This window comes from Streptomyces sp. NPDC005811 (assembly GCF_040630405.1).
In the GTDB taxonomy this organism is placed as follows: Bacteria; Actinomycetota; Actinomycetes; order Streptomycetales; family Streptomycetaceae; genus Streptomyces.
Map to the genome: position 1 here is coordinate 56,722 of NZ_JBEXXK010000033.1, position 57,671 is coordinate 114,392.

A 57,671-nucleotide genomic window follows, 5' to 3' on the forward strand; every position below is an offset into this window, starting at 1 on the left:
CCCGACCACCCCGCCGACGAACATGTCGTACAGCGAGGGGAAGACCAGCTTGGCCGGGGTGCGCCGGTGCACGAACAGACGGCCCTCGGCGTCCCGGGCCTGGATGAACACACACCGGTGCCGCATCCCCTCGGCGTACGCCCGCCCCCGCGGGGCCTGTCCGACGACCCGGTCGTTCTCGTCGACGATGTCGAGGATCTCGTCAGCAGCGCTCATACGCCCATCCAAGCAGCCGCGCGCCGGCGCCGGGACCGGCCGCCCCGGGACTACTGGGTCTGGAGGCTGCTGACCCGCTCCCGCGGTACGACACCCGAGGGCATCGCCGGATGCATGCCGAGCAGCACGATCCCCGCGACCACCGCGGCCAGCCCCGCCGCCTCCCAGGCCAGCGCGCCGGTGTCGGTGTGCAGCCGGTCGCCGAGGAATCCGACCCCGCAGACGATCCCGGCGAGCGGCTGGGCCGCGGTCAGCGCGGGCAGCGACATCCGCAGCGGGGCCGTCTCGAAGGCGCTCTGCACCAGCACCAGACCGGTCACCCCGAGCGCGAGCACCGCGTACGGCTGCCAGCCGGTGAACAGTTCGCCGAGCCCGCCCGCGGAGAAGCGCTGGCCGCTCACCCGGGTCAGGGCGTCCTGGACGCCGTAGAGCAGCCCGGCCGCCAGGGAGAGCAGCACCGGGCCCGAGCTGAGCCGGGAGCGTTTGGCGTACGCGGTGAGCAGCAGCGCCAGACCGACCATCACGCCGATGATCAGCCAGTGCCGCAGCGGATCGGTGACGGCGGTGCCGCCGCGCGGCTGACCCGCCACGATGAACGCGGTCACCCCGCCCGCGAGCAGCGCGAGGCCCGCCCAGCCCTGGCGGCCGAGCGGCTGCCGGGTCTGGTGGCGGGACAGGGCGAGCGCGAAGAGCAGATTCGTCGCGAGCAGCGGTTCGACCAGGGAGACCTCGCCCTGCCCGAGCGCGATCGCGCCCAGCACCATGCCCGCCACCATCAGACCGATACCGCCCAGCCAGCGCGGCACCTTGATCAGGTCGAGCAGCAGCCGGGGCGACAGGAAGTCGCCGAGCGGTGCCTTCTGGGCGGCGTTCTGCTGGAGCACGAACCCGAAGCCCAGGCAACAGGCGGCGCTCACGGCGAGAACAAGAACCAGAACCGACACGCTGCGTACCTCGATCATCCGGTCGGGCCACGGACGGGGTGCGTAGGTGGCCGACTGTAGCCTCCCAGCGCCCTGCATGCCCCCGGGAGGCCGTAAAGCCATGGTGTGCGCTCCCGCCGGGCCGCGCCATGGCGTACGCCACACCGGTTCGCCGCCGGCCCCCGCACCGCACCCCCCACCAGGGCAAGCGCATTCTCAAGTCCCTTGTCCGTCACGGTAGTTGACACCTGTCACAGACGCACGGGCCTTGACGCGGGCGGTGACGAGGGATTTGCTGTGCGTGATCGGCCGATCGCGGGCCGATGCCAGAGCCGTCACCGAGGAGGATGAGGAAGTCCCGCGGTGCCCCCACCCCCACCCCCACCCCCACCATCCCGTCGCGGCCGACGACGCGCCGCCGCGCGGACCCCCGACCCGGCCCTCGACGACACCGAACTGGGTGCCGCCCGAGCCGCGTTGTCCCAGGGCCGCTGGCAGGCCGCCCGCTCCCTGCTCGCCCACACGGGCGACGACTGGGACCGGCGCGCCCACCGCCTCACCGTCCTCGCCCAGGAGCCGTACGCCGCCGCCTGGGCGCACGACTGGCTCCTCGCGCACCCCGGCTGCCCCGACGGACGCGTCCTGCACGCCCTCGCCCAGGTCCGCCGCGCCCTGCGGGGCCGGGAGGACGCGGGCGTCGCCCGCACGGCCTGCCGCGCCGCCGCCGCGTACGTGCCCGCCGACCCCACGCCCTGGCTGGGCCTGCTCCTGCTGGAACGCGACGGCGGCGCCGAGGCCGTACGGATCTTCGAGGAGATCCGCGCCCGCCACCGCGACCACCACCACGCGCACCACCTGATGGTCGCCCGGTTCGCCGAGCGCCGTGCCGCGAGCGGCCCGGACCCGCTGCACGAGGTGTACGACTTCGCCGCCTGGGCCGCCGAGCAGGCGCCCGCGGACTCCCCGCTCGCCATCCTGCCGGTCGTCGCGCACGCCGAGCGCTACCGCGTCCTGGCCGGCCACGGCTTCGCGCCCGCCGACCCGGCCGCCTCCGGGCACTGGCGCGACGACCGCGCCCGGGACGTGATGAAGGCCGCCTTCGACTGGTGGCTGGAGTGGGAGCACGAGGGCCACCCCCGCCGGCTGGTCGACCTGAACTTCCTCGCCCACGCCAAGGTCTGCGAGGGCCGGGGCGCCGAGGCGGCCGCCCTCTTCCAGCACATCGGCGACCACCTCACCCCCGAGCCCTGGTCCTACCCGGACCGCGCCCCCGGTCCGGCGTTCCGCTCGGCGCGGGCGGCGGCGCTCGGGCCGGTGGCGCTCGGGCCAGCGGCGGCCCAGGCCCCGCACCGATGACCCCCGTCTGAGAGCCCGGTAAGAAGTGATGACGGAAGTCTGACGGCTCCGGGGAAACCTGGCCCCGCCCCGCCCGCGAGTGTTCGAATGGATACGTGAACCCCGAACAGCCCGAGGAACGCGGTACCCCCGTCGGCCGCCGCGTCTTCCTCGGCACCCTCGCCCTCGGCGCCCTGGGGGTCGTCGCCGCGCCCCCGCTCCAGCGCGGCCTGGAGGCCTTCCTCGGCAGCGCCGCCGGAAAGGACCCCACCGGCCTGACCGGACTGCTCCCCAACGGCGGCGGCTTCCGCTACTACTCGGTGGCCGCGTCCGTCCCGCACAAGAACGCCACGAACTACCGGCTCACCGTCGACGGCCTGGTCGACCGCCCCGCCACCTACACCCTGGACCAGCTCCGGGCGCTGCCGCAGACCCGCATGGTCAAGGACGTCCAGTGCGTCACCGGCTGGCGGGTGCCCGACACCGCCTTCGAGGGCGTACGGCTCGCCGACCTCCTCGACGCCGCCGGGGTCCGGTCCGGCGCCGGCGCCCTGCGCTTCACCTGCTTCGACGGCACCTACACCGAGAGCCTCACCCTCGACCAGGCCCGCCGCGCGGACGTCCTGGTCGCCCTGCGCATGCAGGACAAGGACCTCGGCCACGACCACGGCGGCCCGGTCCGCCTCTACGTGGCCCCGATGTACTTCTACAAGTCCGCCAAATGGCTCTCCGGCATCACCGTCACCAAGGACGTGAAGCCCGGATACTGGGAGGACCGGGGCTATGACGTGGACGCCTGGGTCGGCCGTTCGAACGGGCGGGACGATGAGCCTACGAGCTGAGGCACCGCCCATGACCCGGATCCATCGCTTCACCCGCGCCGTACGGTGGGTCCACCGCACCACCGCCCTCCTCATGGGCGTGTGCGTGCTCACGGCCGCCTTCCTGTACGTCCCCGAGCTCGCGGAACTCGTCGGCCGCCGTGAGCTGGTGGTCCGCGTCCACGAGATCGCGGGCGTCCTGCTGCCGCTGCCGGTGCTCGGGGGCCTCGCCTTCCGCGCGTTCCGCGCCGACCTCGGTCACCTCAACCGCTTCGGCCCGCACGACCGCCGCTGGCTGCGTGCCGCGCTGCACCGGGACAGACGGCCCGCGTCGCGGCCGGCGGCCAAGTTCAACGCCGGGCAGAAGATCTACGCGGCCTGGATCGCCGGGGCGACGGTGGTGATGCTCGGCACCGGTCTCATGATGTGGTTCACCCATCTCACCCCGATCATGTGGCGGACCAGCGCGACCTTCGTCCACGACTGGCTCGCGCTCACGATCGGCGTGGTCCTCGCCGGCCACATCGGCATGGCCCTCGCCGACCCGGAGGCCCGCCACGGCATGCGCACCGGCTCGGTGAGCCGCGAGTGGGCGGAACGCGAACACCCGCTCTGGCGGCCCTAGCGGGGCGGGAGTGCCGCTCAGGGGCGTGGATCGGGTGAGCCGAGGCCGTCGAAGAGGCTGCCGAGGGTGGCGTCGAGGTCCAGCCCGGACGGGCCGAGGAGCCCCGTGCCGCCCGAGTCGGAGGAGCCCGACCCGCCCGACGCCCCCGACGTGCCTGACCCGCCGGCTCCACCTGACGCGCCCGATGAGCCCGGTGAGCCCGACCCGCCCGGTGAGCCCGTGCTGCCCGGCCCCTCGGTCGGGCCGCTCACCTCCGGTCCCGGTACGCGGAAGGCGTTCACCTTCACCGCCTCCGTCGTCGCGTACCGCACGCTCACGGTCACCCCGACGGACCCCTGCGCGGCGCCGAGGCCGAGGTCCGGGACCACGGCGGCCAGCACCAGTCCGTCCCCGGACCGGGTGACGGCGCGCAGCGGCCCGGCCGCCTGCCGTCCCCCGACCAGCACCGTCCCCTCCCGCAGCAGTTCCACCTGGTCGAAGTAGGTGCCGCGCAGCTCGATCCGGATCGGATCGCCGGGCCGGGCCTCGCCGTCGCCGCCCACGTCGACCGAGGCGATCGCGTAGGCGCAGGCGGGCGTCGCGGTGCCGGGTACGGCCCGGGGCCGGGCGGTGGCCGAGGGGCGGGACCGGTGGAAGGCGAGGAGAGCGTCGAGCACCCGCCGGGCGGCCCGCCCCTTGCAGCTCTCCGGCACCCCCGCGAGCCCGGCGCGGTCCCGTTCCGCCGCCGCCCAGCCCCCGCCCTCGCGTCCCTGGACGGCGAGGCAGGCATGGGCGAGCCCCCGCAGGACCTTCCAGTCGTCGCCGACGGGGGAGGTGCGGGGGATCAGTGTGAGGGCGTCCCGGCAGCGGTCCGGTGAGCGGAGCAGGTCGTACACGCTGTCCGGGTCGGCCCGGTGATCGGTGTCGGGGGAGACGGGGCCGGGCGGCAGCCACGCGGGAACGGCGGGTGCCGCCGTCGCACTCCCGCCCGGTGACGGCGTACGGGAGATTCCGGGGGCGCGCGGGGCGCTCGTGTCCGCCTCCGTGCCCCCCGATCCCAGTGCGCTGGGCCCCGGCGACGGCGAGGCGGGCGGGGTCTCCGCGACGGGCCCGGCGGACACCGCCCCGTCCGGGCCCCCCGCCGTCCCGCCGGACACGTTCGCCCGTGTGCCGGCCCGCGGCGCGGTACCGCCCGGTTCCGTCACGGCGGCCGTCGCCACGGCGATCGCCCCCACGAACAGCAGCGCGGACACACGTGTCCCCAGTGATACGGCCATGACGTCCCCCCAGTCGTCGCCCCCGAGGTCATCATGGGCCGCCCGCACCGCCCGGCGGAACCCCTACAGGATGAGTGAGAGCAGCAGCACCAGCCCGCCCGCGACCACCGAGATCAGGGTCTCCATGACCGACCAGGTCTTGAGGTTCTGGCCGACACTGACCCCGAAGTACTCCTTGACCAGCCAGAAACCGGCGTCGTTCACATGGCTGAAGAACAGTGAGCCGGCGCCGATCGCCAGGACCAGCAGGGCCGTGTGGGTCGTCGACATGTCGGCGGCGAGCGGGGCGACCAGACCGGCCGCCGAGACCGTGGCCACCGTCGCCGAGCCCGTCGCCAGCCGGATCGCCACCGCGATCAGCCAGGCCAGCAGCAGGGCCGGGATCGACCAGTCCTCGGAGATCTCCAGGACCATCTGCCCCACACCGCAGTCGATCAGCGTCTGCTTGAAGCCGCCGCCCGCGCCGACGATCAGCAGGATGCCCGCGATGGGAGCGAGCCCCTTCTCGACCAGGCCGGATATTCGGTCCTTGGCGAACCCGGCGGGCCGGGCCAGGGTGAAGATGCCGACGAGGACCGCCGAGAGCATCGCGATCAGCGGGGAGCCGACGACGTCGAACACGCGCTGCACGGTGTGCGTGGGATCGTCCACGACGATGTCGACCAGGGCCTTGGACAGCATCAGCACCACGGGCAGCAGGATCGTGGCGAGGGTGGCCCCGAAGCCGGGCCGCCGCTCCAGCTCCTCCGAGGGCCGCTGCGGGATCATGCGCTCGGGGGCGGGGACGTCCACCCAGCGGGCGGCGAACCGGGAGAACACCGGGCCCGCGATGACGACCGTGGGGATCGCGACGAGCACACCGAGCGCCAGCGTGACGCCCAGGTTGGCGTCGACCGCGTCGATCGCGACCAGCGGGCCGGGATGCGGCGGCACCAGTCCGTGCATCACGGACAGGCCGGCCAGCGCCGGGATGCCGATCCGCATGAGCGAGTAGTTGCCCCGCTTCGCCACCATCAGCACGACGGGGATCAGCAGCACCACGCCGACCTCGAAGAACAGCGGCAGACCGATCACCGAGGCGATCAGCACCATCGCCCAGGGCATCGAACGCCCGCCCGCCTTGGCGAGGATCGTGTCGACGATCTGGTCGGCGCCGCCGGAGTCCGCGAGCATCCGGCCGAGGATCGCGCCGAGCGCGATCAGCACGCCGACACTCGCGACCGTGGCCCCGAGGCCGGTGGTGAAGCTGGTGATGACCTTGTCCAGCGGTGCCCCGGCGAACACGCCGAGCGCGAGCGAGCCGATGGTCAGCGCCAGGAAGGGGTGGAGTCTGAACCGGGTGATGAGCAGCACGATGACGGCGATGCCCGCCAGCACGGCGAGTCCCAGCTGGGCGTGGCCGGCCGAGGTGATGGGCTCGGCGGTGTCCGCTGCCAGCATCTCGACGCTGAGTCTGGTCACGGGTGTCCCTTGCAGTGGTGAAGGAGGTGGGTGGGGAGGGTGGGGAGGGTGCGGACTACAGGGGGCCGTCGTCGGGCAGACCGGCGAGCGCGCGTACGGCCCGGTCGGTGATCTCCTCGGGCGAGCCGGAGACGTCGACGACGACCCCCGCCTCGTCCGGCTGGAGCGGCTGGAGCGTGGCGAACTGGGAGTCCAGCAGCGCGGTCGGCATGAAGTGGCCCCGCCGGTGCCCCATCCGGTCCTCGATCAGCGCCCGGTCGCCCGCGAGGTGCACGAACACCAGCCCCGGCGCCGTGGCGCGGAGCCGGTCCCGGTACGACCGCTTCAGCGCCGAGCAGCTGACCACGCCACCCTGTCCGGCCCGCCCGTGCGCCCAGGCGCCGATGGCGTCCAGCCATGGCCACCGGTCCGCGTCCTCCAGCGGGACACCGGCCGACATCTTGGCGATGTTGGCCTGCGGGTGGAAGTCGTCGCCCTCGGCGTAGGGAACGCCGAGCCGGGCGGCGAGCAGGGGACCGATCGTGGTCTTGCCCGTGCCGGCGACGCCCATCACCGCGACGACGTGGGGGGTACGCATCTCTGCCTCGCTGTCTTCCGACGACACCTGAAGTCGACTGGTTGCGACTGATGTCGACGGACACTGAATCCGATTAGGTAAGACGAATCAAGAGTCTGTGACAAATAAGTCTGACTTTTTGGCCCGGTGATCCACCCCGTACGCTGAGTGCATGACCACTCCGGGCCGGGGTCTGCACGGCCATGTACTGGACACCCTGGGCCCCGCCATCACCGCCGGCGAGTACCCTCCGGGCAGCGTGTTGCGGACCGACGAGCTGGCCCAGCGCTTCGACGTCTCACGCTCCGTGATGCGCGAGGCGGTCCGGGTCCTGGAGTCCATGCACCTGGTCGAGTCCCGCCGCCGCGTGGGCGTGACCGTCCGCCCCAAGGCCGAGTGGAACGTCTACGACCCGGAGGTCATCCGCTGGCGGCTGGCCGGCGCCGACCGTCCGCACCAGCTGCGCTCGCTCACCGTCCTGCGCTCGGCGATCGAACCGGTCGCGGCGGGCCTGGCGGCGCGCCACGCCACGGCCGAGCAGTGCGCGGAGCTCACCGCGTGCGCGCTCGGCATGGTGGCCCACTCACGGGGCCACCGGCTGGAGGGCTACCTCCTGCACGACATCGCCTTCCACCGCGTGATCCTCACCGCGTCCGGCAACGAGATGTTCGCCCGCCTCGGCGACGTCGTCGCGGAGGTCCTCACCGGCCGCACCCATCACCGGGTCATGTTCGAGGACCCGGACCCCGCGGCCGTCACCCTGCACGTGCGGCTGGCCGAGACGATCCGCGCGGGCGACGGCCCCGGCGCCGAGCGGCTGACCCGCGAGATCATGGCCGGCGCCCTCCAGGAACTGGACGTCCTGGCCCCCTGAACCGGGGGGCTACGCCTCGGGGAACTCCCCGTCCACGTACACCCACGCCCCGTCCACCCGCTCGAAGCGGCTCACCTCGTGCAGCGAGCCGCCCCGGAACGACGCCCGGAACTCCACCGTCCCGCCCGTGTGGAACGCGGACCCGTCCTTCGCCGCGAGGATCTCCAGCCCCGTCCACCGCATACCGGGATCGAGGTCCAGCCGGGCCGGCCGGGTCCGCGGATGCCAGGTCCGCAGCAGATACGCCACGTCACCCTTCACGAAGGCGCAGTAGCGCGACCGCATCAGCGCCTCGGCGGTGGGGGCGGCGGCGCCGGGAGCGTGGTAGCGGCCGCAGCAGACGTCGTAGGACTGCGGCAGCCCGCACGGACAGGTACGCGTGGTCATGACGGCCATTGTCCTAGGCCGTCGCGCGGGTCTCGGCCCCGGGCAGCGGTGGCAGCGCGGGCCGGTACAGCCAGGCCTCGAACAGATCGTCCAGCGGCTCCGGGGTGAACCGGGCCGCGTGGCCCGTGAACATCGCCGTCGTGACCGCCCCGCCCCGGTGCAGCCCGAGCCAGCCGCGCAGCATCCGGAAGAACGCGTCGTCGCCGAGCGCGCACCGCAGCGCGTGCACGGCGAGCCCGCCGCGCTGGTACAGCCGGTCGTCGAACATCGTCTTGCGGCCCGGGTCGGCCAGCTTCAGGTCCTGCGGCCGCGAGGACAGCAACCGGTGCGCGGCGGCCGCCAGCTGCTGGGCGCTGCGACCGCCCGACCGCTCCGACCACAGCCACTCCGCGTACTTGGCGAAGCCCTCGTTGAGCCAGATGTGCCGCCAGTCGGCGATCGACACACTGTTGCCGAACCACTGGTGGGCCAGCTCGTGCGCCACCAGCCGCTCCGAACCCCGGGCCCCGTCCACATGGTTGACGCCGAACAGCGACAACCCCTGTGCCTCGACCGGGACATCGAGTTCCTCGTCGGCCACGACCACCGCGTACTCGTCGAACGGGTAGGGCCCGAAGAGCCGTTGGAACAGGTCCATCATCCCCGGCTGGCGGGCGAAGTCCCGCGAGAACTGCGGCAGGAGATGCGCCGGTATGTGCCCGTGCATCGGCACACCGCCCAGCCCGGGATCGCCCAGCAGCACCGTCTGGTACTTGCCGATCGCCAGCCCCACCAGATAGCTCGACGTCGGCGCCGACTGCTCGTACACCCAGGTCGTCGTGGACGCCTTCGTCGTCCGGGTCAGCAGCCGGCCACCCGCCACCACCGAGTACGCCGACGGCGTCGTGACCGAGATCAGATACGACGCCTTGTCGGCGGGACGGTCGTTGCACGGGTACCACGAGGGCGAACCCACCGGCTGGCTCGCCACCAGCGCGCCGTCGGTCAGCTCCTCCCAGCCGATCCCGCCCCACGGGCTCGACACCGGCTTGGGGTTGCCCGACCAGTGCACCTCGACGGTGAAGGCGGCCCCCGCGCGCAGCGCCTTGGCGGGCCGGATCCGCAGCCTTCCGCCCCGGTGCGTGTAGTGCGGCTGCCGGCCGTCCACCCGGACCCGCCCGATCCTGAAGTCGGCCAGGTTCAGCTGGAATTCGGCCAGCGGCGCCCGGCCCGCGATCGCGTTGATCCGGGCCGTGCCCGACAGCCGGTTCGGGCCGGGACGGTAGTCCAGCGTGAGTTCGTAGCGATGCACCCGATAACGGGGATCGCCGTTGTCCGGGAAATACGGGTCCGAACCCACCGACTGCTGCACTGCCACTTCCGCGTCCGCTCCCTGCGCCGTACTCGAACTTGCCGGTGCGCCGCCCGCAGCCACCGAGTGGCCCGCGTTCAGGGACGCCATGCCTCGATCGGATTGCCCAGCCAGCGGGTGTCGTCCGGGACGGACTCCGCGGCCATGACGAGCGACGCGGGACCCAGGGTCGTACGGGCCCCGACCGTGCTGCCGGGCAGCACGATCCCGCCAGGGCCCAACGTGGCGCCCTCACGGAGGACCACAGTATCCGTCCGCAAGATCCGGTCGTGGAAGAGGTGAGTCTGCAGGACGCACCCGCGGCCCACCGTGGCCCCGTCCTCCAGTGTCACCAGATCCGCCTCCGGGAGCCAGTAGCTCTCCACCCACACACCCCGGCCGATCCGCGCCCCCAGCCCGCGCAGCCACGCCGTCATCACCGGTGTACCCGGCACCGCGCCCGCCAGCCACTGCACGGCGACCACCTCGACGAACGTGTCCGCCAGCTCGTTGCGCCACACGAAGGAACTCCACAGCGGGTGCTCCCCGGTGCGGTGCCGCCCCACCAGCAGCCACTTCGCGGCCACCGACAGCAGACAGGCCGCCACGCCCGTGCCGAGCAGCACCAGGCCGCCCAGCAGCGGCGCCCACACCCCGAGGGCGCACAGCGCGGCCACCGTCAGCACGGCCAGCGCCGCCGAGCAGAACACCGGCACGATCCGGCACAGCTCCACCAGCCCGCGCGCCCACAGCAGCCGCGCCGGCGGGTCGTACGTCCGGCTCTGGTCGCCGCCGGCCGTGCTGCGCGGCAGCTTCACCGGCGGCAGGCCCAGATAGGAGCTGCCCTTCTTCGCCTTCTTCGGCGTCGCCGACAGCACCCCGACCAGCCCGCCGTCCGGCACGCTCCGGCCCGGCGCGGTCATCCCCGAGTTCCCGAGGAACGCCCGCCGCCCGATCTCCGCGCGCCCGATCCGCACCCAGCCCCCGCCCAGCTCGTACGGCGCGGTCAGCGTGTCGTCGGCCAGGAACGCGCCCTCGCCGACCGTCGTCAGACTCGGCAGCGCGAGCACCGTCGACACCTCCGCGCCCCGCCCGATCCGCATCCCGAGCAGCCGCAGCCACAGCGGTGTCACCAGCCCCGCGTACAGCGGGAACAGCGTCTCGCGGGAGCGGTCCATCAGCTGGGTCACCGTCCAGGCCTGCCAGCCCACCCGGCTGTGCGTCGGATGCGTGCCCTCGCGCAGCCCCAGGCTCAGCAGCCGTACGGCGACCAGCAGCAGCAGCGCGTACGCCAGCCCGTAGGCGAGCGTCGCCGGGACCAGCGCCAGCACCGCCCCCCGCAGCGCACCGCCCAGCCCGGCGCCCGGCGTCACGAACACCCGGGCCACCGCGAGCGCGGCCACCGCCGCCGCGACCGGCAGCAGATTCAGCGCCAGGCCGGTCACGCCGTACATGATCCGCCAGTACGTGCCGCGCTGCGGCCGCTCCTTGGGCCAGTTCCGCTTCGCCTTGCCGAGCTTGACCGCCGGCGCGCCCGACCAGCGCTGACCGGTCGGGACCTGCCCGGTGACCGCCGAACCCGGCGCCACCTCGGCGCGCTTGCCGACCCGGGCCCCCGGGAAGAGCATGCTGCGCGTGCCGACGACGGCGTGCGCGCCCACCTTGACCGTGCCGATCTCCAGCCGGTCGCCGTCCAGCCAGTACCCGGACAGATCCACCTCGGACTCCACGGCCGCGCCGCGCCCGAGCTTGAGCAGACCGGTCACCGGCGGCAGCGAGTGCAGATCGACGTCCGGGCCGATCTTGGCGCCCAGCGCCCGGGCGTACCGCTCCAGCCAGGACCCGGTCAGCGTGGTCGCCCCGCTGAACTCGGCCAGCCGCTCCGCCGCCCACAGCCGCACATGCACCGAGCCGCCGCGCGCGTACCGGCCGGGCGTCACCCCGCGCAGCAGCAGCCGCGCCCCGCCCGCCGCGACGGCGATCCGCCCCGGCGGGCTGAAGAAGAGCAGTGCTCCGGCGGCCACCAGCCACCAGGACGCGGTCGGCAGCCAGCCGTACCCGGACAGCAGATTGCCCAGCGCGGCCAGCACGACCGTCCAGCGCAGCCCGAGCAGGGTGAACAGCGGCAGGAGCAGCAGGAGCTGCACACCCTGCGTCTTCTTCGAGACCGGCGCGACCGTACGGCTGCCGCCCTCCTCGTGCGCCGACTCCTCCAGCAGGCGGGCCAGCTTGCGCAGCACCGGCTGCTGGTAGATGTCCAGGACGGCCGCGCTCGGGTAGCGGGTGCGCAGCCGGGTGGTGAGCTGGGCGGCGGCCAGACTGCCGCCACCGATCGCGAAGAAGTCGTCGGAGTGGCCGGTCACCGGCGTGCCGAGGACCGCGGCCCACTGCTCGGCCAGCCAGGCCTCGGTGCCGTACAGGTGCTCGCCCGCCGGCATCTCGACACTGTCGAGCGGCCACGGCAGCGCGTTGCGGTCGACCTTGCCGGACGTCCGGGTCGGCAGATCGTCCACCGGCGCCAGCAGCGGCACCAGCGCGGCCGGCAGCGCGGCCCGCAGCCGCTCCACCGCCTCCGCCCGGTCCCAGCCGTCCTGGGTGACGACGTACCCCACGAGCAGCTGGTTGCCGCTGCGCGCGGTCCGCACCGCCGCCGCCGCGCCCGCGACACCCGGCAGCGCCTGGAGCGCCGCGTCCACCTCGCCCAGCTCGATGCGCCGCCCGCCGAGCTTGATCTGCTCGTCGGCCCGGCCGAGGAAGACCAGCCCCTCGGGCTCGGCCTTGACCAGGTCACCGCTGCGGTACGCCCGCTCCCAGCCCAGCGACTCCAGCGGCGCGTACTTCTCGGCGTCCTTCTCGGCGTCGAGGTAGCGCGCGAGGCCGACCCCGCCGATCACCAGCTGGCCGCTCTCGCCCATCGGCACCGGCTCGCCGGCCTCGTCCACGACGGCCAGCTCCCAGCCCCGCAGCGGCAGCCCGATGCGGACCGGCTCCTCGCCCGACATCAGCGAGGCACAGGCCACCACGGTCGCCTCGGTCGGGCCGTACGTGTTCCAGACCTCCCGGCCCTCGGTCACCAGCCGCTGCACCAGCTCGGGCGGGCAGGCCTCACCGCCGAAGATCAGCAGACGCACGTCGTTGAGGGTCTCCGGCTCCCAGAGCGCGGCCAGCGTCGGCACGGTGGAGACCACGGTGATCTCCTGCTCGACCAGCCAGGGCCCGAGGTCGGCCCCGCTCCTGACCTGCGACCGGGGCACCGGCACCAGACAGGCGCCGTACCGCCACGCCAGCCACATCTCCTCGCAGGAGGCGTCGAAGGCCACCGAGAGACCCGCCATCACACGGTCACCGGGCCCGATGGGCTCCTCGGTGAGGAACAGCGCGGCCTCGGCGTCCACGAAGGCGGCGGCGCTGCGATGCGTGACGGCCACCCCCTTGGGCTTTCCGGTGGAGCCGGAGGTGAAGATGATCCACGCGTCGTGCTCGGCCGCCGGCCGGGCGGCCCGCGGCCGGGAGGTCCCGTGAGCGGTGCTTCCCTGAGCGGTGCTTCCGTGAGCGGTGGTTCCCTGAGCGGTGCTTCCGTGAGCGGCGCTCTTGTGAGCGGTGCTCTCCTGAGCGGTGATCTCGTGCCCGGCGCCGATCACGGCCCGCACCTCGGCCTCGCCGAACACCAGCTCGGCCCGCTCGTCGGGGTCCTCGGCATCCACGGGCACATAGGCGGCACCCGCAGCGAGCACGGCCAGGATCGCGACGTAGAGGTCGTTGGTGCCGGACGGCACCCGCACCCCCACCCGGTCCCCGAGCCCGACCCCGGCGGCGTCGAGCCGGCGCCGCAGCCGCTCCACCTCCACCGCGAGCGCCCGGTAGGTCAGGGGGGTGCTGCCGTCGTCCAGGGCGAGCTCGTCCGGGTACGACCGCACGGACCCCTCGAAGACGTCGACGAGCGTGCGGGAGGAAGCGGCGGGCCCGCCGGAGAAGCGTGCCCTGTCACCGAGCTGTACGCGGATTTCTTCGTCGAGCAGGCCGAGAGCGCTGCTCTCGTGAATCGCTGCCATCGGTCCTCGCGTCTCGATCCCGGAAGCCTCCGGGGCGCCGGCGGGCCCGCAGGTCTGCCTGGGGTTGTCCGGGCCGGCTCCGTAACAAGCCGGATATTTTAGTACGACGCTATGCTCGCCCTCTTCGCGTGGCCACCCGAAGAGGGCTGTTCGGGGCCGCGAGACCCTTCTGACCTGGTGTTTGGTGCGGGATGCGAGACGTGCCACACCCCCGGCGGACAGCCCCCAGGGGCGAAGCCGCAGTTCAGGGCGCCCGACCGCTGACGTACCGTCACCCGCTCGTGCGCATCCAGTAGTCTCACTGCTCTTCACTCTTCCGGCAGGGCAGCCCGGCCGGGGCGCGAGGGGGCCCGCATGGCGCTGACGGACCGTACGCAACCCTTTCTGTACGCCCTCGCTCCGCCGCTGCGGGACGACCTGCTACGCCTGGGCGCCGAACGCTCGTTCGCGCCGGGTGAACACCTGATGCGGGAGAGCGAGCCCGGCCGGACCGTCGTCGTCCTGCTGGACGGCTGGTCGGCCGTCTCGATCAGCACCGGCCGCAGCTCCTACCGGCTGCTGCTGGCCCTGCGCGGACCGGGCGAGCTGGTGGGCGAGATGGCCATGGCCGACGGCTCGCCGCGCAGCGCCACCGTGACCGCGCTCGGGACGGTGCGCGCGGTGGTCGTCGGTATCGACTCCTTCCGGCGTTTCGTCGCCGTCAACCCCCAGGCCGGCGGTCTGGTCATGGCCCAGCTCGCGGCCCGGCTGCGCGGCGCCGACGAGGAGCGCCGCTCTCTCGTCTCGCTGACCGTGCTGCAACGGCTGGCGGCCCGGCTGCTGGAGTTCGCCGCCCTCCCGCTGCCGGACGGCCGCGGCCGGGAGACAGGGGACATGCTGCCGGTCGACCTCGCGCAGCACGACCTCGCGGACGCCGTGGGAGCGACCCGCGAGGCGGTGGCGAAGGCGCTTCGGCCGCTGAGGGACGCCGGTGCGGTACGCACCCGGCCGCGCCGCGTCGAGATTCTCGACCGGACCGTCCTGGAGGTCCTCGCGGCGGGCGCGAGCCTCGATTCCTGAGCCTTGGCCGCCCCTTTGCGGTGTGTGGGCACCTGTATGCGGAGTGTGCCGGGTTGTCACCCATTCGGGGGGCGCGCGGTAGTGAAATAAGGGGTGGGTGGTGTGCGCCCCGGGCGCGCGCCCTTGGCGATGCTCCGGATCGAGCATCGCAATGTGTAAACGGCTACATCCAGCCCAACCGGATTCCGGAATGCTGATCCCCGTTCATGTGGAACGGGGGGCGATGCAGGTGCCGAACGGCGCTGTCTACAAGTTCTTGATGAGTGTCGACGTGCGGGGATCGGGGGGCCTGTCCCATGGCGCGAAGCTGCGCATGCGGCGGGATGTGTACGAGCTGGCCGACCGATCCTTCCGGGCCGTCGGCATCGGTTCGGCGCTGATGCACCGCGAGGACCGGGGCGACGGCTTCATCGCCGCGCTCGACGCCAGGGTGCCGCCCGCTCATCTGATCGGGCCGTGGCTGGCCGAGGTCCACCAAGGCCTCAGACCCCTCAACGAGGAGCGCAGCCGGCCGCTCGGCCTGCGGGTGGCCCTGCACGTCGGCCCCGTGGAGGAGGACGACAACGGGCTGGCCGGCGAGGCGATGGACCTGGTGTGCCGGCTCGCCGACGCCGCCGTCACCCGCGCGGTGCTGGAGCGCTCCGGGCGGGACCTGGTGTGCGTGGCGTCCGAGCGGCTGTACCAGGACGTCATCCGGCACGGCGGGCGCTTCATCGAGCCCTCCGCCTACCGCTCGGCGCCCCTGACCCTCAAGGAGGGCCCGGCGCTCGCCTGGTTCCACGTGCCCGGCGAGCCCCGGCCGGTGGTGCCGGGCGACGAGGGATCCACGCCGGACGGGCCCGACGGGCGTAGCGAGTTAGGTGAGCCGGGTGAGCCGGGTGGGCCGGGCGCGGTGGGCTCGGTGGACGCGCCGGGTCCTGGCGCCGCGACGGGCCGGGAGCGGCCGGAGGCCGTCGGCACCGGCGCGGACGGTACGCCCTCGCGGGCGGACCGGAAGGGAGCCGTCCGGGTCCCCCGTGGGGGAGAGGACCCGGACGGCGGACCGGGCGGCGTCTTCGACATCGACGTGGCGGAGGGCGACAACTTCGTGATCACCGACTCCGTCGTGCGCGGGGGTCACTTCGGCCGACGGGTGTCCCGCGGGCGGCGCGACGGTGACGGAGGCGCCCGATGAGCGCGGAGGGCGTCGGCGGGGCGGCGGCCGGGGGGCCCGTCCAGGCCCCGCAGCAGTGGGCGGACGAGCGGTACGGCGACCGCGGTCACGGGGGCGTCGGGGGCGGGGAGCGGTACGGCGACCGGGACCACCGGGACCACCGGGACGATCGTGACCACCGCGACGACCGGGACGACCGGGATCGGAAACGGGACGACCGTGGCGACCGGCGCGGCGAGCGGGGCGACGACCGTCGTGGCGAGCATGACCAGGGGCGCGCGGGCGAGGACGGCGGGCGGGACGGCCGGGACGAGGAGTCCGACGGAGCCGGGGGCGAGGACGAAGCCGAGCGGCGGGCCCGGTCGGAGTGGGAGGAACGGCAGCAGCGGGAGGGGGAGCGCTTCCGGGAGGCCATGCAGAGCCCCCTCGCGTCCGACGGCGCCGCCGGCAGCACCCGGGCCGCCCACCGCGCCCGCTCCGAGGGGCGGGCCCGGTTCAGCATCCGCGGCAACAGCAGCGTGTTCGACCGGACCCGCTTCGGCCACGCCCACTTCGGCAACGTCTACGTGGGCTCCGACGACGGCGGCTCGGCCGTCCTCGGCGAGGTGCCGGAGACGGAACTCCGCCGTCTGAGCCTGACCTACCGCGCCCCCGACGGCTACCAGCTCCTGAAGGACGCGCTGCGCGAACGCAGGGTGCTGGTCCTGGTCGGGCCGCCCGGCACCGGACGCCGCACCACCGCGCTCTGTCTGCTGGAGGAACTGACCGGCGCCGGCCGGCCCGCCACCGTGCGACCGGCGGACGGCACCGGCACCGACGACGGCCGCACCGACACCGACGTCGGCGGCCATGACGTCACCGACGTCACCGACGACACCGACGACACCGACGTCACCGATCCGGACGAGGGCGGTGACGACGGCCTCGCTCCGGGCCGGGTGACCCGGCTGGACGTGTCCTCGCTGGGCCGCATCCTGCGGGATCCCGCCAAGGTCGCCCAACGGGTCGCGCGCGGCGGCGGGTTCGTCCTGCACCTGCCCGACCTGCCCGGCGAGTGGACCCCGCCCGGCGAGGCCCACCTGGGTGCCCTCGCCGCCGCCCTGGCCCGGCGGGACGCCTACGCGGTCCTGGTCGCCTCCCCGTCCACCCCGGCGGGTGCCCTGCTCACCGGGCGCCATGCCCTGCGCTGCCCCGCGCCCCCCGCCGAGGAACTGCTGTCCTGGCATCTGACGCGGCGGCTCGCGGACGCCGACGGCACGGGCCCGGACGCGCTGGACCGGGGAGAGCGGATCCTGCGCCATCCGGTGCTGCACCAGGCGCTGGGCATCCCGCCGGACCGGCTCCGCCCCGCCGAGACCGACGCGCTGGCGGCCCTGCTCGTACGCCACCTGCGCGGTGACCTGAGCCGGCCCGAACTCCTGGACCGCTGCGGCGATCTGGTGCGAGGTCAGGTCCGGGCCTGGTTCGCCGACGCCCGTCACCGGCCCGCCGCCGCGGACACCGGCGAGCCGGGCCGACCGGGCCGGGAGACGGCCGACGACGCGCCCCGCACCCTGCTGCGGCACCTCGCCTTCCGGGTCGCCCTGGCCGTCCTGGACGGCGAGGCCTTCAGCGCGGTGGCCGACGCGGCCGACCTGCTGGCCCGGGAACTGCTGTCCGCGCGGATGCCCGGCCGGGAACACGGAAGCCCGGTGTTCGCCGAGGACTGGGACGGCGTGCTCGCGGCCGGCCGCGCCGAGTACGGCGAGGCCGAGGACGAGAGCCTGGCCGGGGTGCCGCTGCCGGTCCGCACGGTCCGCTACCAGGGGCCCGCCTTCGCGGGCGCCGTGCTCGCCGAGGTCTGGCAGAGCCATCACGCGGCCCGCGCGCCCGTCGTGCGCTGGCTGCGCGCCCTCGCGGACGACCCCCGGCCGCAGGTCTGGGTCCGTGCCGCCCTCGCCGCGGGCGAACTGTGCGCCGCGGACCCGGGGTACGGCTTCGCCGAGCTGGTGGCCCCGCTCGCCTCCGCGCGCTCCGCACGCCGGCGGTACGCGGCCGCCACGGCACTGGACCAGGCCGGGCGGCGCGAGCCGTACCGTACGGCGGTACGGGGCCTCGTCGACGAGTGGGCGCACGCGGACCCGGCGGGCCTGCGCTGGACCGCCGCCCTGGTCCTGGGCCACGGCCGGGCGGAGCCGGACACCCGCACGGCGGTGGAACTGCTCGGCGGGCTCGGCACCCGGGACGACGGCGCCCACCTTCAGGTCGCCTCGTACGCCCTGACCCGGCTGGCCGCCGGCAGCAGGGCCGCCGAGGCGCTGACGCTGCTGGGCGAGTGGGCCGGCGAGATCACCGGGGACCGCCGCGACCTCGCCCTGCTGACCGGCGTACGGCTGTGCACGGCCCGCTGCGACGACTACTGGGAACCCGAGACCTCCGACGACGACACCCCGGACGACCGCGACCGGGGCGACCACCGGGGTGAGGGCGCCGCGGGGGAGCCGGCCGGACGGGCCCCGGCCCGGGCGGCCCGGCGGCCCGACCGGGTGGGTGCGGGGACCGTGGCCGGTCCGTCCACGGCGGTCCGGGTGCCGGGGCTGTGGCAGCCGGTCCCGAGCCGCCCGGCCGTGCCCCGGGCCGACACCGCGGCCGTCGACGACGGGATGGGCCTGCGCCGCGACTGGCCGCTGCCCCTCGCGCTCGCCGTCACCGTGCCGGAGGCCGCCGGACCGCTGGCCGGGCTGCTCTGGCGGGTCTTCGACAGCCATCTCTCCGGCGAGCGCGCCCTGGACGGACTGTGCGGATGGCTGCGCGCGGCGGAACGGGACGCGGCGGTGACGGCGGACGGCCGCCGGACCTATGTGTTCGACCGGGACCGGCCACCGCCGGACGGGCGGCCGGAGGAGGCGGCGGGCGAACTGCTGCGCGCGCTGGTGTGGTTCCTTCCGGTCCTGGTCCGTGAGGAACGGGACTGGCAGCGGCTCGGCTGGGCCCTGGAGGCGATGGCCGCCGACCCGGGGGAGCCGATGGACGAACGCTTCGCGGGCCATGTGCTCGACACGGTGGGGGCAGGCCTGAGGGCCGGAGGAAGGGAGCAGCGGTGATCGAGAACGGGCAGCCGGAGGCGGGCGGCCTTCCCGAGCACATCGCGGGACCGTATCTGCGCGAACGAGCGCTGCAGGGGGCCAGGTTCCGGCACACCAGCGCCGAGATCGCCTCGGTCGTCTACTACGAGGGCGGCGGCTGCAGCCTGGTGACGTCGAGGGGGACGGAGCAGCTCGTGCCCCGGCGCTTCTACGCACGGCCCGTCAGCGTCTGCGAGATAGCCCGGGGACGGCACACGACCGTCTTCAGCCTCGACCTGCCGGCGGCGGACGCGGCCTCCTGCTTCCGCACGAAGGTCACCCTGCGCTGGGAGGTGACGGACTTTCAGCTCGTCGCGGAGAAACGTCTGTCCAGCATCGAGCGGGACCTGGGGCCGGAGATCGTCTCCCGGCTGCGGCAGGTCTCCGGACGGTTCGCGGTGGAGGACGCGCAGCGGGCCAACCAGGCCATCCTCGCGGAGACCGAGGCCGGGCGCTGGGCCGACCTCGGGGCCGACGCGGGCCTGCTCACCCGGATGTTCGTGGAGGTGAGCACCGACCAGATCCGGCTCGACCAGGTCGCGGAGGCCCGTAAGCAGACCGCGCAGCAGGAGGAGGTGGCGCGGAAGTTCGCCGCCTGCTCCCGGCTGACGACCGGTTCCGCGGAGGACCGGCTCACCTACCTGATGGCCGTGGGCGGCAAGGAGGACGTGGCCGATGTGATCGCCATGATGCGGGAGGACGAGGCCCAGGGCCGCCGCGAGACGCAGGAGTTCTTCCTGCGGATGCTGCAGCAGGGCCGGATCACCAGCCCCGAGCTGGAGGGGTTCCTGCGCACCAGGGTGCTCGCCTCGATGGCCCCCGGCGGCTTCACCCCGCCGGCCGTGCCCGGCCCCGCCGTGCCCGCCCCGTTCGTCCCGCCGCCGAGGGAACTCCCGATGCGGGAGCCCGAACCGCCACGCGCACGCGTACCGGACCCGTCGTACGCGCCGGAGCCACCGAAGGCGTACGAACCCGAGAGGCACGAACCCGAGAGGCACGAGCCGGAGAGGCACGAGCCCGAGCGGTACGAGCCCGAGCGGTACGCGTCCGAGGCGTACGAGCCCAAGCCGTACGAGCCCAAGCCGTACGAGCCGCCGGTCTATCACCCGGAGCCGTATCACCCCGAGCCCGAGCCCGAGCCGTACCGTCCGGCCCCCGAGCCGTACCGTCCGGCGCCGTACGACAGGCCCTCGTACGACGATCGCCGCCGCAGGCGTGACGACGACTACTGGGACACCGCTGCGGAGCCGCCGGACGGCGGGGGACAGAGCGCCCGGTGACCGGGGCACCGGCCCCGGCCGGTGAGCCGGAGGCGCAGTTCGTGGCCGCGCGGCTGCTGGCGGTGATCCGGGAGGACGCCGGACGTGCCGACGCCAAGGCATCGTTCCTGCTGACCCTCGTGATCGCGCTGCCCACCGTGCTGCTGGGCATCACCGGCCTGCCGCACGTGCGTACACCCGCCGCTCCGGTGCTGTTCGCCCTCGCGCTCGCCGGGTGGCTGGCGGGGGTCGGCGCGCTGGTCCGTGTGGTCCTGCCGCGCAGCCGCACCCGGCGCAGCGGTCCGGGCCTCACCTACTACGTCGACGTCCTGGCCCTCCATCAGGACGGAGGCATGGAGGAGATCAGGGCGGCGGCGGTGCGGGAGGGGCGTGATCCGGCGGCCTGGCTGCTGACGCAGGCCGTCGACATCAGCGTCATCCTCGCCGAGAAGTACCGCTGGATCAGGTGGGGGGTCCTCTGGGTCCTCGCGGGGCTGGCATGTGCCATGGCGGGACTCCTGACCGGCTGACCGGTCGGACACAGAGCAGGGCAAGTTCAGAAGGCGAAGTGGGGATCGTGGGGAAACTATTCATCAGTCATGTCCGTAATGTACGGAAATGCGCAAGACGTCAGGTCGCCGGTGGCGCGACCGCGCTGCTCGCGGCGCTGCTGCTGACCGGTACCGCCGCCGTGGGACAGACGCCGTGGGCGGCCCGCCCGGCCGCCGCCGACACACCGGACCCGATCAGCCTGGCCGTGGCGGTCGACGAGTCGAGCAGCCTGAGCGGCCCCGACGTGGAACGCGAGCGGGACGCCGCCCAGCGCATCGCGCTGAGCGAGATATCGCCCGCCTCGCGGCTGACCGTGTTCGGCTTCGCCAGCGCGGACGACGACGCACAGCGGGCCGTCGACGAGGTGTGCCCGACGACGACGATGAGCGAGGTCGCCCGCGAGAAACTCGGCACCTGCATCGGGAGACTCGACCGGCGCGGCCCGGGCAAGGGCACCGGCACCGACTTCCCGGCCGCCATCCGGCAGGGCATCGCCCGTCTGGCCGAAGGAACCGCCTCCGCCCCGCGCATCCTGTTCCTGCTCACCGACGGCGTCCTGGACGTCAGCAGCAGCAAGGCCTACGGCGACGACAAGCAGAGCCGGCAGGCGAACGGCGAGCGGGAGCTGACCCGGGCCCTCGCCGAGGCCCGGGCCGCCCGGGTGCAGATCTGGCCGCTCGGCTTCGGCGACGTCGACGCGGCCGCCCTGCGCGCGATGGCGGCCGGCGGCTACCAGGGCGCCTGCGTCGACCTGCCGCAGGCCAAGCCCGCCTCCCGGACCGTCGGGGACTCCGCGGCCCTGGGCGACGCGGTCCACAAGGCGTTCGCCAGCGCCCGCTGCCTCATCTCCGACCCCACCCACCAGGACACCCCGCCCGCCACCTTCCGGCTGCGGATCTCCCCGCTGGCCACCCTGGCCACCATCGTGGTCTCCAAGGGCGACCCGGAGGTCAAGGTGCGCATCCGCGCCCCGGGCGGCAAGGAGATCGCCGGCAGCGGCGACGACGGCGTGTCGTCCTACGAACTCACCGGTACCGACCAGGAGGTGGAGTCGCTGCGCATCGTGGCGCCCCGCCCCGGCACCTGGACCGTGCACCTCACCGCGCCCGAGGGACACGGCGGAAAGCTCGCCAGCGTGGGCGTGCAGTGGCGCGGCGCGCTGCGGTCGTCGATCGTCATGACGCCCGCCTCCCCGCGGCCCGGTGAGCGGGCCACCGTGGGTCTCCAGCTCCAGACCTGGAACAACCGGCCGGTCGCCGACCCGGCCGACCTCGAGGTGCTGAAGGTGTCGGCGTCGCTGGAGGGCGACGGCTTCACCCGGCAGGCCGTCCGGCTCTCCGACGACGGGCAGGACGGGGACACCCGGGCGGGCGACGGCCGGTTCACCGGCACCGTCACGATCCCGTCGGCGGCGAAGGGCTCCCTCAAGGTCGTCGGCGTACTCACCGCCATCGGACTCACCGCCGACCACCGCCCCTTCGTGACCGGCGTGACCCCCGTCAACCCCGACGTCCAGGCCCACCTCGGCGTCTCCGACGCGACCGTGCACCCCGGCGGCCGGGTGAGCGTCACCCTCAAGGCGTCCGACGACTCCACCACCGCACGCACGCTGCGCCTGGCCCTGGAGGACACGACCCGGGGCGACCTGACGGTGACTCCGGCGCGGGTGCGCCTCACCCCCGGGCAGACGCGGACCGTGCAGGCCCAGGTGCGCGTCGGGTCCGACGTGTCCCCCGGACGGTTCTCCGCCAAGATCGTCGTCTACGACACGGCGCGCTCCGCGCGGGTGCTGGACGCCCGCCTGCTGACCGTACGGGTGACCCCCGAGCCGACCTGGCCGCAGAAGCACGCGGTCCTGCTGATCGTCCTCGGTCTCTTCCTGACGGCCTGCGCCGCGTTCGCCGGCTGGCGGCTGCTGGAGTCCCGGCGCGTCCACGACGTGCGCGGACTGGTCCTCACCCTGCTCGTCCCGGACGGCGAGGGACAGCAGGACCGCCAGGTCAGCACCCTCACGGTGAAGACGAGCGGTCCGGAGTACTGCTTCGCCGTCCTCACCGGTCAGGGCAGCGACCCCCGGCTGGTCCCGGATCGGCGGGGCCCGTACGCGGTACGCCGGGACGCCCAGCGCATGGCACGGCTGCGGACGCCCGGGAACAGCGCCGGCACCCGCGTCGACCACGGCAAGAGCGCACCGCTCTCCGACGGCCTGCGGCTGAGGATCGACTCGGCCGGCGGCCGGACGGGCCGCACCCGGGGGACGGGCGGGACGCGCGGGACGGTCGGGACGCAGCGACGGCCCGCCAGCGCGGGCGGCCGCTGGCCGTTCGCCCGGCCCGGCCCGTCGGCACCCCGGACGCCCCACCGGGGCGAGGACACCCCGGCGGCCCGCCGCACCGACCGCGTACCCGCCTCCGGAGCCGAACGCCCCTACGACCCCGACCTGTGACCGGGCGGCGGGGCCCGGCCACCACGCCGGCCACCCGGCCCCGCCGCCGTCACGCCCCATCACACCACCGGCCCGCACCACCAGGGGCCGGTCCACGCAGACACGCTGCCGGGCAGGCGACCGCCCGGGCAGAGGGGATCGCACGATGAAGATATTCCAGCCGATGCTGTTCGTCGGCCTGGGCGGCACGGGAGGCCTGGTAGGGGCCGAACTCGAGCGCCGCCTGCGCGCCGAACTCTGCGGGCCCGACGGCACCGCCCTCACCGGCGACGGCCGCCGGCTCCCGCACCAGCTGCCCGACTGCGTCCAGTTCGTGTACGCCGACTACAGCGAGGCGGAACTCGCCAAACTGCCGCACATCAGCGCCGACCCGGCGCTGCGGCCGGCGTACTCCCGCACCGCGCGCGCCACCCACGACCTGCTGCCCGCCGAGTTCGACAGCTCCCCCGAGGTCACCCAGATGCTCCGGGCCGAGCTGCGCACGGAGGTCACCGGCTGGCTGCCGCCCGTGGACGACGAACCGAAGGTCACCCCGCTGCGCAGCGGCGCCGGACAACTGCCCACCGTCGGCCGGGCCGCGCTGTTCGCCACCCTGCGCGAGGGCCCCGCCCCCGTACTGGAACCCCTGCGCCGCGCCATCGACGCGATCGGCCTGTCCGGCGGCGAACTCAGCGAACTGGGCGGCGGACCGCTCAGCGGCTGCGACGTGTTCGTCGCCTTCTCCGTGGCGGGCGGCACCGGCGCCGGGATCTTCCTGGACTACCTCTACCTGATCGGGCACGTCTTCCGGGAGAAGGGCCTGCCCGCCCGGATCTACCCCCTGGTGGTCATGCCCAAGGCCTTCCCGCCGGGCAAGGGCGGCGGACGCCGGGCCGAACTCAACGCCGCCCGCGCCGTGGTGGACCTGTCCCGGCTGGTGGACGAGCAGAACGTCCCCGACGCCAAGGCAAACCTGGGCGACACCGGCCGCCCCGACCCGACGGCCATGCGCTACCCCCAGATGCACCCGGTCCGGCTGCGCACCGGCACGGTCCCGACGGCGTTCCTCTTCAGCCCCACCGCCGGCATCCGCCCCGACGACCTGCGCCGGTCCATGGTCTCCCTGGTGCTGTCCCTGATCGGCACCGACCTCGGCGACACCGGCAAGGGCACCGACCACGACGACCAGACGTTCGCCTCGAACTTCATCAACGGGGAGGTGGACCGCCGCACCCGCTCCGCCACCGGCATCGGCCACCGAGGCATCTCCACCAGCCTCGTCGCCGCCATGACCTCGCCGCTCGACGAACTCGCCGAACTGGTCGCGGCCCGGATGCTCGCCCTGGCGGTCCGCCGGCTCACCGACCCCCAGGTCCACGCCTCGCTGGACATCCGCCCCCTGGTGCAGGAGATGTTCACCGCCGCCGGGATCGCCCCGCTCTGGCGCCGGGAGGCACTGCCCGCACCCGAACCCGACCCCGTGCCCAAGGGCACCTCGGAGATCCAGCAGGCGCTGCGCGACCGGCTGGAGGAGATGCAGCGGCTGCTGGACGAACTGGAGAGCCGCCTCCAGCGGCAGATGCCCGCGCTGGCGGACGCGTTCGTGCCCCGGGTGGCCGCGGAGCAGATGCTGCGCAAGGTCGACCTGCTGCGCCTGGAAGCCGTCGTCAAGGGCGTGCCCGGCCGGTCCGGTGCCGTCGGCCTCGGCTTCCTCGGCATGCTGGAGAACCGCCGCCAGGAACCGGCCCGCCCGGACGGCGTCGAGATCCAGCCGCCCTCCGTGCCCCGCATCCACCGCCGGGCCGGCGGCCTGTCCCGGGCCCGCTGGGGCGACGAGGAGGTCCTCGCCGCCCTCGCCGAGCAGGACCTCTGGTACGAGTGGCGGGCCAAGGACATCTGGAACCGCGCCTGGGACCAGCAGGAGCCGCGCTGGCGCCGGGCGGCGGAGGAGCTCCGGCACGAGATCGGCCAGCTCGTCGAGGCCTTCGACAAGCATCTCGAGGAGGAACCGCGCGCCTGGGCCGCCGGACTGAAGGAGCTGTACGACGACCGGGCCGGCGTCTCCTACCTGCTCCCGCCGCAGAGCAGCCTGCGCGACTTCTACGAGGACCTGATCGACCGTCTCGTGGAGAGCGCCCAGCTCGGACGCTCCGGCGACGAGGCGGACCTGCTGACCCACCTGGTCTCCGCCGACCACTGGGAGGCCGCCTTCACCACCGGGCGCCGCAACCCGGCCGCGGCCGTCGCCGAGGTCAAGACCGTCCTGCAGAAGCGGGTCGAGCAGCTCTTCGCCGAGCCCGGCACCCAGCAGCGGGCCCAGCCGCTGCTGCCCGCCATGGGAACCCTGCTCTCCGCGGCCGTCGGCGACGGCCAGGCCGTCCGGCAGGTCAGCAAGCCCGCGCTGGAGCAGTTCACCTACAAGCTCGCCGGACTGCTCCCGGCCGGGTTCACCCCCGAGGGCAACGGCCCCCTGAAGGTCCTCATCACCTATCCCAGCACCCATGGCCGCCGCACCGTGGTGGAGGACTACCTGGAGAAGCGGCTGCACCTGCCCAAGGGCCGGCGCAGCATCGTCTTCCGCCCCGTCGACACCGCCTCGATCACCGTCGTGCTGTTCCGCAGCGAGATGAGCCTGACCGAGGTGCCCGGCGCCCGGGAGGTCATGCGCCAGTGGGCCCGTGCGCAGGAGAGCCGCCGGGACGACGACGCCCTGCGCTGGCGGCAGCGGCTCGGCTACCAGGACCCCTGGCTGGCCAGCACCCCCGACGACCGCAGACACATCCTCCAGCGGCTGCTCTGCGTCATCTGGAACGGCCGGGTCGACGTCCAGGGCGACCCGGCGTCCCCGCGGCGCGTGACGCTGCGCCTGCACGACGAGATGGGCCCCGAGGTCCCCGGGCTGACGCTCCGGCTGGACGACTACCGCGACGGGGTGTCGAGCTGGGCGAGCCTGCTGCGCGCCTACGAGCGCTGGGCGCTGCTGGAGGAGGACGCGGTCGTCGGATCGTACTGCCGGGTCCTCATGGACACCCTGCCGGCCGGCCTCGGCACCTCCGGCAGCCGCCCCTCGCCGCTCTACCTCAAACTGGTCCACGAGGTGGCGTCGCACCAGCTGTCGCTGCTGGCCGAGCGGGAGCGGATGTACGGCGGCCGGATCGCCGAATGGGTGCGTCCCCTGCGGGAGTTCTGGTCCGTGGCCCTGCCCGGCGCCCTCGACCTCGCCTTCCCCAACGAGCAGGGCGCGGTGCAGTCGACGCTGCGTGGGCTGGAGGAGTGGACGCGCATCGGCCCGATGCCCGCCCCCGAGCCACCGCCCCCGCTCCGCCGCGAGGACCCGCCCGCGACCCGCCCACCCAACGGCGCCCCACGCCCCGACGGCGCGCCCCGGCCCGGCGGCGGCCCGGCCCCGTCCCCGTGGCACCGCCCGGCGGTCGCCGACACGGCCGCCAACGGCACCGCCCACTGGCCCGGAGCCGCGTCCGGCAGATTTGGCACACCGGCCGACGGCCTCTCCGGCCACTCCGCCACCGCCCCGTCGGGCACCCCGGCCGACGGCCCGTCCGGCTGGCCCGGTCCCGCCCCGTCGGGTCCGGCGGGCGATGGACCGGCGGGCCGGCCCGCCAACGGCACCGGACCGTCGGGTACGGCGGCCAACGGCTCGGCGGGCTGGCCGGGCACCGGCCCGGGTTCGTCGGGTACGGCGGCCAACGGCTCGGCAGGCTGGCCGGGCACCGGTGCCGGACACCCCGCGCCCGGCGCCCCGGCCGACGGGGGAGCGGCCCAGGTGCCCACCGCCGGCCGTACCGTCCCCGTCACCGAGCAGCCCACCGGCTACCCGCCCTACCCGGACCGCGCGCCCGCGGACACCCCCTGGCCCGGCGGCGACCCCTCGGTGCCCTGGGGGATCGCCGACGGCGACGGCCAGGACGAATGGGACGACGCGGGCGAGCACGACCCCTGGAAGGGAGACCCGCGGTGAACGACGCGAGGCCCGAGGACGGCGTGGCCGTCCTCGATCTGCGGCCGCCGCCGGGCCGCCCCGCCGACCCCGCCGCGACCGGCCGGGCCCTGCGCGAACAGCTCGGCCGTACCCGCCTCGGCGGGTACGGCCCCCGCCGTCTCCTCCTCCTGGACACGGCCGAGGGCCTGACCGCCCACCCGGAGCTGTACGAACGCGTCATGGCGTATCCGGCCCAGACCGCGCCGCGCGTGCTGTGCGTGGTCGTCGGGGACCCCGCCCCCGCCCAGGTCCCCGGCCGCCGGCTGCGGCTGCCGACCGTGCTGCGCACCGCGGGCGCCGGGGTGCTCTGGGTCTCCGACCCGCAGTGCGGCGCGGAGGAGGGGCACGACCACCCGCCCGGGGACGAGGCCGCCGTGGCGCTGCTCGTCGAACTGCTCGGCCCGCCGGAGCTGTTCGACGAGGTGCTGGACGCCGTCCTGGGCTGTCCGTCCGCGACCGCCGCACTGTCCGCCAGGGTCCTCGCCTACGACCTTCCGGCCGACGCCCGCGACCGGGCCTGGCACGCGGCACTCGCCCGGTTCGCCGGGGACCCCGCCGCCCGGCCCCCGGCCGACGGGGCCGACCTGGAGCCCGCCGAGCTGCCCAGGACCCTGGCCGAACTGCTGTCCGCCGCCCCGGGCCGGTCCGCCGACCGGCTGCTGCGCCCCGGTGGGCCCGCCGCGGCCGACCGCGACGCCTGTGCCGGGGCCCTGTCGGCCGCCGACGCGGCATGGTCGGACCTGGCCCGGCCGCTCGCGCTGCTGACCGGCGGCGCCGCCGCGCAGGCCCTGCCCCGTGCGGTGGAGGACGCCTCGCACGCCCTGCGCCGCTACCGCGAGGTCGTCACCCGGGTCCTCCGCGAGGGCGGGGCGCCCGGGGTGCCGGCCGCCGAGTCCGCCGCCGTCCTCGACCGGCTGGGGGTCACCCCGCCGGCCGCCGCGCGGTCCACGGCACCGACCGCCCAGAGCACCGAGGAGGAACTCGGCGCCTTCACCCTCGGCCTGCTCTCCCGGGGCCTGGCCCTGCACACGGTCGCGGGCCGGCTCACCTCACTGTCCGAACGGGTCGCCCCGGTACCGGCCGCGGGCCTCGCCGCCCGGCTGGACCGCCGCTCACCCGACGAGTCCGGCGGGGTCGGCGTCTCCCATCCGTTCCACGCCTCCTCCGCCGGCCCCGGAAGGCTCACCGGCATCGCGGCGCTGGTCGCCCTGGCCGGGGTGGCACGCTGGCCGGGCACCCTGCTGGCCCTGCTGCCGGTCCTGGTCCTGCTCGTCGGCGGCGCCCTGGCCGCCGCCCGCCGGCCGAAAGCGGCCGTACGCGGTCCGATCAGGCAGTACGCGGTCCCCCGCGCGGTGGCCGCCGCGGTGGGTGCCGCCGGCGGGTTCCTGCTGGGCCGGGCGCTGGACCCGCCCCTGTGGGCCGGCGCCCTCGGGGCGGCGGTGGCCGCGCTGGTCTGCGCGGTCCTCTGCTGCGCCGACTGGGTGCGGGCCGTGGACGACTGGTGCGAGGGCACCGGTCTCGCCGTCCTGCGCGAAGAGCTGGACCGGGTGGACTCGGTGCTGGCCGAGGCGATGCGGCAGCAGTGGTGGGCCGCCGACGAACGCACCCGGTGCGCCGACTCCGCCCGCGCCCTCGCCGTGGTGCTGCGCCGCAGCGCGGCCGAGGCCCACGACGGCCGTACCGCGAGCGGCGCCCCGGCCCCCGGCCCCGCCGGACCGCCGGACGCCCCCGAGCGCGGCGTACGGCAGGAGGACGCCTGGACCGGCGAGGCATGGCCGGACGGCGACTGGTCCGGGGATCCGTGGCACGAGGGCGCCGCGGGGAGCGCCGGCCCCTGGTCGGAGGAGCGTCCGCACGAGGAGCCGGCGCCCCCGCACGGGACCTGGGAGACCGCCCCCGGTGACGACCGGCCCGCGGGACCCGGGACCCCGCCCTGGCTGGTGCATACCAGCGCCGACGGCGGCCCCGAACTGCTGCCCACGCTGGTCGCCGACCTCGCGGACGCCACCGTCGACGCCCTCCGCCGGTTCTGGGGCGTCGCGGCCCCGGCCCCGTCCGCGCACCGGCACGCCGACACCCTCGCGAACGCCGTACGTGACGGCTTCGGCACCGCCCGCCGCCATCTGGAGCTCTGCGGGGTGATGGCCGCGCCCCCCTTCACCCGGCCCGGCCGGGGACGCGGCGACGCCATGGCCCTGCTGGGCAGCGGCGTCATGCCCGTGCGGGACGCGCTGGCGCCCGAGGCCGCCGACCGGCTGCGGTCGTTGTGCTCGCCCGCCCAGCTGCCGCTGCTCAGCCGCGACCCGATGGCCATGCGCGTCATCCGCTTCGCGCCGCGCGCGGTGCGCACCACGCTGGGGACGGTCCCCGCGGCCGAGTCCGACGACGCCGTGTGGATGTCGTCCGGCCGTCTCGTCGGCGCGCTCAGAGTGACCGCCCTGCGCCCGGGAGCGGTCGAGACGGTACGCGTCCGGGTCCGTCCCCCGGACGACGACGGGCCTGGTGACCGGCCCGGTGACCGGCTCGGTGACCGGCTCGGTGACGGGCCCGGTGACCGGCTCGGCGGCCGGGCGGAGCACAACGTGGGGGACGACGCGGCGGACAGGGCCGACAGCGGCCTGTCGCACGGTGACAGTGGGGGAGCCTCATGGTGAACGACCGACACCCGGGACCGCAGGGGAGCAGCCCCGGCGCACCGGCCGAAGCCGACCGGACACCGGCCGCCGGTGAGTTCGGCGAACTGACCATGGTCTCGGCGCAGGGCGCCCCGATGCGGGTCAAGGCCCGCTTCGGCGCCGACCTGCCGCGCATGGTCCGCCCGCCCGCCGTGGGCCGGCGGGTGCAGCTCACGGACGACCGGTCCGGCCTCCAGGTCCGGCTGCCCGAGTCCGAACTGGGCAACGACGCGGCACAGACCGGCATGGAGGCCGAGATCGCCGCCGCGCTCACCCTGCACCGCGCCTACTCCGGAACGCGCTACAGCGGCCTGTTCCCGGTCCCGGTCGGCCACGACATCAACGCCGCGGAGCCCTTCATCGTCTACGCCGCCCCCCGGGGCTCCTCCGTGGCCGCCCTCGCCCAGGGCGTGTCCACCAGCCAGCAGCGCGTCATCGAACGCGATCTCGTGCTCGCCGTACGGCTCATGGAGGCCGTGGGCCTGGTCCACCAGGGGATCGTGCCGGCCGCCGTCCGCTGGGACGAGCACGGCATCCAGCTCTGGGACCTCGGTTCCGTCACCCGGCTCGGCCTCCCCCGCAGACCGTTCGGCATCCCGCCCTACGCCTCCCCCGAACAACGGGCCGGCGAGGGCCTGACGGACGCCCGCGACGCGCTGTGGAGCGTGGGGCAGGTGATGCACCAGCTGGTCACCGGGCGCCCCGGGCACCCCGACGGGCCGTCCTCGGACCTCCCGGCGCACCCCTCCCTCGCCCAGACGCTCGCACCGGTCTTCGCCCCCCGGGCCGCCGACCGGCCGCTGCCCGGCCAGCTGCTGCACCTCCTCATGCCCGGCGCCGGATCCGACTTCCCCGCCGCCGGAAAGCCGGATCCCCTCGACCCCTACCGGCGTGACTTCGACACCGCGATGCGCCGCAAACGCGCCTCCCTGCGCCGCACCCCGCCGCCTCCCGTCGCCTCTCCTCCGCCGGAGCCGCCGTGGCACCCGCCGGCACCGGAACCGGCCGCCGACGGCCCGCTCGGCCCCGTCGCTCCGGCCGGCGTGTCCGGTGTGTCCGGTGCGTCCGGTGAGGACAGCACCTGGTTCTACGGCGGCAGCACGACCGCACAGGATCCCGAAACCGCAGGCACCGAAAGGGGTGGCTACCGGTGAGCCCCTTCCTGTCCGACTCCTCGGCACGCGACATGCTCTGCCCCTACTGCCTGGAAGTCGTCTCCTACGACGAACGCCACCTGTACGTGCGCGACGACCGGCAGCAGTACCAGAGCCTGGACCTGAGCGGCCAGACCAGCCCGCTGCGCCGGGCCGACACCCTGCGCTCGGCCTACCAGCGCTGCCGCAACACCGACGGGGTGACACCCCACTACATCCCCGTCCCCTACCTCACCAACGGCAGCCCGCTCACGGTGGCCATGGTCGGCGACTCCGCGACCGGCAAGACCCATCTGCTCACCCAGATGATCGGCGAGATCACCGACGGCGGCCTGGAGCAGTACGGCATCACCTGGCAGTCCGTGAACCCGCAGGACCACCGGGAGTTCATGGAGGAGCAGGTCGACGTCCTGCGCTCCGGCATCATGCTGGAGCACACCCCGCAGCTGGAGACCTCCGCGACCTTCGAGGAGGCACTGCTGCTCACCGGGGCGGACGGCAGGACCCGCCCGCTCGCCTTCTTCGACCTCAGCGGCGAGGACCTGCGGCGCACCGACGCCCTGCTGCGCTTCATGCTCGGCGTGGACGCGCTGATCTTCGTCGTCGACCCGCTGCGCGCCCTGCCCCACGCCCAGCTCGATCCCCTGCGCGGGGCGTTCCGCTACACGCGCGGCGGCGACCCGGCCTTCCAGACCGTCCTCGACCGGCTGCCGCGCACCGGCACCTATCTCGGGGTGGCCGCCGCCGTGGTGATCAACAAGTGCGATCTGCTGCGCTTCGAACCCCCCGTGGACCGCTGGCTGTCCCAGCCCGCGATGCCGCAGGTCTCCGCCGCCCGGCTGCGCGCCGAGAGCTGCGACGCGTACGCCTTCCTCCGGCACCACGCCGGACCGGCCTGGGTCCGGCCGTTCGACAGCGTGCTGCGCTGCACCCTGCACTTCGCCTCCGCGACCGGCAGCCAGTACCGCGACGACCGTTTCGTGCACGGCGTCCGGCCCCGCCGGGTCCTCGAACCGCTGGTCTCGGTGCTGTCCATGTGCGGAATGCTCGGCGACACGGGTGCCGACGGCCCCGCCGAGGTGGGGATGTGAGCGACGGGAACGGCGTGGTCGACCAGATGGTGTTCCGCTGGGCGGGTAGCCGGGGCGCCGCCCGGGGCGCGGGCATCACCGCGGTGGCGTACTCGTGCGACGAGCGGGTCGCCCGCGACCTCGCGGAGCAGCGGGGCTCCGTGATGCGGGTGAAGGGGGGCGGAGAACGGGTCAGCCTGGTCCGGCTGATCCACGGCGGCCAGGCGGTCCTGCTGCGCAGGATGCCGGAGAAGGACGGCAACAACCGCGACAGCACCGTCTGCCATGCCCTCATGGCCTCGGCGGGGGCGCTGACCTCCCGCCGCTGCCTGGCCCTGGGCGCCGGTCCGTGGAAGGAGGACAAGTGGTTCGACTCGGCGCGGGGCGGGATCCCGGGGTTCGCGCTCAAGGACCTCCAGAAGCTGGCGGATCAACGCCAGGGCCCGCTGCGGGACGGGGTGGTCCTGGTCCGGGAGCCGTTGGCGCGCCTGGTCGCCGAGCTGCTGCGGGAGCCGGGCGGCCGGGTGTCGGCCCTGATCGGTGAACTGGAGGCGGCGGCACAGACCGCCGCCGGCCGTCGGCTTCCCGCCTCTCGCGCCGACCGTGCCGACAGTGACGGCGGAGGGCTCGAGGACGTGGCGCTGTCGGCCCTGTGGGCCCTGTGCGACATCTTCGGCGGCTGGCTCGGCCATGACGGCTGGACCTACGCCACCTACGACACCTCGGATCATCATCCTCACCGGGTGGTGTTCGTGCCGGACTGGCGCCGCTCCCATGTCCAGGACGCGGATCTGCGCCGGATCAGGCTGACCGACGTCCAGCAGGACGGCGCGACGGTCCTCGCCGGGAAGCTGGTCACCCACTACTGCGACTGGCTCGCCACGGGTTCCCTGGACAACTATCCCCGCCCTCTCGACCGCGCGCGGGACGCGGCGGCCCTGCCGGAGGAGGAGCGCTACGACCGCATCGACGCGGCGCTGACCGGCCGCCCCCGTCGCCCGCACCGCGAGCAGCGGAGCCGCCGGGACTCCGGCCGGTGGAGCTCCGACCGCTGGGACTTCGACCGGCAGGACACCGAAGCGGAAGACGAGATCTACGCGCAACGGGAGGCATGGCAGGCGCCCCCCGGAGGCCCGGGAAGCCCGCCCCTGCCCTTGCCGACCGGCTGGCAGACCGACCGGCGAGAAGGCGACGGAGAAGGAATTGGAGAGCGCCGAGGCACGTACGAAGCCGACGGTCCCCACTCATACGCGCCGGGCCGCACCGCCCACCCCGACACGTCCGCGCCCCGGGCACCCGTCCCCGGGACGGCGACTCCTCCTGACGGCCAGGGACAGTCCCCTGCCACGGCACGGCCACACGCATCGGACTCGACGTCGCAGACCTTTGGTCCGGCCCCGGGCATCGCCGACGCACCCTCGCGGACTCCGGACTCCGCTCCGACCGGGCGGGCTCTCGGCGACTCGGCGGCGGCCGGTCCAGCGGCACGGCCCTCGGACGCCCCGACGCAGGCGCCCGGCTACGCGCCGCAGCTCTCCGGCCGGGCGCCGGGGATCCCCCGCACACCGCCGCAGGCTCACGACCCGGGTCCGGAGCAGCAGGCCCCCGGTTCGGTGGTCCAGGGGTCTGCTGCCGGGGAGGCTCAGGTTGCTGGTTCTGCGGCGGGGGCTTCTGGATGGTCGGCACGGGCCTCGGGTTCGGCGGAGCCGAGGGATCCGGGCCCTGCGGCGCGGTCCTCGGGCGCGTCCGCACAGGTGTCCGGTTCCGCGCCACCCCAGACTCAGGGGCCGTATCCGGAGGGCGCTGGTCCTGCCGGGGTGCCCGGTTCCGGGGCACGTGGTCCGGAAGCGGCGCCGCAGGGGTGGGGAGCCGGGGCAGGGCAGGTGACCGGTTCCGCGGCGGGTGTGCCGGACGGGTCGGCGCAGGCCTCGGCCGGGTGGACTCATGCCGGGGCTGTCCGGGACACCGGTTCCGTGGCGCGGGCTTCCGGGGCGGTGTCGCAGCGCGGCGGTGTCGCCCCGGAAGCCATGTCGGCCGGGTCGGCCATGTCGGCCGGGGCCGGGCCCGCGCGCCCGGCCGCGTCCCTCGACGGTGGGGCCCCTTCCTACCCGCCCGCGCCCGGCATCCCTCCCGCCCACGGCACCCGGAGTGCGCCGCGGTCGCCGGAGGAGCGGGCGCGCGCCGGCCGGGAGGCCCTCGACACACCCTTCCTCAGCAGCCTCCCGCACCCCAGGATCAAGTGGCGCCGCAAGAGCGACAGCATGGCGAAAGAGGCGCGCGTGGAGCTGGTCAGGCAGCTGTGCGAGCCGTTCGGACCCCGTGCCGACGACATGCGCGTCAAGTACCGGCGCAGGATCCTGCAAGAGGCCTCGGTGCCCGACCTCCTCCTCATGCTCACCGGGAGGCTGAACTGCCAGGCCCAGAACATCGTGCTCCGCTGTCTCGGTGAGCGCGACTACTCCGAGAGCGAGATCGGCGAGCTCTCCAAGGGGCTCCTGCGAGCCCGGCTGCTGCTGCGATGCCGGCCCTCGGACGACGACCCCGGGTTCGACGACGAGCTGCAGGGCCGGGCCGTCGAGGTGGCCGTCTGGCTGTTCCGGTGGCTGGTGGCCCCCAGGGCCGAGCAGCAGCTGCGCGAGGTGACCGAATTCCTCCGTGACCTGGTGGCGTCGACCGACTACCTCGACCGCAAGTTCCTGGAGGACGTCCTCATCCCGGAGTGGCCCGTCGGCGTCCCCGAGCTGCCGGGCGCCGCGCTGCGGGAAGTGGTGCGCGGCCTGTACCACCATCACGACCTGTGGACTCCCGGCCGTGAACGCCGTAGGTGAGGGGGCCGTACACCAGTGAGGGGCGGCCCCGGCCGTAAGCCGGAACCGCCCCTCACAGGAAGTGGTGTCCGAGGGGGGACTTGAACCCCCACGCCCGATAAAGGGCACTAGCACCTCAAGCTAGCGCGTCTGCCATTCCGCCACCCGGACAAGGTGTCTGTCGCGGCGGGGTTTCCCTCGCGGCGACGTCGTAAACACTACCAGGCTTTCGAGGGTGCCCGATCACGGCTGGTCGGACGGGCGGCACCGCCCCACATGAACGGAGTGTGACGGGCCGGGACCTGTCTTGGGCGGGGACGGCACCGGGAGGGAGGATGTGGGGGAACCGGCCAGGACAGCGGGAGGAAGCAGCGTGAGCGACACGGCCAGGAACGTCACCGGCGAGGACGAGGTCGTGGACCTCTGCCGCGACCTCATCCGGATCGACACCAGCAACTACGGCGACCACTCGGGCCCGGGTGAGCGCAAGGCGGCCGAATGGGTCGCCGAGAAGCTCGCCGAGGTCGGGCTCGAGCCGCAGATCCTCGAATCGCACCCGGGGCGCGCCTCCACCGTGGCCCGTATCGAGGGCGAGGACCCGTCCCGGCCCGCGCTGCTCATCCACGGCCATCTCGACGTGGTCCCGGCCAACGCGGTCGACTGGACCCACCACCCCTTCTCCGGGGAGGTCACGGACGGTTGTGTGTGGGGCCGCGGCGCGGTCGACATGAAGGACATGGACGCGATGACCCTGGCGGTCGTACGCGACCGGATGCGCTCCGGGCGCAAGCCGCCCCGGGACATCGTCCTCGCGTTCCTCGCCGACGAGGAGGCCGGCGGTCTGTACGGCGCCCGCCACCTCGTCGACCACCACCGCGGGCTCTTCGACGGCGTCACCGAGGCGATCAGCGAGGTCGGCGGCTTCTCGTTCACGGTGAGCGAGGAGCGGCGGCTCTATCTGATCCAGACGGCCGAGAAGGGCATGCACTGGATGAAGCTGACCGTCGCCGGCACCGCCGGACACGGCTCGATGATCCACAAGGACAACGCGATCACCGAGCTGTCCGAGGCGGTCGCCCGGCTCGGCCGGCACACCTTCCCGGTCCGGGTCACCAAGACCACCCGCGCCTTCCTCGACGAGCTCGGCGACGCCCTCGGCACCGAGCTGGACCCCGAGGACATGCAGTCCACCCTCGCCCGGCTCGGCGGCATCGCCAAGCTGATCGGCGCGACCCTCAGCAACACCGCCAACCCGACCCAGCTCGGCGCCGGCTACAAGGTCAACGTGATCCCGGGCGAGGCGACCGCGCACGTCGACGGCCGCTTCCTGCCGGGGTACGAGGAGGAGTTCCTCGCCGACCTCGACCACCTCCTCGGCCCGAACGTACGGCGCGAGGACGTGCACTCCGACAAGGCGCTGGAGACCTCCTTCGACGGGGCGCTCGTCGAGGCCATGCAGGCGGCGCTGCTCGCCGAGGACCCGGCCGCGAAGGCGGTCCCCTACATGCTCTCCGGCGGCACCGACGCCAAGTCCTTCGACGACCTCGGCATCCGCGGCTTCGGCTTCGCCCCGCTGAAGCTGCCCCCGGAGCTGGACTTCGCGGGCATGTTCCACGGCGTCGACGAGCGGGTGCCGGTGGACGGTCTGAAGTTCGGGGTGCGGGTGCTCGACCAGTTCATCGACGCGTCCTGAATCACGCACCGGAAATCGTGCGCCCGTGCGGGAGTGACTGAGAAGAGTGAATGCGCCGATAAGCGCGTAGCCTCATTAATTCCCCCTCGTTACTGGTGATGCGGTCCGCTGCTGAGGATCGCTTTTGCCAACAAGGAGGAATAATGATCAAGAAGGTCGTCGCTGCTGCGGCTGCCACTGGTGGGCTGGTTCTCGCGGGCGCGGGCCTGGCCGTCGCCGATGCCGGTGCCCAGGGTGCCGCGGTGCACTCCCCGGGTGTCGTTTCCGGCAACGTGATCCAGGTTCCGGTGCACGTCCCGCTGAACGTCTGCGGCAACACGATCTCGGTGATCGGGCTGCTGAACCCCGCCTTCGGCAACGTCTGCATCAACAAGTGACGTCGACCCGCTGAGGGGTCGTCCACACCGTCGGCCCCGGAGCGCACCCTGCGCTCCGGGGCCTACCGGTCTTTTCCGAAGGAATGGCCGAAGAATTCGAACGGGCCGAATGTCCCCGTGAACTTTCCCGGGAACTGGAATGATGCGGGAATTCGGGTCGAGGACGAGATCGAAAGCAGGGAAACAGCAATGCGACAGGTCACCCGCAAAAGCCTCATGACCGTGGCGGCGGCCACGGGGGTGATCGCCGCCGCCGGCGGCTACGCGCACGCCGACTCCGGGGCGAACGGCTTCGCCGCCGACTCGCCCGGCGTCGCGTCCGGCAACACGGTGCAGGCGCCGGTGAACGTCCCGGTCAACGTGTGCGGCAACACCATCGACGTCGTCGGGCTCCTCAACCCGGCGTTCGGCAACTCGTGCACCACCCAGGGCGGCCGCCACCGCGCACCGGGCGGCTACGGCGACAGCGACCAGGCGTACGGCGGCGGGAAGCACGGCGGCGCTCAGCACGGCAGTGGTGGTCAGCACGGCAGCGGTCACGGCGGCAACGGAAGCAACGGGGGAGGTCACTGGGGCGGCCACGGCGGCCATGGCGGTCACGACGGCGGCTACGGCGGCGGCTACGGCGCGTACCCGGGCTCCGGGGGCGCACAGGCGGGCGGTCACACCGGTGGCTCGCCCGGCGTCGGCTCCGGCAACCACGTCCAGGCCCCGGTCGACGTGCCGGTGAACGTGTGCGGCAACAGCGTCGACGTCATCGGGATCCTCAACCCGTCCTACGGCAACGGCTGCGACACCGCCGGCGGCCACGGGTACGGCACCCCGCCGGACCGCGGCCACGAGACGCCGGGCCATCCGGGTCATCCCACCCCCGGCAAGCCGGTCGGCCACGGGTCCACCCCCTCCGGGCCCGAGGCCGTGCCGTCCACCCCGGGCCGCGGCACCCCGGCCCACTCGGTGACCGACCACCGGCCCACCGGTACCACCGGCACCACCGGTACCGTCGCCAGTGGCGCCCAGCTCGCCGAGACCGGAAGCGAGCTGCCGCTCGGCCTCGCCCTGCCGGCCGGCGCGGGCGCGCTCCTCGCCGGAGCGCTGCTCTACCGCAAGGCGCGCACCTCCATGTGATCCCACGGGAGGCCGGACGACGGAGCGGGCCCCGCCTCGGCGGGGCCCGCTCCGTGTGTCGCTCACTTCACCATGTGGCACGTACCTGGCGGATGATCCGTCGGCGCAGCCGCACGCGGCGACTGCCGTCACGCATCAGGCTCAGGCGGTCCAACTCCCAGTGTCCGTACTCGGCATGGTCGGTCAGCAGACGAGTCGCGTCCTTGCGGGAGACCCCGCGCGGTACGTACACGTCGACAAATTCGTATTCCGGCATCGCATCTATTGTGCGGGCTGGGGCCTCGTACGGATAGCGTCTGCACTATGTCTGATGCTGCGCAGCCCACCGCTGCCGAGGTACGCGCCGCCGCCGAGGCGGTCAAGACCGCGCTCGACCGCCATCTGGCCGCGGTCGAACGCAGGTCGGGGGAGGACGACCCGGCCGTCTACGAGGCGTTCAACGAGCTGGCCGCGGCCGCCGAGGTCTACGACGAACTGCTCTACGACCGCTACGACGAGGTCACGCCCTTCGAGATCCCCGGCGCGGACGACTCCCTGCCTCCGTACACCGGACCCGAGGAGCCGAACGCGCTCAGCGTGCTGATCCGCCGGGACTACGCCGTCGCGGAGCCGCAGCGGTTGCTCGCCCAGGCCCAGCGGGTCGAGGCGGCGGACGACGAGGGCACGGAGGGCTCGGGCACCGTGCACGGGGCCCTGGGCATCCTGTTCGGCGAGTTCGAACCGGACGAGATCGCCTCCCGGCACAAGGAGTTCGGCCTGGAGGAGGGCGACTCCACGCTGTGGGTGCTCGCCGCCGACGAACCGGCCGAACCGGGCGAGTGGCTGGAGGCCCCGTTCGACCAGGCCGATCCGCAGCGGGTGGTCTGCCGGTTCGACGTGAGCGCGGTGTTCGACGACCTCGACGAGGACGACGACGAGGGCGAGGACGGCGAGGATCTCCCTGCCGATCTGGACGACCTCGACGACCTCGACGACCTCGAGAGCGACGACCTGGAGCCGCAGGACGCCGACCGGCGCTAGGCGGGCGGCGCTGGGCGGACGTCGTCCGCGGGCGGCGCGACGGGACACGGCGGCGGCCGGGACGGGGGAGACCCCGACCCGGCCGCCGCTCGCGTGCTCGCCCCGGTGCGGTTCAGCCGGCCGCCGGCACCTGGGTGCGCAGCAGGACCGGCAGCCGGGTCGTCCGCGGCCTGGCCGGGACCTCGGCGACGGCGCGCGCCAGGGCCTGTTCGACCCCGTGCACCACGGACAGATGCCGCTCCGCCCGCCCGAACGCCGTGTACACCCACGGCCGGGAGAGGGCCTGCGCGGCGTCGCCGGGCAGCACCACGACCGCCGCCGGCCACCGGCCGCCCACCGCCTGGTGCGCGGTCAGCGCCCAGCCGTGCCGCACGGACTGCTCCACCCGCTCCTTCGGTACGACGACGGGCGCGCCCGCACAGGACAGGTGCAGCCCGTCCGCGTCGGCCTTCTCCACCCGCCCCAGCACGGTCCGCCCCGGCGCGGGGGAGTACGCGACCACGTCCCCGGGGTCGAAGCCGCCGAAGCGGCCGGGGCCGGGGTTGAGGCGCTCCTTGAGCGCGGTGTTGAGCGCGCGGGTGCCGGCCGCGCCGCCATGGCCCGGGGTGATCACCACGGTCCGGCCGGGCTCGACGCCGAAGGCCCGCGGCACCGACTCCAGCACGAGCTGAAGGGTGCGGTGCACGGCCTCGGCCGCGTCCCGCACCGGCACGATCACCAGCTCCTTGCCGGGCGCCTCGACCTGGTTGAGCTCGCCGATGCCGATCCCGGAGAGCAGCTCGCCGAGCGGACCGGGGTCGGGGGTGCGCGAGGCGATCTGCGGACACACCCGGGCGGCGAGCAGATCGGCGAAGACCCGGCCCGGACCGGCCGACCACAGCTCCGCCGGATCACCGCTCAGCACCAGCCGGGCGCCGTCCGGCAGCGACTCGACCACCATCGCGGCGCTCTCCACGTCGAGCCGCGGGGCGTCCGTCACGATCAGCAGGTCCAGGGCGAGCGCTCCGTCGGTGTCCCGGCCGGGGCCCTCGGTGCCCGCGAGCAGCCCGTGGACGGTGACGGCGTGGTCCGCCTCGCCGACGCGTGCCGCGACGCGGTCCCGGCCGTCCGGGGTGTGACAGGCCACGACCGCGCGCAGGCCCAGGGCGCGGGCGGCGGTGAGCAGCGCGGCCGGTTCGGCGCGGGCGGCCTCTCCGCCGGTGTGCAGCACCAGGCCGTGCCCGGCGACGGCACGGATCAGCTCGGCGGCGCTGCCGGACGCCGAGGCGGCGGCCGACTCCCATCCCGCCGCCGAGGCGGCCTCCTTGGCCAGGGAGTTCACGATCCGGGCCAGACCGTCGGCGAGGCTCTCCTCCGCGAGCGCGTACCGCTCCAGGCCGACCAGGACTCGGACCGGACGGGCGTCCTCGGCGTCTTCGGCGTCGCTCCCGGTGTCCGCGGTGTCCGCGGTGTTCCCGGGGGTCGCGGTGTGCGCCGCGTTCTCGGCCTCCGCGTCCTGGAAGGCGAGCGCCTCGCCCTCGGCCAGCGCGCTCTGCACGGCCTCGTCGGCGTCCGGCACGGACCGCTGCGCGAGGGCCGCGGTGAGCGCCGGGAGCTCCAGCGCGGTGTGCCCGGCGAGGGCCGCCTGTTCCAGGAGCCAGACCGTCAGCGCGCGGCCCCGCCGCTCGTCGTCGGGGGCGCACTCCGCGCCGAGCAGGGCCCGGGCGAACCCGTCGGCCTGCTCGGGCCGTACGCCGGCGACCCGCAGCAGCTGCCAGGGGTCCTCGCGCAGCAGGTCCTCGGCGCCCTCGCCGAGTGCCCCGGCGACCTGCGGGGCGAGCGTCTCGGGGGCACCGCCGTCGGTCAGCACGCGCCGTACGGCCGCCACGGTCTCCTGGGCGGGGGCCGGGGGAGCGGCCGGGGCCCCGGCCGGCGCAGGCTGCGGGCGCGGTGCGGGTTCCTGGGCGGCGGGGCGGCGCGGGGGCTCCGGTGCGCTGAAGACGGTGGCGGCGGGCTTGGCCCCGCCCTCCACGGCCCGGACCGCCGCGAGCAGGTCGGCGGCCGTGCCGCTGAGCTTGGCCCCGCTGTCGACGGGCCCCGCCCTCTCGGCCTTGCGCCGCTCGATCCGCTCCCGCTCCAGCTTCTGCGCGGCCAGCTCGGCCTGAGCCTCACTGACCTGGGCGGCGGCCGTGTCCTCGGTGCTCCCGCCTTCGGTGCTCCCGCCTTCGGTGCTCCCGCCCTCGGCGGCCGGTGCCGCGGCGGTCTCCTCGGTCTCGCTCCCGGTCGTGGCCGGGGCGCTGTCGTCACCGTCCGGTGTTCCCGGCCCGGTGTTCTCGGTGTCGTCCGAGGAATCCGGTTCCGTGCTCACAGCGTGCTCCAGTCGTGATCGGGATAGCGGTGCACGGGCGCCGACACATCGTCGAGCGCCCGGCAGATCTCGTCAGGAAGAGTAAGGGCCTCCACTGACAACGCCGCCGTGAGCTGCTGCGCGGTGCGCGCGCCGACCACGGGGGCGGCCACGCCGGGCCGGTCGCGGACCCAGGCCAGGGCGACCTGGAGCGGGGTCACCGCGAGCCCGTCCGCCGCGGTGGTCACGGCGTCGACGATGCGGCTCGCGGTGTCGTCGAGGTACGGCTCGACGAAGGGCGCGAAGTGGTCGGAGGCGGCGCGCGAGTCGGGCGGCAGGGCGTCGCCCCGGTACTTGCCGGTGAGGACGCCCCGGCCGAGCGGCGAGGACGGCAGCAGCCCGATGCCCAGGTCCAGCGCGGCCGGCAGCACCTCGCGCTCCACGCCGCGCTGGAGCAGCGAGTACTCCATCTGCGTACTGGCGAGCCGGGTGCGGACGCCGGGCGCGGCGAGCTGCCAGGTGGCGGCCTTGGCGAGCTGCCAGCCGCAGTAGTTGGACACCCCGGCATAGCGGGCGCGGCCGCTGGCGACGGCGATGTCGAGGGCCTGGAGCGTCTCCTCCAGCGGGGTGTCCGGGTCGAACGCGTGGACGTGCCAGATGTCGACGTGGTCCGTGCCGAGCCGGGCGAGGGAGGAGTCCAGGGCGGCGAGGAGATGGCCCCGTGAGCCGTCGAAGCGGCGGTCGGGGTCGGGCACGCTGCCCGCCTTGGTGGAGATGATCAGGTCGCGGCGGGGCACCAGGCCGTCTATGAGCCGTCCCAGCAGGTATTCGGCCTCTCCGTCGCCGTAGACGTCCGCCGTGTCGACGAGGGTGCCGCCCGCCTCCCAGAACGTCTTCATGAGGTCCGCGGCGTCGTGCTCGTCGGTGTCACGCCCCCAGGTCAGGGTGCCGAGCCCGATGCGGGACACACGCAGGCCGGTGCGGCCGAGATGCCTCTGCTCCATGAACGCCGAGATTACTGGCCAGAACTGGGCCGTGGGTTGCCTGTGGACAACGGAATCTCCGCGCGTCACCCATGGACCCCGCCACCCCGCCGTCCCGCTGCCCCGCAGGCCACACGCCCGACCGCGCTCCCGGCGCCCGCCGTCCCGCCAACTCCCGTTCACCGCACGCCCGCCCCGCCCCTCCGCCCCGCGCGACCACGCGACGCTCGCCACACCGGCCTCCCCGCCACCGGTCCCCCGCGCTAAGGTCGGCACGACAGCGTCGTTACTGATCAGTAAGGGGAATCGGCCATGCAGCTCGGGATCAACCTCGGCTACTGGGGTGCCGGAATGGACGGGGACAACCTGGCCGTCGCCCAGGAGGCCGACCGCCTCGGGTACGCCGTCTGCTGGGCCGCCGAGGCCTACGGCTCGGACGCCGCCACCGTGCTGAGCTGGGTCGCGGCCAAGACGGAGCGGATCGACGTCGGTTCGGCCATCTTCCAGATCCCGGCGCGCCAGCCCGCGATGACCGCGATGACCGCCGCCACCCTCGACTCCCTCTCCGGCGGCCGGTTCCGCCTCGGACTCGGCGTCTCCGGGCCGCAGGTCTCCGAGGGCTGGTACGGCGTCAAGTTCGACAAGCCGCTCTCCCGCACCCGCGAGTACGTCGAGATCGTACGGAAGGCGATGACGCGCGAGCGGCTGTCGTACGAGGGCGAGCACTGGACGCTGCCGCTGCCCGGCGGCCCCGGCAAGCCGATCAAGCTGACCGTGCACCCCGAGCGCGAGCACATCCCGCTGTACATCGCCGCGATCGGCCCGAAGAACCTGGAGCAGACCGGCGAGATCGCCGACGGCGCGCTGCTGATCTTCCCCTCCGCCGAGCACATCGAGGACACCGCGCTCCGGCACCTCCGGGCCGGGCGCGAGAAGGCCGGCAAGACGCTGGAGGGCTTCGACGTCTGCCCGACGCTGCCGCTCGCCGTCGGTGACGACAAGGACGTCGAGAAGCTCGCCGACACCTTCCGCCCGTACACCGCCCTGTACGTTGGCGGCATGGGCAGCCGCAAGCAGAACTTCTACAACCAGCTCGCCCGGCGCATGGGCTACGAGGAGGCGGCCGCCGAGGTCCAGGACAAGTACCTGGCCGGCGACAAGCAGGGCGCCGCCGCCGCGATCCCGCACGACCTGATCGACCGGACCACGCTGCTCGGTTCGGTGGAGCGGATCGCCGACCGGATGAAGGCCTACGCGGCGGCCGGCGTCACCACCCTCACCCTCGCCCCCGCGGGCTTCACCCTCGACGAGCGCCTCGCCTCGCTGCGCGCGGGCTCGCAGGCGCTGGAGCTGGCCGGCCTGGCGTAAGGGGATTCCCGCGGCGGGGCGTCCGCGGCGGGGAAGTTACCACGGCCGTGGTGGGGGCTCGGGGGTCTTCCCCGCCACGGCCGTCACGCAGAACAACGCGCCGGAGCGCACGCGGTTACGCCTCACGAGGGCGCCGTCGCTCTCATCCTTTCGGCCGAGTCCCCGCACCCCATCTGTTGCGGCACCTGTCGTCCCGCATTTGACTGATTTGCATGCTTTCGGCCAAGAATCTGTTCCAGGAGATCCTCGACCACGACGAGTCGTTCGCCCTGTTCTGCTCCATCGCCGCCGGCGGCGAGTCGCAGGGCGGCTGGGAGAACGCCCGGATCGCCGCGCTCGTCCCGCCGGACCAGCGCGACCTCGCCCCCAAGATCGCCCGCCACGGCGCCGACGAGGACAAGCACGGCCGCATCTTCAACGCCCTGATGAGGAAGCGCGGCGTCCGCCCCGTCCCGGTGCCGCCGGAGACGGACTACACGATGCTCCTGGAGCGCCACGGCATCGGCCTCGCCCACGACCGGCTCCGCGCCGACCGGCCGCTGACCGTCGCGGACATCGTCACCTACCTCGCCCACAGCCGCGTCACCGAGCAGCGCGCCTCCGAGCAGATGGACCTGCTGCGCCGGTACTTCGCCGACCACCCCGACATCGGCCGCGCGGTGAAGATGATCTCCCACGACGAGGACAACCACCTCGCCTACTGCCACGAGGAACTGCTGCGCCTCGCCCACGCCGGACACGGCCGCGCCATCCAGCGCACCCTGCGCGCGTGCGCGCTCGCCGAGATCCGTGTCTACCGGGACGTCAGCCTCGCCGTCATGGCCCACATGGGCCGCATCCTCGGCTGGCCGAGGGCCAGGTCCGCGGTCCTCGCGGCCGGGATCCACGGCATGTACGCCTGGGAGCGGTTCGCGGGCTGGCGGCGGATGGTGACCCTGGAGATGCCCGAGCACCGCGACGCCCTCGGCGGACCCGCCACCCCCGCCCCGGAGTACGCCTGAGCGCGCCGCCCGGAGGAGCTACAGCCAGCCCCGCCGCTTGAACAGCCGGTACAGCAGCGCCTCCAGGGCGGCCATCAGCGCGATCACCGCCGGGTACGACCACAGCCAGTGCAGCTCCGGCATGTGGGCGAAGTTCATCCCGTAGATCCCGGCGATCATCGTGGGCACGGCCGCCATCGCCGCCCACGCGGAGATCTTCCGCATGTCGTCGTTCTGGCGGACGCTCATCTGCGCCAGATGCGCGCTGAGGATGTCGGAGACCAGCCGGTCCAGGCCCTCCACGGACTCGTTCACGCGCGTGAGGTGGTCGTTGACGTCCCGGAAGAAGGGCCGCGCCTTCTCGTTGACGAAGGGCAGCCCGGAACCGAGCCCGCCGGTGTCCGCCAGGCGGGTCATCGGCGGCACCAGGGGCACGGAGGCGCGGCGGAACTCCAGCAGCTGCCGCTTGAAGCCGTAGATCCGTGACGCGGTGTGCCGCGAGCCGTCGCCCGTCGGCGAGAACACCTCCGCCTCCAGCTCCTCCAGATCGGTGCCGAGCTCGGTCACCACCTCCAGATAGTGGTCGACGATCGCGTCCGCGACGGCGTACAGCACCGCCGTGGGCCCCTTGGCGAGGATCTCCGGCTCGTCCTCCAGCCGCCGCCGGACCGCGCCCAGCGGGGAGCCCTCGCCGTGCCGGACGGTCACCACGAAGGCGTCGCCGAGGAAGACCATGATCTCGCCGGAGGACACGGTGTCGCCCTCGGGCTCGTACACGACCGGCTTGAACACCTGGAACAGCGAGTCGTGGTAGACCTCCAGCTTGGGCCGCTGATGGGCGTTGAGGGCGTCGTCCACGGCCAGCGGATGCAACCCGCACTCCGCGGTGACGTGCTCGAACTCGTCCTCGGTGGGCTCGTACAGCCCGATCCACACGAAACCGCCCGACGCCCGCGCCTCGGCAAGGGCGTCGGACAGGTCCTCCGGCCCCTCCGCCCGACGCCCGTCGCGGTAGATCCCGCAGTCGACGATCACGGAGCGTATTCTCCCCTCGCCCGCCCCCCGGCGCACGCGCGCGTGAGCCTAGGCTGGGCCGCATGCCCACGTTGATCCTTGTCCGGCACGGACGTTCGACCGCCAACACCTCCGGAGTGCTCGCCGGCTGGACGCCCGGTGTCGCGCTCGACGAGCGCGGGGCCGCGCAGGCCGCCGCGCTCCCCGGCAGGCTGGAGGGGCTGCCGCTCGCCGCGGTCGTCGCGAGCCCCCTGCAACGCTGCCAGGAGACGATCCGGCCCCTCCTCGACGCCCGCCCCGGCCTGCCCGCCCACACCGACGACCGGATCGGGGAGGCCCACTACGGCGACTGGTCGGGGCGCAAGCTCGCCGAGCTGAAGGACGAGCCCCTGATGGAGGTCGTCCAGGCGCACCCGTCCGCGGCCGCCTTCCCCGGCGGTGAGTCGATGCGCGCCATGCAGACCCGCGCCGCCGAGGCCGTGCGCGAGTGGAACGCGCGCGTGGAGCGCGACCACGGCGCCGACGCCGTCTATCTGATGTGCTCGCACGGCGACATCATCAAGTCGCTCGTGGCGGACGCCCTCGGACTCCATCTCGACCTCTTCCAGCGGATCTCCGTCGAACCGTGTTCCATCACAGCGATCCGTTACACCCGGCTGCGCCCCTTTCTCGTACGCCTCGGCGACACCGGCGACTTCGCCTCCCTGGCGCCGCGCGAGGAACCCCCGAGCGGCGACGCGACGGTCGGGGGCGGCGCGGGCGCACCGTGATCGTCGGCCGCAGTAGGGTGAAGCGGTCCACACACACGCGTACACGCATGGACGTTCCCGAACCCACGACTCCCATGGAGACAGGACGTGTCCCGTCAGGTGTTCCTCTACGACCCCCCGGACCGCTTCGTGGCCGGTACGGTCGGACTGCCCGGGCGCCGTACCTTCTTCCTCCAGGCCACCTCCGGCGCCCGGGTGACCAGTGTGGCCCTGGAGAAGACCCAGGTCGCCGCGCTCGCCGAGCGCATGGACGAGCTGCTGGACGAGGTCGTACGCCGTAGCGGGGGAAGCGCCTCGGTGCCCGCCGTGGCGCCCGCCGAGAACGCCGACACCGCCCCCCTCGACGCGCCCGTCGAGGAGGAGTTCCGGGTCGGCACCATGGCCCTCGCCTGGGACGGCGAGGAACAGCGCATGATCGTCGAGGCGCAGGCGCTCGTGGAGCTCGAGGCCGACTCCGAGGAGGACCTCGCCGAGGCCGAGGAACGGCTCCTCCAGGACGAGGAGAACGGACCCCCGATGCTGCGGGTCCGGCTCACCGGCGCGCAGGCGCGAGCCTTCGCCAAGCGCGCCCTCGACGTCGTCAACGCCGGCCGGCCGCCGTGCCCGCTGTGCAGCCTGCCGCTCGACCCGGAAGGACACGTATGTCCGCGCCAGAACGGATACCGCCGCGGGGCGTGACGACCACCGACCCGGCCTCCGCCGACCTCCTCGCCCGGGGCGAGCTGACCGTACGGGGCCGTATCCGCGACGCCTCCAACGCCGCCCTGTACTGCGCCGTCGTCCACGAGGGCCGGGAGGCCGCCTGCGTCTACAAGCCCGTGGCCGGCGAGCGGCCCCTGTGGGACTTCCCCGACGGCAACCTCGCCCGGCGCGAGGTCGCCGCCTACGAGGTCTCCGAGGCGACCGGCTGGGGCCTCGTACCGCCCACCGTGCTGCGCGAGGGGCCGTACGGCGAGGGCATGTGCCAGCTGTGGATCGAGGTGGCCCCGGAGGCCGAGCTGCTCGCCCTGGTCGACGGCGAGGAACCGGAGCCGGGCTGGAAGGCGATCGGCTTCGCCGAGGTCGGCGAGGGCCGCACCGCGCTGCTGGTGCACGCCGACGACGAGCGGCTGCGGCGGCTCGCCGTCCTCGACGCGGTGATCAACAACGCCGACCGCAAGGGCGGCCACCTCCTGCCCACCGCCGACGGCCGGCTCTACGGCATCGACCACGGAGTGACCTTCAACACCGAGAACAAGCTGCGCACCCTCCTGTGGGGCTGGGCGGGCGAGCCCCTGACGGGCGAGGCGGTGGACGTCCTCAAGGGCCTCAAGGCCGCGCTGGAGCCCTCCGGAGCGCTCACCGGCACCCTGACCCCGCTCATCACCCCGGCGGAGCTGGACGCCACGCGCGCGCGGGTCGACGAGCTCCTGGAGAGCGGCCGACACCCCGAGCCCGGGGGAGAGTGGCCCGCCATCCCCTGGCCGCCGGTCTGACGGACCGGATGCGTGCCGTATGCACACGGGGCGGAAACGCGCAAGAGCGCCTTCCCGGTCATCCGGCCCGCTCCGGCTCGTATGCACAACATCCGTCCGGGTTACGCTCATGACATGCATGCCTGGCCCGCTTCCGAGGTCCCCGCCCTGCCTGGTCAGGGCCGCGACCTGAGGATCCACGACACCGCGACCGGTGGTCTGGTCACCCTTGACCCCGGTCCCGTCGCCCGTCTCTACGTCTGCGGCATCACGCCGTACGACGCCACCCACATGGGACACGCGGCGACCTACAACGCGTTCGACCTCGTCCAGCGCGTGTGGCTCGACACCAAGCGGCAGGTTCAGTACGTCCAGAACGTCACCGACGTCGACGACCCGCTCCTGGAGCGCGCCGAGCGCGACGGCGTCGACTGGGTCGCCCTCGCCGAGAAGGAGACCACCCTCTTCCGCGAGGACATGACCGCCCTGCGGATGCTCCCCCCGCAGCACTACATAGGCGCCGTCGAGGCGATACCCGGCATCGTCCCGCTCGTCGAACGGCTCCGTGACGCGGGCGCCGCCTACGAGCTGGACGGCGACATCTACTTCTCCGTCGAGTCCGACCCGCACTTCGGCAAGGTCGCGAACCTCGACGCCGCCGCCATGCGGCTGCTGTCCGCGGAGCGCGGCGGCGACCCGGACCGCCCGGGCAAGAAGAACCCCCTCGACCCGATGCTCTGGATGGCCGCCCGCGAGGGCGAGCCCAGCTGGGACGGCGGCTCCCTCGGCCGCGGCCGCCCCGGCTGGCACATCGAGTGCGTCGCCATCGCCCTGGACCACCTGGGCATGACCTTCGACGTCCAGGGCGGCGGCTCCGACCTCGCCTTCCCGCACCACGAGATGGGCGCCTCGCACGCCCAGGTGCTCACCGGCGAGTTCCCCATGGCCAAGGCCTACGTCCACGCCGGCATGGTCGCCCTGCACGGCGAGAAGATGTCCAAGTCCAAGGGCAACCTCGTCTTCGTGTCCCAGCTCCGCCGGGACGGCGTCGACCCCGCCGCGATCCGCCTCTCCCTGCTCGCCCACCACTACCGCGCCGACTGGGAGTGGACCGACCAGGTCCTCGCGGACGCCGTCGCCCGCCTCGGCCGCTGGCGCGCCGCCGTGTCCCGCCCCGACGGACCGCCCGCCGAGGCCCTGGTGGACGAGATCCGCGAGGCCCTCGCGCACGACCTCGACGCCCCGGCCGCGCTGGCCGCCGTCGACCGCTGGGCCGCCCTCCAGGAGGAGCGGGGCGGCACCGACATCAGCGCCCCCGGCGTCGTCTCCCGGGCCGTCGACGCCCTGCTCGGCGTCGCGCTGTAAGGAGCGCCGCACACCGCCCACAGGGGGCCCTCCACCGGTTCGCCCGGTGCAGGGCCCCCTTCCGTTCCGCGCTCGCTGTCGAAATGCTGTGGACCGGCCACGACCGCCTGTGGCCGCGGGGGTCCCTGTGGTGAGGTGGGGCGGTAGTCGACCGCCGGACCGGCCCCTGCCGGTCCCCTTCGCGGAAGGACGCTCCGTGGCACCCACACACGGTTCCTTCGCACATCCCCTCACCCGCCGCAGACTGCTGGCCCTGGGCACCGCGACCTTAGGCGCCGCCTCACTCGGCACCTCCGCCCACGCCACCTCCGCCCACGCCACCGCCTTCTGGCCGGACGTCATCCCCCTGCCCGACGGCTTCCGCCCCGAGGGCATCACCATCGGCCGCGCCCCCTATGCCTACCTCGGCTCCCTCGGGGACGGCTCCCTCTACCGCGCCGACCTGCGCACCGGCGAGGGCACCGTCATCTCCACGGGCCCCGGCACCCCCTCCGTCGGCCTCAAACTCGACGACCGGGGACGGCTGTTCGTCGCCGGACGCGACACGGGCGCCCGGGTCGTGGACGCGCGCAGCGGCGAGATCCTCGCCTCCTACCCGCTCGCCACCACCACCCCCACCTTCACCAACGACGTGTACCTGACCCCGCGCGCGGCCTGGTTCACCGACTCCTACCAGCCGGTCCTGTACGCCCTGCCGCTCGGCCGGCGCGGTGAACTCCCGGACGCCGCCGACGTCGTACGCCTCCCGCTGAGCGGCGACTGGACCCAGGTCGCCGACGGATCCGTGAACGCCAACGGCATCACCCGCACCCCCGACGGCTCGGCGCTCCTCGTCGTCCAGAGCGGCGCCGGGGGACTGCACCGCGTCGACCCGCGCACCGGCGTCACCACGCTCGTCGACCTCGGCGACGCGGCGCCCCTCACCAACGGCGACGGACTGCTGCGCACCGGGCGCACGCTGTACGCCGTACAGAACCGGCAGAACGCGATCGACGTGTTCACCCTGGCCGCCGACGGCCGCGGCGGTGTCTTCCGGCGCCGGATCACGGACACCGGCTTCGACGTGCCGACCACGGTCGCCGCCCTCGGGAACCGGCTCTACCTGCCCAACGCCCGCTTCACGACGACACCGACGCCCGCCACGACATACACGGTCGTCGCCGTCCCGGCATGACGAAGGGGCGGTGCGTTCCAGGAACGCACCGCCCCGATCGGCACAGCCTCAGCACAGTCCCGGCACAGCCTCGGTCAGTCCTCCGACGAATCCCCGTCGCCCGGCGCATCCCCGGTGCCACCGGCCTCACCGGCCCCACCGGCTTCCTCCGACTCCCCGGCCTCACCGGACTCGCTGCTCTCGCCGCTCGGCCGCGGCGGCCTCGGGGGACGGGTCCGCTCACCGGGGTCCGGCGGGCCCCCGCCGTCCCGGCGCCGCAGATAGCGCTCGAACTCACGGGCGATCGCCTCGCCCGACGCCTCCGGCAGCTCCGCCGTGTCGCGGGCCTCCTCCAGCGTCTGGACGTACTCCGCGACCTCGCTGTCCTCCGCCGCCAGCTGGTCCACGCCCACCTGCCACGCCCGCGCGTCCTCGGGCAGCTCGCCCAGCGGGATCCGCACGTCGATCAGATCCTCGAGCCGGTTGAGCAGGGCCAGCGTCGCCTTCGGGTTCGGCGGCTGCGAGACGTAGTGCGGTACGGCCGCCCAGAGCGACACCGCCGGCACGCCCGCGTGCGTGCACGCCTCCTGGAGCACGCCGACGATGCCCGTCGGCCCCTCGTACTTGGTCTCCTCCAGGTCCATCCGCCGCGCCAGATCGGCGTCGGACGTCGTCCCGCTGATCGGGACCGGACGGGTGTGCGGGGTGTCCCCGAGCAGGGCACCCAGGATGACCACCAGCTCCACGCCCAGCTCGTGCGCGAAACCGAGCAGCTCGTTGCAGAACGAGCGCCAGCGCATGGACGGTTCGATACCGCGCACCAGCACCAGGTCCCGCGGCTTGTCGCCGCCGACCCGCACCACGGACAACCTTGTCGTGGGCCACGTGATCTTGCGCACGCCGCCGTCCATGAACACCGTGGGGCGGTTCACCTGGAAGTCGTAGTAGTCCTCGGCGTCCAGCGCCGCGAACACCTCGCCCTTCCACTCCCGCTCCAGATGCGCGACCGCGGTGGAGGCGGCGTCGCCGGCATCGTTCCAGCCCTCGAACGCGGCCACCATGACCGGGTCGATCAGCTCGGGAACCCCCTCGAGCTCGATCACCCAGCGCCTCCTTCCGACGTGCCCTCGCCTGACCACCCAACCTTACGGCGTTCCGCGGGGGCGCCCGCAGCCCCCTTGCACGGGGGAGTGAACGGATCACTGCCCCGTTCGCCCCGCTCGAACACCCCGCCTCAGAGGGTGGACCGCAGCCACTGCTCCACGCTGGCGATGTGCACGGTCGCCCAGGACCGCGCCGCCTCCGCGTCCCGGTCGCGCAGCGCCGCCAGGATCGCGCGGTGCTCGCGCAGGGTCCCGGTGACCGCGTCCTCCTGGGTCAGTCCCCGCCAGATCCGCGCCCGGGTGGTCGGCCCGGACAGCCCGTCGAGCAGCGAGCACAGCACCGAGTTCCCCGCGCTCTGCACGATGCGCCGGTGGAACTCCAGGTCGCAGGCGACCAGTTCCTCCACCGACGGTGCCTCCCCCAGCTTGTCCAACTGGGCGTCCAGCGCGTCCAGTTGCTGCTCGCTGATCCGGAGCGCGGCCATCGCGGTCGCGGCCGGCTCCAGGATGCGGCGCACCGCGAGGAACTCCAGGACCGTGTCGTCGCGGTGGAAGTCGACGACGAACGACAGCGCCTCAAGCAGCAGTTGGGGATCGAGGCTGGTCACATAGGTGCCGTCGCCCTGGCGCACGTCCAGGATCCGGATCAGCGACAGGGCGCGCACCGCCTCCCGCAAGGAGTTGCGGGACAGCCCCAGTTCGGCGGCCAGCTCGCTCTCCTTGGGGAGCCGTTCGCCCGGGCGCAGCGCACCCGAGACGATCATGCCCTTGATCTTCTCGATCGCCTCGTCGGTGACTGCCACGACCAACCTCCCTCTCACTCCCCGACCAGCTCGGACCAGCTCGGACCAGCCCAGACATCGGATGTCTCAGGTCATTATGCGCGCGGCACCGCGTCACCGGGGAGCGATCCGACGAGAACCTCCAGGTCGGCGACCGCCGCCCGCTCGTCGAGCGTCGTCAGCACACGGTCCCGCATCAGCACCCGCCCGTCCACGACCGTGTCCCGCACATCCGCCGAGTGCGCCGCGTACGCCAGCGTCGACCACGGGTCGTGCGCGGGGCGCAGATGGGGCGCGTTCAGATCCAGCACGATCAGATCGGCCCGCTTGCCCGTCTCCAGGGACCCCAGCCGGTCCCCGAGCCCCAGCGCCCGCGCCCCCTCGGCCGTCGCCATCCGTACGGCCTGCTCCGCGCCGACCGCCGTGGGGTCGCCGCCCGCCTTGTGCACGAGCGCCGCCTGCCGCACCGCCCCCAGCACGTCCAGCGAGTTGGAGCTGACCGCCCCGTCCGTCCCCAGCCCCACGGTCACGCCCGCGCTCAGCAGCCGTGGCACCGGCGCGATCCCGCACCCCAGCTTCAGATTCGACACCGGGCAGTGCGCGACGGCCGTGCCTGTGCGGGCCAGCGCCGCGATCTCCGGACCCGTCAGGTCCACGGCGTGCGCCAGCAGCACATCGGGGCCGAGCAGCCCGAGCGAGTCCAGCAGCTCCACCGGCCGCCTGCCGTGCCGCACCTCGACCGTCGCCACCTCGGTGGCGTTCTCCGCCGCGTGGATGTGCACCAGCGCGCCGAACTCCCGCGCCAGCGCGAACACCTCGGTGAGCTGCCCGGGGGAGAGGGTGTACGCCGAGTGCGCGAAGACCACCGGCCGGTACCCGCCCCGCGCCGCGCCCCGGGCCCGAAGATCCCGCCGCGCCCAGTCCAGCCGCGCCGCGAAGTCCCTGCCGTCCGGCGGATCCGGCACGTCCATGAACGTCGGCCCGGTCAGCAGCCGCCAGCCCGCCGCGAGCGCCGCCTCCTCGGCCGCCTCGTGGAACCAGTACATGTCCAGCGCCGAGGTCACCCCGGCCCGTACGCTCTCCGCGATCGCCAGCCGGACCGCCGCCGCCACGTTCTTCGGCTCCAGCAGCTCGGCCTCCCACCGCAGCACCCGCTCCAGGAACCCCTGGAGCGTGACGTCGTCGGCGCGGCCGCGCAGCAGGGTCATCGCGAGATGGGTGTGGGTGTTGATCAGCCCGGGCAGGACCAGACAGCCCTCGGCGTCGATCTCCTCGGCGGCCTCGTACCGCTCGCGAAGGTCCGCCGACGGGCCCACGGCGAGGATCTCCCCGTCGCGGACGGCGACCGCCCCGTCCCGTACGACGGTCCCGGCCTCGTCGACGGTGAGCACGTCACCGCCGTGCACCAGCAGATCGATGCTCACGCCGACTCGTCCTCCGCCAGCAGCCGCAGCGCCTCCAGCGACACGACCGCGCCCCGCTCGACCCCGGCCGCGACGACGTCCCGGTGCGGGTTGTAGCCGCCCGTCGACTCCTCGTCGACCAGCTCGTCGGCGTTCGCCCCGTCCACGACCAGCACACCGCCGGCCACCAGCCCGCGCAGCGAGGCCGTGACCAGCAGCGCCGACAGCTCCATCTCGATCGCCGCGAGCCCGGCGCCGTCGTAGGAGAAGAGGGGCAGGAGCCCCGGCTGGAAGGCCGCCCGGGTCCACACGAGCCCGCGGTGGTGCGGGGCGCCCTGCTCACGGGCCGCCCGCTGGAGCGCGAACACGGCCTCCGGGCTGGCGACCGCCGGGTACTCCGGGGGCAGCAGCTGGTGCGTGACACCGTCGTCGCGGACGGCGGCCTCCGCGATGACCAGGTCGCCGTCGCCGATGCCCGGCTTCATCGCACCCGCCGTACCGAACCGCAGGAAGACCCGCACCCCCGCGTCCGCCAGCTCCTGGAACAGCAGGATCGCGCCCGGCGCGCCCACCCCGTGCGAGGCGACGACCACCGGCAGACCCTTCCAGCTGCCGCTGAACACCCGGTACTCCCGGTGGTACGACACCTCCTCGGCGCCGTCGAGCAGCGCGGCGACGGCGGCGGCGCGCGCCGGGTCGCCGACGACCACGGCGTGCGCGGGCAGACCGGTGCGGGGGATACGGGTGATGGGCAGGAGGTCCTGCGTCATGAACGTGCTCCAGTGGGACGGGGGGTGCGACGGCGGCGGGCCGTCGTCAGGAACAGGGCGCCGAGCGTGACGACGTACGGCGCGGCGTCGGTCGCCTGCTGCGGCAGGCCGAGGCCCTGGAGACGGAACCCGGCCGCCTCCGCGAGCCCGAACAGCAGCGCCGCGAGCAGGACTCCGAGCGGTGCGGCCCGGCCGAGCATGACGGCCACCACAGCGATCCAACCACGGCCGGCCGTCATGTTCTCGGTGAACAACGTGACGTTGCCGAGCGCGAGTTGGGCGCCGGCCAGACCGCACAGCATGCCGGAGAGGAGGATCACGCCGTACTGGTACGTCGCCGGACGCACCCCGAGCGTGGCCGCCGCTTCGGGCGCCTCGCCGACCCCGCGCAGCCGCAGCCCCCACACATGCCGGGACAGCAGCAGCGCGGCCACCGCGACCGCCGCCCAGGAGAGGTAGGCGAGCGGGCTGAAGCCGCCGATCAGCGGGAGCCCCTGGAGGGACGGGTCGTCGAAGGTGCCCTGTACACCGAAGACCGTACGCAGCAGGAAGCTGGTCAGCCCGACGGCGAGGAGGTTCATCGCGATGCCGAGGACCACCGCGTCGCCTTTCAGCGTCACCGCCCCCACCGCCAGGATGAGCGAGTACGCCGCCGCCGCGAGGGCCGCCGCGAGCACGCCCAGCCAGGGGCTGCCGGTGAACCAGCTGGTGGCCACCGAGGTGAAGCAGCCGAGCAGCATCATCCCTTCGAGGCCGATGTTGAACACCCCGGCCCGCTCGCACAGGGCACCGCCCAGCGCGGCCAGCAGGATCGGGGTCAGCGCGCGCAGCGCCGACATCACGAGGTCGGAGTCGAGGAACATCAGACGGCCTCCCGCTTCCGGAACAGTCGACGGGGGAAGCGCAGCCGGGCCGCCAGGAACACGATCACGATGGCCTGGAGCACCTGCGTCAGCTCGCGCGGCACCTCGGTGGTCCGCTCCATCGCGAGCCCGCCGACCTGGAGGACCGCGAAGAAGAACGCGGCGATCACCGTGCCGAGCGGGGCCGCGCCGGCCAGCAGCGCCGCCGTCAGCCCGGTCCAGGTGTAGCCGGGCGCGGTCAGCGAGCCGTCCACGAAGCGGTACGGGAAGCTCAGCACCCCGATGGCGCCGACCAGCCCCGCGAGACCCCCGGAGACGGACATCAGCTTCAGCGTCAGGCCCCGGCGCTCGACACCGGCGTACGCGGAGAACCGCGCGTTGAGGCCCGTCATCCGGATCTCGTAGCCGAGCGCGGTGCGCCGGTCGGTGAACCAGTACGCGGCGGCGGCCACCGCGACGAGGACCAGCCCGAGGGTGACCGTCGAGTCGCCGAACGCGGGCAGCGCCACGCCGTCCGGCAGGGCGCGGGTCTGCGGCAGGCTGGAACCGGGCTCCTTGAGCGGGTAGCGGGCCAGGTAGGAGGCCAGCGACACCGCCGGGTAGCTCAGCAGCAGACTGCTGACCAGCAGCGGGACCCCGAGCAGGTTCTCGCACAGCGCGGCCAGGACCGCGTACCCGGCGCCCGCCGCCGTGCCCGCCAGCAGGGCCAGTACGACGGTGAGGGGAGCGGGCAGCGGGGAGTTGAGCCCGGTCACCGCGGCGGTGATCCCGCCGAGGACCAGTTGCCCGTCGCCGCCGAGGTTGATCAGCCCGGCCCGCAGCGGGACCGCCAGCGCGAGCGCCAGGCCGAGCACGCTGGTGGTGGTCGTCAGGGTCGCGCCGATGCCGTCGCCGCCGAGCGCGCCGGTCAGGACGGCCTCGTACGCGGTGAACGGGTCCGCGCCGGTGCCGACGAGGAACAGCGCGCCGATGACCAGGCCCGCGAGCACGGAGAAGGTGAGCGGGGAGCGCAGCGCCCCCGCGAGGGATGTACGTGTCATGTCAGTCCGTGGCCTCCGCCGCTTCCGGGGCCGGGGCGGCGGCGCCCGCCATCGCCAGGCCCAGCGTCCGCTCGTCCGCCTCGTCCTTGGTGTACGACGCCGCGACGCGGCCCTCGTACATCACCAGGACCCGGTCCGCGAGCCCGCGGATCTCGCTCAGCTCGGCCGAGACGAGCAGGACGGCGTGACCGGCGTCGCGGTAGGCGATCAGCTGGTCGTGGATGTTCTGGATGGCGCCGATGTCCACCCCGCGCGTGGGCTGCTCGACGAGCAGCAGCGGGGCGTCATGGGCGAGTTCCCGCCCGATCAGCAGTTTCTGGAGGTTGCCGCCGGACAGCGCCGAGGCGGGCACCTCGGTGGTCGCCGCCTTGATCCCGAACCGCTCGACGAGCCGTCGGGCGTGCGCGCGGACGGCGGCGGGCGGCAGCAGCCCGCGGGAGGAGAGGGACGTACGGTGATGCCCCATCGCCAGGTTCTCCGCGACCGTCGCCGCGGGCGCCGTACCGACCGCGTGGCGGTCCTCGGGGACGTAGGCGAGTCCCTTCGTCCGGCGTTCGGCGGCCGAGGCGTGGGTGATGTCCTCGCCCCGGAGCGTGACCCGGCCCGCGGCGACCGGCCGCAGCCCGGCCAGCGCCCCGACCAGCTCGCTCTGTCCGTTGCCGGCCACTCCCGCGATGCCCACGATCTCCCCGGCGTGGACACGGAGGTCCACTCCGTGGACGGCGTCCGTGGCGAGGTCCTCGACGGAGAGGACCGCCTCGCCCGGTGTGCCGGGGGCGTGCACCCGGTCCAGCTCGACCGACCGGCCGGTCATCGCGGCCGCGATCTCGTCGGCGGTCGTGTCCGCGGTGACCAGCCGGGCGACGACCCGGCCGTCCCGCAGGACCGTCACCCGGTCCGAGCCCTCCAGCACCTCACGCAGCTTGTGGGTGACGAGGACGACCGTACGGCCCTGCGCGGTCAGCGACTTGAGCACGGCGAACAG

The 57,671-nt window shown here is 74.1% G+C and carries 45 protein-coding genes and 1 tRNA gene (2 of these 46 only partly in view); 26 read left to right on the forward strand and 20 right to left on the reverse strand.

What is annotated here, in order from left to right:
* A protein-coding gene (locus tag ABZ490_RS31210) for an NUDIX domain-containing protein (RefSeq protein ID WP_358997301.1) crosses the window boundary here: on the reverse strand, positions 1–216 show its 5' end (the start). Its footprint begins 300 nt before the window's first position; 216 of the gene's 516 nt are visible here — the first part of the coding sequence; it begins with the start codon at positions 214–216; the stop codon falls past the left edge of the window.
* 50 nt (positions 217–266) lie between these two features.
* The gene (locus ABZ490_RS31215) at positions 267–1,160 is read right to left on the reverse strand and encodes a DMT family transporter (protein WP_358997304.1); all 894 of its coding nucleotides are present in this window, start codon (positions 1,158–1,160) and stop codon (positions 267–269) included.
* Positions 1,161–1,502: 342 nt separating this feature from the next.
* On the opposite strand from ABZ490_RS31215, the gene ABZ490_RS31220 reads away from it, so the two are divergent.
* From ABZ490_RS31220 to ABZ490_RS31230, 3 genes are all read left to right on the forward strand, one after another.
* Positions 1,503–2,495 (forward strand): hypothetical protein, encoded by a 993-nt coding sequence (locus ABZ490_RS31220; RefSeq protein WP_358997307.1) that lies wholly within the window; start codon positions 1,503–1,505, stop codon positions 2,493–2,495.
* 95 nt (positions 2,496–2,590) lie between these two features.
* Positions 2,591–3,316, forward strand: coding sequence for a molybdopterin-dependent oxidoreductase (locus tag ABZ490_RS31225; RefSeq protein WP_358997310.1), 726 nt, complete (start codon positions 2,591–2,593; stop codon positions 3,314–3,316).
* A complete protein-coding gene (locus tag ABZ490_RS31230; protein ID WP_358997313.1) occupies positions 3,300–3,920 on the forward strand; it encodes a cytochrome b/b6 domain-containing protein in 621 nt (206 codons plus the stop codon). Before ABZ490_RS31225 ends, ABZ490_RS31230 begins: the two co-directional genes overlap by 17 nt.
* Positions 3,921–3,937: 17 nt before the next feature.
* On the opposite strand, the gene ABZ490_RS31235 is transcribed toward ABZ490_RS31230, so the two are convergent.
* The 3 genes from ABZ490_RS31235 to ABZ490_RS31245 form a co-directional block, all read right to left on the reverse strand.
* Positions 3,938–5,176: a hypothetical protein gene (locus ABZ490_RS31235; protein WP_358997316.1), complete on the reverse strand. Its 1,239-nt coding sequence runs from the start codon at positions 5,174–5,176 to the stop codon at positions 3,938–3,940.
* Positions 5,177–5,239: 63 nt separating this feature from the next.
* Positions 5,240–6,637 carry a gluconate:H+ symporter gene (locus ABZ490_RS31240; protein ID WP_358997319.1) on the reverse strand — a complete coding sequence of 466 codons (1,398 nt, stop codon included), beginning with the start codon at positions 6,635–6,637 and terminating at the stop codon, positions 5,240–5,242.
* A 55-nt stretch (positions 6,638–6,692) separates the two neighbouring features.
* The gene (locus ABZ490_RS31245) at positions 6,693–7,214 is read right to left on the reverse strand and encodes a gluconokinase (RefSeq protein ID WP_358997322.1); all 522 of its coding nucleotides are present in this window, start codon (positions 7,212–7,214) and stop codon (positions 6,693–6,695) included.
* 151 nt (positions 7,215–7,365) lie between these two features.
* On the opposite strand from ABZ490_RS31245, the gene ABZ490_RS31250 reads away from it, so the two are divergent.
* Positions 7,366–8,067 carry a FadR/GntR family transcriptional regulator gene (locus ABZ490_RS31250; protein WP_358997325.1) on the forward strand — a complete coding sequence of 234 codons (702 nt, stop codon included), beginning with the start codon at positions 7,366–7,368 and terminating at the stop codon, positions 8,065–8,067.
* Between the two features lie 9 nt (positions 8,068–8,076).
* On the opposite strand, the gene ABZ490_RS31255 is transcribed toward ABZ490_RS31250, so the two are convergent.
* The 3 genes from ABZ490_RS31255 to ABZ490_RS31265 all read right to left on the reverse strand — a co-directional run bounded on the left by ABZ490_RS31255 (position 8,077) and on the right by ABZ490_RS31265 (position 13,836).
* Positions 8,077–8,454 (reverse strand): YchJ family metal-binding protein, encoded by a 378-nt coding sequence (locus ABZ490_RS31255; RefSeq protein WP_358997328.1) that lies wholly within the window; start codon positions 8,452–8,454, stop codon positions 8,077–8,079.
* A 13-nt stretch (positions 8,455–8,467) separates the two neighbouring features.
* On the reverse strand, positions 8,468–9,811 hold the full coding sequence (locus ABZ490_RS31260) for a M1 family metallopeptidase (RefSeq protein WP_358997331.1): 1,344 nt from the start codon (positions 9,809–9,811) through the stop codon (positions 8,468–8,470).
* 71 nt (positions 9,812–9,882) lie between these two features.
* Positions 9,883–13,836: a Pls/PosA family non-ribosomal peptide synthetase gene (locus tag ABZ490_RS31265; protein WP_358997334.1), complete on the reverse strand. Its 3,954-nt coding sequence runs from the start codon at positions 13,834–13,836 to the stop codon at positions 9,883–9,885.
* A 354-nt stretch (positions 13,837–14,190) separates the two neighbouring features.
* Here ABZ490_RS31265 and ABZ490_RS31270 point away from each other — a divergent pair, with 354 nt between their 5' ends.
* The 11 genes from ABZ490_RS31270 to ABZ490_RS31320 all read left to right on the forward strand — a co-directional run bounded on the left by ABZ490_RS31270 (position 14,191) and on the right by ABZ490_RS31320 (position 35,115).
* Positions 14,191–14,895 carry a Crp/Fnr family transcriptional regulator gene (locus ABZ490_RS31270; RefSeq protein WP_358997337.1) on the forward strand — a complete coding sequence of 235 codons (705 nt, stop codon included), beginning with the start codon at positions 14,191–14,193 and terminating at the stop codon, positions 14,893–14,895.
* Between the two features lie 259 nt (positions 14,896–15,154).
* On the forward strand, positions 15,155–16,069 hold the full coding sequence (locus tag ABZ490_RS31275) for a hypothetical protein (RefSeq protein WP_358997340.1): 915 nt from the start codon (positions 15,155–15,157) through the stop codon (positions 16,067–16,069).
* Entirely contained in the window at positions 16,066–19,131 is a 3,066-nt protein-coding gene (locus ABZ490_RS31280) for a hypothetical protein (protein ID WP_358997343.1), read from the forward strand. The genes ABZ490_RS31275 and ABZ490_RS31280 overlap by 4 nt, the downstream gene beginning before the upstream one ends.
* On the forward strand, positions 19,128–20,432 hold the full coding sequence (locus ABZ490_RS31285; protein ID WP_358997347.1) for a hypothetical protein: 1,305 nt from the start codon (positions 19,128–19,130) through the stop codon (positions 20,430–20,432). Before ABZ490_RS31280 ends, ABZ490_RS31285 begins: the two co-directional genes overlap by 4 nt.
* Positions 20,429–20,941: a Pycsar system effector family protein gene (locus ABZ490_RS31290; protein WP_358997350.1), complete on the forward strand. Its 513-nt coding sequence runs from the start codon at positions 20,429–20,431 to the stop codon at positions 20,939–20,941. Before ABZ490_RS31285 ends, ABZ490_RS31290 begins: the two co-directional genes overlap by 4 nt.
* 47 nt (positions 20,942–20,988) lie before the next feature.
* Positions 20,989–23,409, forward strand: a complete 2,421-nt coding sequence (locus ABZ490_RS31295; protein ID WP_358997353.1) for a vWA domain-containing protein — start codon at positions 20,989–20,991, stop codon at positions 23,407–23,409.
* A gap of 145 nt (positions 23,410–23,554) precedes the next feature.
* Positions 23,555–27,367 (forward strand): tubulin-like doman-containing protein, encoded by a 3,813-nt coding sequence (locus ABZ490_RS31300; protein ID WP_358997356.1) that lies wholly within the window; start codon positions 23,555–23,557, stop codon positions 27,365–27,367.
* Positions 27,364–30,042 (forward strand): hypothetical protein, encoded by a 2,679-nt coding sequence (locus ABZ490_RS31305; RefSeq protein WP_358997359.1) that lies wholly within the window; start codon positions 27,364–27,366, stop codon positions 30,040–30,042. The genes ABZ490_RS31300 and ABZ490_RS31305 overlap by 4 nt, the downstream gene beginning before the upstream one ends.
* Entirely contained in the window at positions 30,036–31,217 is a 1,182-nt protein-coding gene (locus tag ABZ490_RS31310; protein ID WP_358997362.1) for a hypothetical protein, read from the forward strand. The genes ABZ490_RS31305 and ABZ490_RS31310 overlap by 7 nt, the downstream gene beginning before the upstream one ends.
* A complete protein-coding gene (locus ABZ490_RS31315; protein ID WP_358997365.1) occupies positions 31,214–32,308 on the forward strand; it encodes a hypothetical protein in 1,095 nt (364 codons plus the stop codon). The genes ABZ490_RS31310 and ABZ490_RS31315 overlap by 4 nt, the downstream gene beginning before the upstream one ends.
* Complete coding sequence (locus tag ABZ490_RS31320; protein WP_358997368.1) at positions 32,305–35,115, forward strand: hypothetical protein; 2,811 nt, start codon at positions 32,305–32,307, stop codon at positions 35,113–35,115. The genes ABZ490_RS31315 and ABZ490_RS31320 overlap by 4 nt, the downstream gene beginning before the upstream one ends.
* Before the next feature lie 62 nt (positions 35,116–35,177).
* On the opposite strand, the gene ABZ490_RS31325 is transcribed toward ABZ490_RS31320, so the two are convergent.
* Positions 35,178–35,265 (reverse strand) — tRNA-Leu (locus ABZ490_RS31325).
* Between the two features lie 202 nt (positions 35,266–35,467).
* On the opposite strand from ABZ490_RS31325, the gene ABZ490_RS31330 reads away from it, so the two are divergent.
* The 3 genes from ABZ490_RS31330 to ABZ490_RS31340 all read left to right on the forward strand — a co-directional run bounded on the left by ABZ490_RS31330 (position 35,468) and on the right by ABZ490_RS31340 (position 38,292).
* Positions 35,468–36,787 (forward strand): M20/M25/M40 family metallo-hydrolase, encoded by a 1,320-nt coding sequence (locus ABZ490_RS31330; protein WP_358997371.1) that lies wholly within the window; start codon positions 35,468–35,470, stop codon positions 36,785–36,787.
* A gap of 143 nt (positions 36,788–36,930) precedes the next feature.
* A complete protein-coding gene (gene chpH, locus ABZ490_RS31335; RefSeq protein ID WP_358997373.1) occupies positions 36,931–37,164 on the forward strand; it encodes a chaplin ChpH in 234 nt (77 codons plus the stop codon).
* A gap of 189 nt (positions 37,165–37,353) precedes the next feature.
* The gene (locus ABZ490_RS31340) at positions 37,354–38,292 is read left to right on the forward strand and encodes a chaplin (protein WP_358997376.1); all 939 of its coding nucleotides are present in this window, start codon (positions 37,354–37,356) and stop codon (positions 38,290–38,292) included.
* 67 nt (positions 38,293–38,359) lie between these two features.
* Here ABZ490_RS31340 and ABZ490_RS31345 read toward each other — a convergent pair whose 3' ends face one another.
* Positions 38,360–38,548 (reverse strand): DUF5703 family protein, encoded by a 189-nt coding sequence (locus ABZ490_RS31345; RefSeq protein WP_007380901.1) that lies wholly within the window; start codon positions 38,546–38,548, stop codon positions 38,360–38,362.
* Between the two features lie 47 nt (positions 38,549–38,595).
* Between ABZ490_RS31345 and ABZ490_RS31350 the strand changes: the two genes are divergently transcribed.
* Positions 38,596–39,312, forward strand: coding sequence for a hypothetical protein (locus ABZ490_RS31350; protein WP_358997380.1), 717 nt, complete (start codon positions 38,596–38,598; stop codon positions 39,310–39,312).
* Between the two features lie 112 nt (positions 39,313–39,424).
* Here ABZ490_RS31350 and ABZ490_RS31355 read toward each other — a convergent pair whose 3' ends face one another.
* Positions 39,425–41,659: a helix-hairpin-helix domain-containing protein gene (locus ABZ490_RS31355; protein ID WP_358997383.1), complete on the reverse strand. Its 2,235-nt coding sequence runs from the start codon at positions 41,657–41,659 to the stop codon at positions 39,425–39,427.
* Positions 41,656–42,642, reverse strand: a complete 987-nt coding sequence (locus tag ABZ490_RS31360) for an aldo/keto reductase (RefSeq protein WP_358997385.1) — start codon at positions 42,640–42,642, stop codon at positions 41,656–41,658. Before ABZ490_RS31360 ends, ABZ490_RS31355 begins: the two co-directional genes overlap by 4 nt.
* Positions 42,643–42,933: 291 nt before the next feature.
* Between ABZ490_RS31360 and ABZ490_RS31365 the strand changes: the two genes are divergently transcribed.
* The gene (locus ABZ490_RS31365; protein WP_358997388.1) at positions 42,934–43,989 is read left to right on the forward strand and encodes an LLM class F420-dependent oxidoreductase; all 1,056 of its coding nucleotides are present in this window, start codon (positions 42,934–42,936) and stop codon (positions 43,987–43,989) included.
* A gap of 212 nt (positions 43,990–44,201) precedes the next feature.
* Positions 44,202–44,990, forward strand: coding sequence for a ferritin-like domain-containing protein (locus ABZ490_RS31370; protein WP_358997391.1), 789 nt, complete (start codon positions 44,202–44,204; stop codon positions 44,988–44,990).
* A gap of 18 nt (positions 44,991–45,008) precedes the next feature.
* Here ABZ490_RS31370 and corA read toward each other — a convergent pair whose 3' ends face one another.
* Positions 45,009–46,004, reverse strand: a complete 996-nt coding sequence (gene corA, locus ABZ490_RS31375; protein ID WP_358997394.1) for a magnesium/cobalt transporter CorA — start codon at positions 46,002–46,004, stop codon at positions 45,009–45,011.
* A gap of 62 nt (positions 46,005–46,066) precedes the next feature.
* Here corA and ABZ490_RS31380 point away from each other — a divergent pair, with 62 nt between their 5' ends.
* The 5 genes from ABZ490_RS31380 to ABZ490_RS31400 all read left to right on the forward strand — a co-directional run bounded on the left by ABZ490_RS31380 (position 46,067) and on the right by ABZ490_RS31400 (position 50,746).
* Positions 46,067–46,753 carry a histidine phosphatase family protein gene (locus ABZ490_RS31380; protein ID WP_358997397.1) on the forward strand — a complete coding sequence of 229 codons (687 nt, stop codon included), beginning with the start codon at positions 46,067–46,069 and terminating at the stop codon, positions 46,751–46,753.
* 87 nt (positions 46,754–46,840) lie between these two features.
* Entirely contained in the window at positions 46,841–47,431 is a 591-nt protein-coding gene (locus ABZ490_RS31385; RefSeq protein WP_067250577.1) for a DUF3090 domain-containing protein, read from the forward strand.
* Positions 47,395–48,228 (forward strand): SCO1664 family protein, encoded by an 834-nt coding sequence (locus tag ABZ490_RS31390; protein ID WP_358997401.1) that lies wholly within the window; start codon positions 47,395–47,397, stop codon positions 48,226–48,228. The genes ABZ490_RS31385 and ABZ490_RS31390 overlap by 37 nt, the downstream gene beginning before the upstream one ends.
* Before the next feature lie 114 nt (positions 48,229–48,342).
* Positions 48,343–49,572, forward strand: coding sequence for a cysteine--1-D-myo-inosityl 2-amino-2-deoxy-alpha-D-glucopyranoside ligase (gene mshC / locus ABZ490_RS31395; RefSeq protein WP_358997405.1), 1,230 nt, complete (start codon positions 48,343–48,345; stop codon positions 49,570–49,572).
* Positions 49,573–49,768: 196 nt separating this feature from the next.
* Complete coding sequence (locus ABZ490_RS31400) at positions 49,769–50,746, forward strand: superoxide dismutase (protein ID WP_358997408.1); 978 nt, start codon at positions 49,769–49,771, stop codon at positions 50,744–50,746.
* Positions 50,747–50,820: 74 nt separating this feature from the next.
* Here the strand turns inward: ABZ490_RS31400 and ABZ490_RS31405 are convergent, their stop codons facing one another.
* From ABZ490_RS31405 to ABZ490_RS31435, 7 genes are all read right to left on the reverse strand, one after another.
* A complete protein-coding gene (locus tag ABZ490_RS31405; protein WP_358997411.1) occupies positions 50,821–51,828 on the reverse strand; it encodes a PAC2 family protein in 1,008 nt (335 codons plus the stop codon).
* Positions 51,829–51,959: 131 nt separating this feature from the next.
* Entirely contained in the window at positions 51,960–52,631 is a 672-nt protein-coding gene (locus tag ABZ490_RS31410) for a FadR/GntR family transcriptional regulator (RefSeq protein WP_358997414.1), read from the reverse strand.
* A gap of 74 nt (positions 52,632–52,705) precedes the next feature.
* Positions 52,706–54,034 (reverse strand): amidohydrolase, encoded by a 1,329-nt coding sequence (locus ABZ490_RS31415; RefSeq protein WP_358997417.1) that lies wholly within the window; start codon positions 54,032–54,034, stop codon positions 52,706–52,708.
* Complete coding sequence (locus ABZ490_RS31420) at positions 54,031–54,783, reverse strand: nucleoside phosphorylase (RefSeq protein ID WP_358997420.1); 753 nt, start codon at positions 54,781–54,783, stop codon at positions 54,031–54,033. The genes ABZ490_RS31415 and ABZ490_RS31420 overlap by 4 nt, the downstream gene beginning before the upstream one ends.
* On the reverse strand, positions 54,780–55,646 hold the full coding sequence (locus ABZ490_RS31425; RefSeq protein ID WP_358997423.1) for an ABC transporter permease: 867 nt from the start codon (positions 55,644–55,646) through the stop codon (positions 54,780–54,782). The genes ABZ490_RS31420 and ABZ490_RS31425 overlap by 4 nt, the downstream gene beginning before the upstream one ends.
* Positions 55,646–56,686 carry an ABC transporter permease gene (locus ABZ490_RS31430; protein ID WP_358997425.1) on the reverse strand — a complete coding sequence of 347 codons (1,041 nt, stop codon included), beginning with the start codon at positions 56,684–56,686 and terminating at the stop codon, positions 55,646–55,648. Before ABZ490_RS31430 ends, ABZ490_RS31425 begins: the two co-directional genes overlap by 1 nt.
* 1 nt (position 56,687) lies before the next feature.
* Positions 56,688–57,671, reverse strand: partial view of an ABC transporter ATP-binding protein gene (locus tag ABZ490_RS31435; RefSeq protein ID WP_358997428.1) — the 3' portion only. It continues 555 nt past the right edge of the window; the window shows 984 of its 1,539 coding nt (coding positions 556–1,539); its start codon lies off the right edge, out of view; its stop codon occupies positions 56,688–56,690.

Excerpts from the sequence above, each read along its gene's own strand:
- ABZ490_RS31310 (WP_358997362.1), top strand. The coding sequence starts at position 30,036 with ATGGTGAACGACCGACACCCGGGACCGCAGGGGAGCAGCCCCGGCGCA.
- ABZ490_RS31390 (WP_358997401.1), top strand. The coding sequence starts at position 47,395 with ATGTCCGCGCCAGAACGGATACCGCCGCGGGGCGTGACGACCACCGAC.
- ABZ490_RS31250 (WP_358997325.1), top strand. The coding sequence starts at position 7,366 with ATGACCACTCCGGGCCGGGGTCTGCACGGCCATGTACTGGACACCCTG.
- ABZ490_RS31235 (WP_358997316.1), bottom strand. The coding sequence starts at position 5,176 with ATGGCCGTATCACTGGGGACACGTGTGTCCGCGCTGCTGTTCGTGGGG.
- ABZ490_RS31255 (WP_358997328.1), bottom strand. The coding sequence starts at position 8,454 with ATGACCACGCGTACCTGTCCGTGCGGGCTGCCGCAGTCCTACGACGTC.
- mshC (WP_358997405.1), top strand. The coding sequence starts at position 48,343 with ATGCATGCCTGGCCCGCTTCCGAGGTCCCCGCCCTGCCTGGTCAGGGC.
- ABZ490_RS31275 (WP_358997340.1), top strand. The coding sequence starts at position 15,155 with ATGAGTGTCGACGTGCGGGGATCGGGGGGCCTGTCCCATGGCGCGAAG.
- ABZ490_RS31430 (WP_358997425.1), bottom strand. The coding sequence starts at position 56,686 with ATGACACGTACATCCCTCGCGGGGGCGCTGCGCTCCCCGCTCACCTTC.
- ABZ490_RS31370 (WP_358997391.1), top strand. The coding sequence starts at position 44,202 with ATGCTTTCGGCCAAGAATCTGTTCCAGGAGATCCTCGACCACGACGAG.
- ABZ490_RS31270 (WP_358997337.1), top strand. The coding sequence starts at position 14,191 with ATGGCGCTGACGGACCGTACGCAACCCTTTCTGTACGCCCTCGCTCCG.
- ABZ490_RS31340 (WP_358997376.1), top strand. The coding sequence starts at position 37,354 with ATGCGACAGGTCACCCGCAAAAGCCTCATGACCGTGGCGGCGGCCACG.
- ABZ490_RS31420 (WP_358997420.1), bottom strand. The coding sequence starts at position 54,783 with ATGACGCAGGACCTCCTGCCCATCACCCGTATCCCCCGCACCGGTCTG.
- ABZ490_RS31350 (WP_358997380.1), top strand. The coding sequence starts at position 38,596 with ATGTCTGATGCTGCGCAGCCCACCGCTGCCGAGGTACGCGCCGCCGCC.
- ABZ490_RS31365 (WP_358997388.1), top strand. The coding sequence starts at position 42,934 with ATGCAGCTCGGGATCAACCTCGGCTACTGGGGTGCCGGAATGGACGGG.
- ABZ490_RS31300 (WP_358997356.1), top strand. The coding sequence starts at position 23,555 with ATGAAGATATTCCAGCCGATGCTGTTCGTCGGCCTGGGCGGCACGGGA.
- ABZ490_RS31245 (WP_358997322.1), bottom strand. The coding sequence starts at position 7,214 with ATGCGTACCCCCCACGTCGTCGCGGTGATGGGCGTCGCCGGCACGGGC.
- ABZ490_RS31265 (WP_358997334.1), bottom strand. The coding sequence starts at position 13,836 with ATGGCAGCGATTCACGAGAGCAGCGCTCTCGGCCTGCTCGACGAAGAA.
- ABZ490_RS31360 (WP_358997385.1), bottom strand. The coding sequence starts at position 42,642 with ATGGAGCAGAGGCATCTCGGCCGCACCGGCCTGCGTGTGTCCCGCATC.
- chpH (WP_358997373.1), top strand. The coding sequence starts at position 36,931 with ATGATCAAGAAGGTCGTCGCTGCTGCGGCTGCCACTGGTGGGCTGGTT.
- ABZ490_RS31380 (WP_358997397.1), top strand. The coding sequence starts at position 46,067 with ATGCCCACGTTGATCCTTGTCCGGCACGGACGTTCGACCGCCAACACC.
- ABZ490_RS31345 (WP_007380901.1), bottom strand. The coding sequence starts at position 38,548 with ATGCCGGAATACGAATTTGTCGACGTGTACGTACCGCGCGGGGTCTCC.
- ABZ490_RS31280 (WP_358997343.1), top strand. The coding sequence starts at position 16,066 with ATGAGCGCGGAGGGCGTCGGCGGGGCGGCGGCCGGGGGGCCCGTCCAG.
- ABZ490_RS31230 (WP_358997313.1), top strand. The coding sequence starts at position 3,300 with ATGAGCCTACGAGCTGAGGCACCGCCCATGACCCGGATCCATCGCTTC.
- ABZ490_RS31425 (WP_358997423.1), bottom strand. The coding sequence starts at position 55,646 with ATGTTCCTCGACTCCGACCTCGTGATGTCGGCGCTGCGCGCGCTGACC.